The 57,240-nt window shown below is 60.8% G+C and carries 49 protein-coding genes, 1 tRNA gene and 3 pseudogenes (2 of these 53 running past the window's edge); 17 read left to right on the forward strand and 36 right to left on the reverse strand.

Annotated features, from left to right (window positions below):
• Both GC1_RS07470 and GC1_RS07475 read left to right on the forward strand, forming a co-directional pair.
• Window positions 1-216, forward strand: the end of a protein-coding gene (locus GC1_RS07470; protein ID WP_019296851.1) for an aldehyde dehydrogenase family protein. It extends 1,212 nt beyond the left edge of the window; the window shows 216 of its 1,428 coding nt (coding positions 1,213-1,428); its start codon lies off the left edge, out of view; its stop codon occupies window positions 214-216.
• A gap of 27 nt (window positions 217-243) precedes the next feature.
• Entirely contained in the window at window positions 244-1,596 is a 1,353-nt protein-coding gene (locus tag GC1_RS07475; protein WP_019296852.1) for an NAD(P)/FAD-dependent oxidoreductase, read from the forward strand.
• A 150-nt stretch (window positions 1,597-1,746) separates the two neighbouring features.
• On the opposite strand, the gene GC1_RS07480 is transcribed toward GC1_RS07475, so the two are convergent.
• Window positions 1,747-2,337, reverse strand: coding sequence for a TetR/AcrR family transcriptional regulator (locus GC1_RS07480; protein ID WP_237754572.1), 591 nt, complete (start codon window positions 2,335-2,337; stop codon window positions 1,747-1,749).
• Window positions 2,338-2,436: 99 nt separating this feature from the next.
• Here GC1_RS07480 and GC1_RS07485 point away from each other — a divergent pair, with 99 nt between their 5' ends.
• Window positions 2,437-3,300 (forward strand): NADP-dependent oxidoreductase, encoded by an 864-nt coding sequence (locus GC1_RS07485; RefSeq protein WP_019296854.1) that lies wholly within the window; start codon window positions 2,437-2,439, stop codon window positions 3,298-3,300.
• A 76-nt stretch (window positions 3,301-3,376) separates the two neighbouring features.
• Here the strand turns inward: GC1_RS07485 and GC1_RS07490 are convergent, their stop codons facing one another.
• The 4 genes from GC1_RS07490 to gstA are packed head-to-tail and all read right to left on the reverse strand — an operon-like array spanning window position 3,377 to window position 5,570.
• Window positions 3,377-4,360, reverse strand: coding sequence for an NAD(P)H-dependent flavin oxidoreductase (locus GC1_RS07490; RefSeq protein WP_019296855.1), 984 nt, complete (start codon window positions 4,358-4,360; stop codon window positions 3,377-3,379).
• Window positions 4,357-4,578, reverse strand: coding sequence for a tautomerase family protein (locus tag GC1_RS07495; RefSeq protein ID WP_019296856.1), 222 nt, complete (start codon window positions 4,576-4,578; stop codon window positions 4,357-4,359). The genes GC1_RS07490 and GC1_RS07495 overlap by 4 nt, the downstream gene beginning before the upstream one ends.
• 3 nt (window positions 4,579-4,581) lie before the next feature.
• A complete protein-coding gene (locus GC1_RS07500) occupies window positions 4,582-4,962 on the reverse strand; it encodes a nuclear transport factor 2 family protein (protein WP_019296857.1) in 381 nt (126 codons plus the stop codon).
• On the reverse strand, window positions 4,959-5,570 hold the full coding sequence (gstA, locus tag GC1_RS07505) for a glutathione transferase GstA (protein WP_019296858.1): 612 nt from the start codon (window positions 5,568-5,570) through the stop codon (window positions 4,959-4,961). Before gstA ends, GC1_RS07500 begins: the two co-directional genes overlap by 4 nt.
• Window positions 5,571-5,678: 108 nt before the next feature.
• Here gstA and GC1_RS07510 point away from each other — a divergent pair, with 108 nt between their 5' ends.
• Complete coding sequence (locus tag GC1_RS07510; protein ID WP_019296859.1) at window positions 5,679-6,563, forward strand: LysR family transcriptional regulator; 885 nt, start codon at window positions 5,679-5,681, stop codon at window positions 6,561-6,563.
• Window positions 6,564-6,888: 325 nt separating this feature from the next.
• Here GC1_RS07510 and GC1_RS07515 read toward each other — a convergent pair whose 3' ends face one another.
• Window positions 6,889-9,930 (reverse strand): efflux RND transporter permease subunit, encoded by a 3,042-nt coding sequence (locus GC1_RS07515; protein WP_019296860.1) that lies wholly within the window; start codon window positions 9,928-9,930, stop codon window positions 6,889-6,891.
• Window positions 9,931-9,940: 10 nt separating this feature from the next.
• Window positions 9,941-10,987: an efflux RND transporter periplasmic adaptor subunit gene (locus tag GC1_RS07520; RefSeq protein WP_019296861.1), complete on the reverse strand. Its 1,047-nt coding sequence runs from the start codon at window positions 10,985-10,987 to the stop codon at window positions 9,941-9,943.
• Between the two features lie 392 nt (window positions 10,988-11,379).
• Between GC1_RS07520 and GC1_RS22135 the strand changes: the two are divergent.
• Window positions 11,380-11,891, forward strand: a pseudogene (locus GC1_RS22135) (transposase); the annotation flags it as partial.
• A 156-nt stretch (window positions 11,892-12,047) separates the two neighbouring features.
• Here the strand turns inward: GC1_RS22135 and GC1_RS22825 are convergent.
• The 3 genes from GC1_RS22825 to GC1_RS07535 form a co-directional block, all read right to left on the reverse strand.
• Complete coding sequence (locus tag GC1_RS22825; RefSeq protein ID WP_082020187.1) at window positions 12,048-12,242, reverse strand: transposase; 195 nt, start codon at window positions 12,240-12,242, stop codon at window positions 12,048-12,050.
• A gap of 138 nt (window positions 12,243-12,380) precedes the next feature.
• The gene (locus tag GC1_RS07530; RefSeq protein WP_019297418.1) at window positions 12,381-14,012 is read right to left on the reverse strand and encodes an arylsulfatase; all 1,632 of its coding nucleotides are present in this window, start codon (window positions 14,010-14,012) and stop codon (window positions 12,381-12,383) included.
• A 20-nt stretch (window positions 14,013-14,032) separates the two neighbouring features.
• Window positions 14,033-14,869, reverse strand: coding sequence for a TauD/TfdA dioxygenase family protein (locus tag GC1_RS07535; protein ID WP_029204937.1), 837 nt, complete (start codon window positions 14,867-14,869; stop codon window positions 14,033-14,035).
• Window positions 14,870-14,959: 90 nt separating this feature from the next.
• Between GC1_RS07535 and GC1_RS07540 the strand changes: the two genes are divergently transcribed.
• Both GC1_RS07540 and GC1_RS07545 read left to right on the forward strand, forming a co-directional pair.
• Complete coding sequence (locus GC1_RS07540; RefSeq protein WP_019297416.1) at window positions 14,960-15,898, forward strand: LysR family transcriptional regulator; 939 nt, start codon at window positions 14,960-14,962, stop codon at window positions 15,896-15,898.
• Window positions 15,899-16,074: 176 nt separating this feature from the next.
• Entirely contained in the window at window positions 16,075-16,707 is a 633-nt protein-coding gene (locus tag GC1_RS07545; RefSeq protein WP_019297415.1) for a tyrosine-type recombinase/integrase, read from the forward strand.
• Between the two features lie 322 nt (window positions 16,708-17,029).
• Here GC1_RS07545 and GC1_RS07550 read toward each other — a convergent pair whose 3' ends face one another.
• From GC1_RS07550 to GC1_RS22955, 3 genes and pseudogenes are all read right to left on the reverse strand, one after another.
• Window positions 17,030-17,572 carry a hypothetical protein gene (locus tag GC1_RS07550; protein WP_019297414.1) on the reverse strand — a complete coding sequence of 181 codons (543 nt, stop codon included), beginning with the start codon at window positions 17,570-17,572 and terminating at the stop codon, window positions 17,030-17,032.
• Window positions 17,573-17,790: 218 nt separating this feature from the next.
• Entirely contained in the window at window positions 17,791-18,357 is a 567-nt protein-coding gene (locus GC1_RS07555; protein ID WP_272946436.1) for an EamA family transporter, read from the reverse strand.
• A pseudogene (locus GC1_RS22955) lies at window positions 18,334-18,660 on the reverse strand (EamA family transporter); the annotation flags it as partial. The pseudogene GC1_RS22955 and the gene GC1_RS07555, both read right to left, overlap by 24 nt.
• A gap of 65 nt (window positions 18,661-18,725) precedes the next feature.
• Here GC1_RS22955 and GC1_RS07565 point away from each other — a divergent pair.
• Window positions 18,726-19,834, forward strand: a protein-coding gene (locus GC1_RS07565) for an IS3 family transposase (protein ID WP_152612473.1) whose coding sequence is annotated in 2 segments (ribosomal slippage) — window positions 18,726-18,975 and window positions 18,975-19,834 — 1,110 coding nt in all. Because the reading frame shifts where the segments join, the coding sequence is not laid out codon by codon here.
• Between the two features lie 28 nt (window positions 19,835-19,862).
• Window positions 19,863-20,369 (forward strand): annotated as a pseudogene (locus GC1_RS07570) (IS3 family transposase); the annotation flags it as partial.
• Window positions 20,370-20,503: 134 nt separating this feature from the next.
• Here GC1_RS07570 and GC1_RS07575 read toward each other — a convergent pair.
• On the reverse strand, window positions 20,504-21,421 hold the full coding sequence (locus GC1_RS07575; protein ID WP_019297410.1) for a LysR family transcriptional regulator: 918 nt from the start codon (window positions 21,419-21,421) through the stop codon (window positions 20,504-20,506).
• A 110-nt stretch (window positions 21,422-21,531) separates the two neighbouring features.
• Here GC1_RS07575 and GC1_RS07580 point away from each other — a divergent pair, with 110 nt between their 5' ends.
• The 3 genes from GC1_RS07580 (at window position 21,532) to GC1_RS07590 (ending at window position 23,841) form a co-directional block, all read left to right on the forward strand.
• Window positions 21,532-22,497 carry a glutathione S-transferase family protein gene (locus GC1_RS07580; protein ID WP_019297409.1) on the forward strand — a complete coding sequence of 322 codons (966 nt, stop codon included), beginning with the start codon at window positions 21,532-21,534 and terminating at the stop codon, window positions 22,495-22,497.
• Window positions 22,498-22,559: 62 nt separating this feature from the next.
• Window positions 22,560-23,372: a hypothetical protein gene (locus GC1_RS07585; protein ID WP_019297408.1), complete on the forward strand. Its 813-nt coding sequence runs from the start codon at window positions 22,560-22,562 to the stop codon at window positions 23,370-23,372.
• 64 nt (window positions 23,373-23,436) lie between these two features.
• Window positions 23,437-23,841, forward strand: coding sequence for a DsbA family oxidoreductase (locus GC1_RS07590; protein WP_052265107.1), 405 nt, complete (start codon window positions 23,437-23,439; stop codon window positions 23,839-23,841).
• Here the strand turns inward: GC1_RS07590 and GC1_RS07595 are convergent.
• The 17 genes from GC1_RS07595 to GC1_RS07685 form a co-directional block, all read right to left on the reverse strand.
• A protein-coding gene (locus tag GC1_RS07595) for an IS3 family transposase (RefSeq protein WP_152612488.1) occupies window positions 23,798-25,188 on the reverse strand; the annotation gives its coding sequence in 2 pieces (ribosomal slippage) (window positions 23,798-24,852 and window positions 24,852-25,188; 1,392 coding nt in all). The genes GC1_RS07590 and GC1_RS07595 overlap by 44 nt on opposite strands.
• A gap of 326 nt (window positions 25,189-25,514) precedes the next feature.
• On the reverse strand, window positions 25,515-27,236 hold the full coding sequence (locus tag GC1_RS07605; RefSeq protein ID WP_019295354.1) for an OFA family MFS transporter: 1,722 nt from the start codon (window positions 27,234-27,236) through the stop codon (window positions 25,515-25,517).
• A gap of 248 nt (window positions 27,237-27,484) precedes the next feature.
• Window positions 27,485-29,428, reverse strand: a complete 1,944-nt coding sequence (locus GC1_RS07610; protein ID WP_019295355.1) for a sensor histidine kinase — start codon at window positions 29,426-29,428, stop codon at window positions 27,485-27,487.
• A gap of 24 nt (window positions 29,429-29,452) precedes the next feature.
• Entirely contained in the window at window positions 29,453-30,811 is a 1,359-nt protein-coding gene (locus GC1_RS07615) for a sigma-54-dependent transcriptional regulator (RefSeq protein WP_029204736.1), read from the reverse strand.
• Between the two features lie 479 nt (window positions 30,812-31,290).
• Window positions 31,291-32,094, reverse strand: a complete 804-nt coding sequence (locus GC1_RS07620) for an IclR family transcriptional regulator (protein WP_019295357.1) — start codon at window positions 32,092-32,094, stop codon at window positions 31,291-31,293.
• Between the two features lie 67 nt (window positions 32,095-32,161).
• A complete protein-coding gene (locus GC1_RS07625) occupies window positions 32,162-33,502 on the reverse strand; it encodes a TRAP transporter large permease (protein ID WP_019295358.1) in 1,341 nt (446 codons plus the stop codon).
• A gap of 41 nt (window positions 33,503-33,543) precedes the next feature.
• A complete protein-coding gene (locus GC1_RS07630) occupies window positions 33,544-34,041 on the reverse strand; it encodes a TRAP transporter small permease (RefSeq protein ID WP_019295359.1) in 498 nt (165 codons plus the stop codon).
• 64 nt (window positions 34,042-34,105) lie between these two features.
• The gene (locus tag GC1_RS07635) at window positions 34,106-35,176 is read right to left on the reverse strand and encodes a C4-dicarboxylate TRAP transporter substrate-binding protein (protein WP_019295360.1); all 1,071 of its coding nucleotides are present in this window, start codon (window positions 35,174-35,176) and stop codon (window positions 34,106-34,108) included.
• 175 nt (window positions 35,177-35,351) lie between these two features.
• A complete protein-coding gene (locus tag GC1_RS07640; RefSeq protein ID WP_019295361.1) occupies window positions 35,352-36,872 on the reverse strand; it encodes a class I adenylate-forming enzyme family protein in 1,521 nt (506 codons plus the stop codon).
• A 23-nt stretch (window positions 36,873-36,895) separates the two neighbouring features.
• Entirely contained in the window at window positions 36,896-37,900 is a 1,005-nt protein-coding gene (locus tag GC1_RS07645) for an NAD(P)H-dependent flavin oxidoreductase (RefSeq protein ID WP_019295362.1), read from the reverse strand.
• A gap of 10 nt (window positions 37,901-37,910) precedes the next feature.
• Window positions 37,911-38,690 (reverse strand): oxepin-CoA hydrolase, alternative type, encoded by a 780-nt coding sequence (locus GC1_RS07650; RefSeq protein WP_019295363.1) that lies wholly within the window; start codon window positions 38,688-38,690, stop codon window positions 37,911-37,913.
• Window positions 38,687-39,112 (reverse strand): PaaI family thioesterase, encoded by a 426-nt coding sequence (locus GC1_RS07655; protein ID WP_019295364.1) that lies wholly within the window; start codon window positions 39,110-39,112, stop codon window positions 38,687-38,689. Before GC1_RS07655 ends, GC1_RS07650 begins: the two co-directional genes overlap by 4 nt.
• Window positions 39,113-39,115: 3 nt before the next feature.
• Entirely contained in the window at window positions 39,116-40,246 is a 1,131-nt protein-coding gene (locus GC1_RS07660; RefSeq protein WP_019295365.1) for an acyl-CoA dehydrogenase family protein, read from the reverse strand.
• Window positions 40,247-40,260: 14 nt separating this feature from the next.
• The gene (locus GC1_RS07665; RefSeq protein WP_019295366.1) at window positions 40,261-41,457 is read right to left on the reverse strand and encodes an acyl-CoA dehydrogenase family protein; all 1,197 of its coding nucleotides are present in this window, start codon (window positions 41,455-41,457) and stop codon (window positions 40,261-40,263) included.
• Between the two features lie 13 nt (window positions 41,458-41,470).
• Window positions 41,471-42,649 (reverse strand): acetyl-CoA C-acyltransferase, encoded by a 1,179-nt coding sequence (locus GC1_RS07670; protein ID WP_019295367.1) that lies wholly within the window; start codon window positions 42,647-42,649, stop codon window positions 41,471-41,473.
• 11 nt (window positions 42,650-42,660) lie between these two features.
• Complete coding sequence (locus GC1_RS07675) at window positions 42,661-44,754, reverse strand: FAD-dependent oxidoreductase (RefSeq protein WP_019295368.1); 2,094 nt, start codon at window positions 44,752-44,754, stop codon at window positions 42,661-42,663.
• 933 nt (window positions 44,755-45,687) lie between these two features.
• Window positions 45,688-46,830 carry a hypothetical protein gene (locus GC1_RS07685; RefSeq protein ID WP_039174940.1) on the reverse strand — a complete coding sequence of 381 codons (1,143 nt, stop codon included), beginning with the start codon at window positions 46,828-46,830 and terminating at the stop codon, window positions 45,688-45,690.
• A gap of 239 nt (window positions 46,831-47,069) precedes the next feature.
• On the opposite strand from GC1_RS07685, the gene GC1_RS07690 reads away from it, so the two are divergent.
• Complete coding sequence (locus GC1_RS07690; protein WP_019295372.1) at window positions 47,070-47,762, forward strand: winged helix-turn-helix transcriptional regulator; 693 nt, start codon at window positions 47,070-47,072, stop codon at window positions 47,760-47,762.
• Between the two features lie 333 nt (window positions 47,763-48,095).
• On the opposite strand, the gene GC1_RS07695 is transcribed toward GC1_RS07690, so the two are convergent.
• Both GC1_RS07695 and GC1_RS07700 read right to left on the reverse strand, forming a co-directional pair.
• Window positions 48,096-48,677, reverse strand: coding sequence for a GNAT family N-acetyltransferase (locus GC1_RS07695; RefSeq protein WP_019295373.1), 582 nt, complete (start codon window positions 48,675-48,677; stop codon window positions 48,096-48,098).
• A 302-nt stretch (window positions 48,678-48,979) separates the two neighbouring features.
• Window positions 48,980-50,020 carry a GlxA family transcriptional regulator gene (locus GC1_RS07700; protein WP_019295374.1) on the reverse strand — a complete coding sequence of 347 codons (1,041 nt, stop codon included), beginning with the start codon at window positions 50,018-50,020 and terminating at the stop codon, window positions 48,980-48,982.
• Between the two features lie 101 nt (window positions 50,021-50,121).
• Between GC1_RS07700 and GC1_RS07705 the strand changes: the two genes are divergently transcribed.
• Both GC1_RS07705 and GC1_RS22145 read left to right on the forward strand, forming a co-directional pair.
• A complete protein-coding gene (locus GC1_RS07705) occupies window positions 50,122-51,219 on the forward strand; it encodes a class I SAM-dependent methyltransferase (RefSeq protein ID WP_019295375.1) in 1,098 nt (365 codons plus the stop codon).
• A complete protein-coding gene (locus tag GC1_RS22145) occupies window positions 51,216-52,337 on the forward strand; it encodes a flavin-containing monooxygenase (RefSeq protein WP_082020172.1) in 1,122 nt (373 codons plus the stop codon). The genes GC1_RS07705 and GC1_RS22145 overlap by 4 nt, the downstream gene beginning before the upstream one ends.
• 490 nt (window positions 52,338-52,827) lie before the next feature.
• On the opposite strand, the gene GC1_RS07715 is transcribed toward GC1_RS22145, so the two are convergent.
• A tRNA-Arg gene (locus tag GC1_RS07715) sits at window positions 52,828-52,904 on the reverse strand.
• 282 nt (window positions 52,905-53,186) lie between these two features.
• Here GC1_RS07715 and GC1_RS07720 point away from each other — a divergent pair.
• Window positions 53,187-53,837, forward strand: coding sequence for a GNAT family N-acetyltransferase (locus GC1_RS07720; RefSeq protein WP_019295377.1), 651 nt, complete (start codon window positions 53,187-53,189; stop codon window positions 53,835-53,837).
• A gap of 85 nt (window positions 53,838-53,922) precedes the next feature.
• Entirely contained in the window at window positions 53,923-55,692 is a 1,770-nt protein-coding gene (locus GC1_RS07725) for an adenylate/guanylate cyclase domain-containing protein (RefSeq protein WP_019295378.1), read from the forward strand.
• Between the two features lie 54 nt (window positions 55,693-55,746).
• On the opposite strand, the gene GC1_RS07730 is transcribed toward GC1_RS07725, so the two are convergent.
• Together GC1_RS07730 and GC1_RS07735 are read right to left on the reverse strand one after the other, a co-directional pair.
• A complete protein-coding gene (locus tag GC1_RS07730) occupies window positions 55,747-56,598 on the reverse strand; it encodes a hypothetical protein (RefSeq protein ID WP_019295379.1) in 852 nt (283 codons plus the stop codon).
• 144 nt (window positions 56,599-56,742) lie between these two features.
• Window positions 56,743-57,240 carry the end of a hypothetical protein gene (locus GC1_RS07735; protein WP_019295380.1) on the reverse strand. It continues 804 nt past the right edge of the window, so the window shows 498 of its 1,302 coding nt (coding positions 805-1,302); its start codon lies off the right edge, out of view — the gene reads right to left on this strand; the stop codon is at window positions 56,743-56,745.

Raw genomic sequence — 57,240 nt, forward strand, 5'->3', positions numbered from 1 at the left:
ACGCCTTACGGCCTTTCGGCCTATGTGCAGACCGGCGACAGCGCCCGCGCAGGCCGCGTTGCCCGGGCGCTGCAGTCCGGCATGGTCAATGTGAACGGCGCCTTCCTGGGTGCAGGCTCCCCCTTCGGCGGGGTCAAAATGTCGGGTGTCGGGCGCGAGGGCGGCCGCGAAGGCATTCTCGAATTCCTCGAAACCAAGGTGATTGCAGCACCCTGACGGGAGCTGCAAAAACGGACCAGTGCCATGAAAACCCTCCGCCGCATCTACAGCGCTCACGCCTATGACACCCAGGCCCCTGCCGGCAGCTACTGGGAGGCCACGCTGCCCGCCGCCCCTGCCTATCCGCCGCTGGACGGCGACCGGCGCACGGGCGTGGCCATTATCGGCGCGGGCTACACCGGCCTCAGCACCGCGCTGCATCTGGCCCGCGAGCACGGCGAGGCGCCGCTGGTAATCGACGCCGCCCGGCCCGGCTGGGGTGCCTCGGGGCGCAATGCCGGCTTCTGCGGCTTCGGCGGTGCCAAGCTGGGCGGCAGCGCCATTATCCGCCGCTTCGGCGAGGACGATCTGCGCGCCTTCTACAGCGCCCAGAAGGAGGCGGTTGCGCTGGTCCGCGATCTCACCTCGCCTGGCGGCATCGAGGCCGATGTGCAGGAGGACGGCGAATACTGCCTGGCCCACAGCCCCCGCGCGGCTCGCGCCCTGCCGGAAATGGCCGCAGGCCTGCGCCATTACGCCGGGGTGGACTGCCCGGTGCTGTCAGCCTCAGAAATGCGGCAGGAGGGCCTGCACGGCGACGGCTTCTACGGCGGATTTCTGCTGCCCCTGGGCTTTGGCCTGAACCCGGGCAAATACGCGGCCGGCCTGGCCCGCCTTGCGCAGCAGGCGGGCGCCGTGATCCACGGCGGCACCCCGGCGCTCTCGGTGCAGCAGGAGCGCTGCGGCACCTACGCCGTCGAAACGCCTTCGGGCCGCATCATCGCCGACCGGCTGATCATCGCCAGCAACGGCTACAGCAGCGACAACCTGCCGGACTGGCTGCGCGGGCGCTATTTGCCGGTGGTCTCGCATATAATGGTGACGCGGCCCCTGACTGAAGGCGAGAAACAGGCGCAGGGCTGGACCACCCGGCGCATCGCCTATGACACCCGCAACCTGCTGCATTACTTCCGCCTGCTGCCGGACAACCGGGTGCTGTTCGGGATGCGCGGCACCAGCAACATCACCCCCGGCTCCACACAGCAGATGCGACGCCGGATCCGCCGTGATTTCGAGATGATGTTCCCGGCCCTTGCCAAGGCTGAAACAGAATACCATTGGAGCGGCCTGGTCTGCCTGACCCGCGGTCTCACCCCCTATGCCGGGCAGATCGGAGACTGGCGGCGCGCCTGGACCGGATTTGGCTACCACGGCGGCGGCGTTGCAATGGCGACATATACCGGGCGGCTGATTGCTGGAATTGCCGCCGGAAAGCCATGCGTTTCCCCTTTACCCGAGCTCATGAAGGTGCAGCCTTCAACGTTCCCATTGCTGAGTTTCCGCCGCCACCTCCTACCTCTAGCGTACACATATTACGGCATGAAAGACCTGCATTAGGAACTTCCGCGCTGACTCGACTGAACAGACTCGCTGCGCGTGGAACACTTCCGGTACCACCGGGGGCGGTTGAGTTTTCGGTGCAGAGCAGAACTTCCGAACTGAATTTTCTCATCGTGTAAGAAAACCAGGATTTACCGGCCTGTGCCATCAAAGCGAAACCTCAACCTGTCTGAGCGCAAGGTTTGCCACCCCGTGCAATGCGTCTGCTGTTGCACCGTCACGGGCTTGCGCTGCAAACCCCTGGATCAGCACCGAGACAAATTTTGCCAGCAAGTCCGGCTTGACGGATACAGCCATGTCCCCGTCGGCGATACCGCGCCGGATCCGGTCTGCGATCATCGACTCGCTGGCTTGCCTGTAGCCGGCAAGCAGTTCCTGCGCGCATTCGCTGCCTTTGCCGCAATTGGTTGCGGCACTGATCAGGAGACAGCCCTTGGGCCTTTGTTCCGTGCAAAAGGCCTCAATCGCCTCGGACACAAGGCGGCGTAGAGCCTTGGCGGCAGTTGCTTCTTCATCAAGGGCGCGAGGGGCGTAAGCCGCAACATGCTTGACATAATGGGCGGTGCAGCGTTCAAACAGCGCCTGTTTGTTGCCAAAAGCCGCGTAAATACTGGGCGGGTTCAATCCCATGGCAGCACTGAGTTCTGCCATGGACGCAGCCTCATATCCTCGTTCCCAAAACAGCAGCATCGCCTGCTCAATCACGTGATCGGTGTCAAAGGACCGCTGCCGCCCCATGGCTGCCTCCATTATTATTTACCGATCACTACACAAATGTGCTTGACCCGGCAAGCCGCCCATTGTTTATCAATCACTACAGAATAGGTGGAGGCTAGGATGAAAGCAGCAGTTATCGAGAGTTTTGGCGGGGTGGAAGTGTTCCGGATAGCGGAACAGCCGCACCCCGAACCCAAGCCGGGGGAGGTGCTGATCCGGGTCCATGCGTCCAGTGTGAACCCTGTGGATGCGGGGGTCCGGTCTGGACGGATCCTACCCTATGACCCAGCCCAATTTCCGATGATCCTAGGCTGGGATGCGGCAGGCACTGTCGAGACGCTTGGCCCTGAAACGGAAGGGTTTGCCCCCGGAGACCGGGTGATGGGGCTCTCACCGCAACCAGGATCGCTGGTAGGCACCCATGCGGAATTTACCACCCTGCCTGCCAGCCAGATTGTGAAGATTGCCGATGCGGTTTCTTTCATCACAGCCGCTGCAATGCCTTTGATCGGCAGCACCGCACTGGCGGCATATCAAGCGCTGGATCTGCCGCCGGGCGCCCGTGTTCTGGTCAACAATCCCAAAGGGGCGGTTGGCGCAATGGCTGCAGCGATCGCGCCTTTGCTGGGGTTCGAACTCGCGGCCTCTGATGCACAAGACGTAGATGGCGCCATTGACGTGCGCGGCGGTGAACATGCGCATCAGGCTTTTGCTGCGGTGAAGGACAGCGGGGCCTATGCAACCATTGTTCCGGAGTGGTGGAAGCCGGGCGGGGTCTTTACCGCAGCGCGGGGCATCACCCCAGTGACAGTTCAAAATCCCGCCAATCAGCAGGTTCTGCTGCCATTGTCGGATTGGCTGGCCCAGGGCGTCCTGGATCCGGGGATCGAGGAGATCATGCCGCTTCACCGGATCGCAGAGGCGCACCGGAGGCTGGAGGCGCCCGGACGTACCGGCAAGTTTGTTCTGGACCATACCTGCTGACACCTGCAGCGAAAGGCACAGGCAGGGCCGCCCCCGCCTGTGCCGGTTTTTCGTGCTGCCGAAGGGTCCCGGATTGCTACGCGGGCGCGGGCACGCCCATTGCAGCAGCCGCCCGGGCCAGACACTGCTGCGCGTCATCCATGAGGTCTGCGAGAATGCGGCCTGCAGGCGCGGCCGAGCGGATCAGGCCGATGCCTTCGCCGGCAATGGCGGTTGCCACATCCGGATCGCCTGCATCCTGAGCTGCCAACCATTTAGCGGCTTCAGCGCCTGCTTCCATCCTCAAGGCATCTTCGGAGCCGTGCCATTTCTGAATGAAGGAATTGCGCAGCACACGGCCATTGTAGCGCGCAGGCCAATCATAGCCGCGGACCACGTCGACCACCTTGGTGCGGATCGTATCGTCACCGGTCGCAGCAAGCGCGCGATCCAGGATGCGGGGATGCACCAGCGCCTCGTGCGAGGCCCAGAACCGGGTGCCGACCACCGCACCATCTGCACCCAGCATCAGGGCCGCAGCCAGACCGCGCCCGTCGGTGATGCCGCCTGCGGCACAGAGCAGCGCCGTGCTGTTCCGGCACGCGATTTCGTCCGCTATCTCGGGAACCAAAGCAAAGGTGCCGCGCGCTTCGCCATGGCCGCCGGCGTCCGCCCCCTGAGCGACAAGAATGTCCGCGCCGCAGTCCAGCGCCTGTCGGGCATCGCGCAGGGTTTGGACCTGGCAGATCAGCGGCACGCCGGCATCCCGGATCGCAGGCGCAAATGGCGCCGGGTTGCCGAAGGACAGGAACACCGCCGCGGGATCCTGCGCAAGTACCAGATCAAGCAGATGCGGCTGTTCCGCCAGCTTCCAGGTGATCAGCCCGCAGCCCGTGCGGGCCCCCGCGGCGGCGGTGAACTGCTGTTCAATCCAGCCGACATCACCATAAGCCCCCCCGATCATGCCCAGCCCGCCGGCTTGGGTGACGGCGCGGGCCAGCGCGCCGCCCGCAGCAAAGGCCATCGGCGCCTGGATCACCGGACAGGTGATCCCCAGCGCCTCTGTCAGCCGCGTCTTCATTGAGCTTTCTTCCGGTATTCCTGCACCGGCAGGCCACCGACGCCCCAATCCTCCAGCGGGACCTCGTCAATCACGACAAAGGTCGTCGCTGGGTTCTTGCCCAGAATGTCCTGCAGAAGACCAGTGACCCCGGTAATCAGCTGCGCCTTTTGATCTGCGCTTGGGCCGTTGCCATCAGGGCCGCCTTCGCGGGTCACCTTGATATTCACATAAGGCATGAGTCAGTCCTTTCGTGGAGCATAGGAAAACACTTTCGCAACGATGCGCCATTCGGTGCCGTGGCGAACCAGGGTCAGCAGGTCGTGGAAGTCCCGGCCCATCATGGTCATCCGGGCGCTGACATGGGCCAGACGGTTGCTGGCAAAGGCAATCTCCAGGATCTCCTCCTCGCGCGGGTCGCCGCGTTTGGCGGGCGGCTCACGCCCGTCGACGCGGGTCATGTAGGTCTCAAGATCCAAGTAAAGCTCATCGCCTTCAGTGGCGCAGACATAGGCCAGCTGCGGGTGGAAGATCTCGCGCAGCATGGTGCTGTCGGCCTGGTGGAGGCCCTCAAAATAGGCCCCCATCAGTTCGCCGACCGCTTTGTGATCGGCGGGCGTCATTGGATCAACCCTTCGGCGCGCATCGCTGCCTGTGCCGATGGACGGGCTGCACTGCGGTTCACAAAGGCGGCAAGATTGGGCCAGCGGGCCAGGTCGATACCGGTGAAATTTGCCCAGTTCGAGACAACGAACAGGTAGGCATCCGCCACCGAGAACTGGTCTTCAATCAGCCACTCTCGGCCTTCCGCCAGCTGGGTTTCAATGAAATCGAACTTGCCCGCAACAGCGGTACGCGCAGCGTCCTTGCCGGCCTCGGATGTGCCCTCGCGGAACAGCGGGCCAAAGGCCTTGTGCAGCTCACTCCCGATCCAGTTGAGCTGTTCCTGCATCCGGGCCCGGGCCAGGGTGCCAGCCTCCGGCGCCAAGCCTGCCTCCGGGTGGCTGTCCGCGATATACTGCAGAACCGCTGCCCCTTCAGTCAAAATGCTGCCATCGTCCAGGCCCAGGGCCGGAACATAGCCCTTGGGGTTGATCGCGCGGTAGTCCGCACCCGTTTCAGTCCTGCCCGCGGCGGTATCGACGGCTTCAATTTCAAACGGGCGGCCGGTTTCATGCAGGGCGATATGGCTTGCCAGCGGGCAAGCACCGGGCTTGTAGTAGAGTTTCATAACAGTCTCCTGTGTTGGTGATGCCCTCTGACTACCTCCGAATATGATTGATTGATAATATTGTGTTTTCAGCACTATGATCGAAAAAATCGAACATGTTGGAAACTCATGAAACATGACCAGCTCATTGCCCTGGACGCCATTGTCATAACCGGCACATTCCGCGGCGCGGCGGAGCGCCTGCACAAATCGCAATCCGCCATCAGCCACACAATCCGTCAGTTGGAAGAGGAGCTGGAATTGGAGCTGCTCAGCCGCGAAGCCTACCGCCCCGCACTCACCCCAGCAGGCGAAATCTTCTACCGCGAGGCGTCGCGGGTTCTGCGCCAGATGCAGGGGCTGAGATCCACCGCGGCCCGGCTGCGCGCCCGCGAAGAGCCGGAGCTGACCGTCGCCGTCAGCGCAACAATGGATTTGGACCCTTTGCTGCCGGCCCTTGCAGAAACCGGGCGGCGCCACCCCGCAACACATCTGCGGCTGCGGATGGAGATGATGGGCGGCCCGATCGCCCGGCTGATGGAGGGCAAGGCAGATATCGCGCTCGCGTCCCTTGATGGGGTGCCATTGGACGAAGTTGAGGCTGAACCGGTTGCCGAGGTCACGATCCGGCCCGTGGCCAGCCCTGATCTTGGCCTGCCGTCCGGTTCCCGCGCATTGTCCGCATCCGAAATGCAAGGCCACGTGCAGGTGGTTGCCGCCGGCACCGGCGGCGCGGCGCATGAACAGAGCCGCGACCTGCTGTCTGGCGGGCTGAAGTGGACCGTTTCCGATCTCACGGCCAAGAAGAAAGTGATCCTCGCCGGGCTCGGCTGGGGTGGTTTGCCCGACCATATGACAGATGCTGAGCGACGCTCCGGAGCGTTGCTGTCCCTGAACCTGGAAGGGTTTCCTCTTCGCCGGACCATGCTCTACAAGATGAGACGCAGGGACCAAACAGTAGGAGTCGTTGCCAATGAACTTTGGAGCAAAATCGGTACTGCCAAGCCGGACTAAATCAGGAAACCCCTAGGACTGCTAACCTTCTGCAGCTGAAGCAGAACGCTATCATATTAAAGCGAAAGCTTTCCAAGGGCGACGTGGCCGGCTCCTGCCCGGCTTTCATCACGGTGTCATGTGCTGCAGCGCAGATTTGCCCGGCCCGCCATTCGTGTGCCGTACAGCCTTTTTCAGTTTGTCAAAGGCTGGGCTGCCGGACAAAACGGACCGCTGCTTTTGAAACCCAATTAAGTCGGAAATTGGCCCTCCGAACAGACCCCGGCAGGAAAGAAGCCCTGGCGCACTCCGCCAGGGCCCTGATTTTTGAGAGGCCAGGCGGTTATCAGACACCCGCCATCTCGCGTTTTTCCACGTCCCTGAAGAAGATCAGGTAGAAAACCGGCGCGGCCACCAGCGTCAGCACGGTCGCAAAGGCCAGCCCGCCCATGATGGTGATTGCCATCGACACGAAAAACGCATCGGTCAGCAATGGCGCCATGCCAAGAATGGTGGTCACTGCTGCCAGCATCACCGGGCGCAGGCGTGAGACCGAGGCTTCGACAATGGCTTCGCGCAGAGGCTTGCCGGTTTCGCGCACCAGGTCGATCTCCTCGACCAGCACGATGCCATTCTTGATCAGCATACCGGACAGGCTGAGCAGACCCAATAGTGCCGTGAAAGTGAAGGGGAAACCGGTGCCCAGCAGCCCGATTACCACGCCGTTCACCGACATCGGCACCAAGAGCCAGATGATCACCGGCTGGCGGATTGCGTTGAACAGCAGTACCGAAATCAGCACCATTATCAGCAACGTCACCGGCAGCTGCTTGCCAAGGCTTTCGTTAGCGTCGCCAGAGCTTTCATGCTCGCCGCCCCATTCCATCATGTAGCCGGGCGGGATGTCCATCGCCTCGATGGTTTCCTGCACTTGGGCAAAAACGGTGGCCGCAGTCATGTCCGGCGGGATGTCGGCGCCAACAGTGAGCGTCGGCAGTCGGTCCCGGCGATGCACCAACGTGTTTTCCACCTCGACATCGATGCCATCAATCATCTGCTCCAGCGGCAGGAACTTTTCGGCAGAAGAAGAGAAAACAACCTGATCATAGATGTTGTAGGAGTCCTCCTGCGCTCGGCGTACCACGATGGGGATCAGCCGGTCATGTTCCCGGAAGACGCCCATCTGCACACCATCGGTGGAGAACTGCAGCGCGTCGGCGATGTTTTCCCGGGTGACGCCGGCAGTCTGTGCCCGGTCGGTAGCATAGACAGGTTTCAGCACCGGCTCCTGCTCACGCCAGTTTTGACGCGGGAGCAGGATATTGGGGGAAGCCGCTTCCAGCCGCCGGATCGCTTCTTCGCCCAGGCGGCGCAGGACGCGCGGGTCGGGACCGGAGAAGCGCACCTGGATCGGATCACCGCCACCCGGGCCGAACACCAGCCGCTTGGTACGGAACTCACCCTCAGGGAAGCGGGATTGGCCAAAAGCCTCCAGCTCAGCCTGCAGCGGCGGGATGGCGTCCAGGTTTGCGGTACGGATGATCAGGTGGCCGTAGCTGGGGTTCGGCTTTTCGGCAGAATAGGTCAGCATGAAACGGGTTGCCCCCTGTCCCGTGAAGGAGGCCACCGAAACCACATCATCGCGGGCGCCCAGCCAGTCCTCGAACACCTGCAGATGCTCGGAAGTGGTGTGTATCGATGTGCCCTGAGGCAGCTTGTAATGAACAAAGAACAGCGGGGTGTTGGAGTCCGGGAAGAACTGCTGCCGCACTTGCCCGAAACCGAAAAAGCAGACCACGGTGACGGTAATCAGCCCAGCGACGACCATCCAGCGCAGCTTCAGAGATGCCCGCAGAATTGCGCCGTAGGTGCGGAACAGAACACCATCATAGGCATCACTGTCCCCCTCCTTGCCCTGCTTGAAGAAGTAGTGGCCCAGCAGCGGGGTGGCCGTCAGAGCCAGGAACCAGCTAAGGAGCAACGAAATGGCAATCACCGCAAACAGCGAGAACAGGAACTCACCAGTCGCATCCGGGCTGAGACCGATACCGGCAAAGGCCATGATGCCGATCACCGTAGCGCCAAGCAGCGGGATTTGGGTTTTTGACGCCGCATCGTGTGCCGCCTCGCGGGAAGTCTTGCCGCGCAGCATGGAAATTTGCATCCCCTCCGCCACAACAATGGCATTGTCGACCAGCATCCCCATGGCAATGATTAGCGCACCAAGCGAAATCCGCTCCATCTCGATCGAGAACATGTTCATGAAGAACAGTGTGCCCACCACTGTCAGCAGCAGGGTTGTGCCCACCACAACAGCGGCGCGCCAACCCATGAACAGCGCCAGCACGACCACCACGATGGAAACCGACATGGCAAGGTTTACCAGAAAGTCGTTGGAGGCCTGCTCGACCACCACATGCTGCTGATAGATTGGTTTCAGATCGACACCATAGGGGATCTGGCTGTCCAGTGCGGCGAGCTTGGCGTCAACGTTCTTGCCCACTTCGACGATGTTTTCGGTGGCAAGGCCGGCAATCCCGAGAGTGAAGGCTTCAACCCCATCAAAGCGGATGATCAGATCCGGATTGTCGATGCGGCCACGATGCACGTCGGCCATGTCGATCACGTTAACCACCTCACCCTGCCAGCCGATCGCTAGGCCCTGGATTTCGGAAACCGAGTCCGAGCCTTCAGGCGCGCGCATCAGAGTTTCGGCTGGCCCGGCGTCCAGACTGCCTGCAGAGCGGACCGAGTTGGACGTGGCCAGCGCGTTGCTGATCGCGTCAATCGGAACATTCTGATTGACCGAAACCGCGAGCGTGGGTTCAACAAAGATCGCCTCCTGCGGCAACCCCGCGATTTCAACATCGGCCACCCCGTCCACCGTCAGCAGCTCGCGCCGCAAGTAGGTTGCCAGATCATGCTTTTCGGCGTCCGTGTAGCCCTCCGCCGTTACCGCATAAAATAGGCCGAACACATCGCCGAAGCCGTCGTTCACAACCGGCTGGCTGACACCCTCCGGCAAAGCGCGGGCGGCATCGCGTACTTCCGCACGCAGTTTGGTCCAGATGGCAGGCAATTCGGTGCCATCGTACGTATCCTGCATCTCCACTTCGATCAGGGAGAAGCCGGGCTGGTTCACCGAAGTGATCAGCTTGACCTCGCCCATTTTCTGGATCGCTGATTCCAGAGGCTCGGAGACTTCGCGCGCAACCTGCTCACTGTTGGCGCCCGGATACTGCGTGGCGATCACCGCGGACTTGATGGTGAAGGCCGGATCTTCAAGGCGTCCCAGGTTCAGAAATCCCCAGATGCCGCCAAGCAGGGCCGCCAGCATGATGATCCAAGTATAGAGCGGCCGGTTGATCGACCCGCGTGCAATGTCCATCTGCCTGCCCTCAGTTTCCGAAACCGGTAAAGCGCCTGACCTTCTGGCCGTCTTTCAGCGCGCCGCCCCCGGTCAGCACCACTTCTTCGTCTCCGGCCAGGCCCTCCGCCACACGGAAATCACCGTTCTGAGTGGCTTCAACCTTCACTTTGGTCCATGCAATGGTGCCTTCCTTAGCGCCTACAGGGGAATAAACCATGACGCCGGTGCTGCCGTCGGTTGCGGTTACCAGGGCCGTTGCGGGCACTCTGATGCCTGCTTCGCCGGTGTTCACCCGCACTTTCACAGTTGCAGATGCGCCCGGAAGGATCTGGCGGTTTTCAGGCGGGGTCAGGCGGAGTGTCACCTGATAGGTCTGACCGACGCTGCTGGCCTCTGCATCATATTCCAGGATCTCCAGCGGATACTCTGCGTCCTGGCCGGGAAAATTCGCGGAAATCGTCAGCACGTCGCTTTCCTCAGCCCTTTGGAACAGGACTTCAGGCACATCGACTTTGATATGCAATTCAGACATGTCGTGCAGCCGCACGATGGGGGTCCCCGAACTGACGGTGGTGAACTGCTCCACTTCACGGCTGGACACCAGCGCATCAAAAGGAGCGTTCAGGGTAGCATGCTCAAATTCATACTCTGCATCGCGCAGCGCCACGCGTGCCAGCCCTGCCTCGGTCTCAGCGTCGTCGATCGAGACCTGACTGACAGTGCCGGTCAGATTTTTTAGGCGCGCAACAGTCCGGTCGGCCTGTTCCTTGCGCAGCTGCGCCTGCTCCAACTGTAGCTCGAACGGTTCCAGGTCAAGCTCGGCAATCAACCCGCCATTGGCCACCGTACGGCCTTCGGCAACCGGAAATTTCAGTATTTGCCCGGAAACCTGAAACGCAAGGTCCACTGTCTGCTTAGCTGCCACTTGGCCAAAAAACTGCCGTTCCAGAACCAATGCTTCCGAGGAGGTTTGCAGCAGCTTGACCGGCTTCAGCGCCCCTTGAGCCAGCACAACCGCAGGCAAGGTTGCAAACCCGGTAATCAAAGCAACGGCAAATGAGGTTGTCCAGCGCATGCGTATCACTCCTTCGGGGCAGTTTTCTGGCTGTTCGCATCGTATGGCAATTTCAGGTGGCGCATCCACTGGTGCAAGACAAGATGCCGGGATCGGTGCGGCATAGTCTCTTTGGCTTTTTTTGCCTGTGAACAAGTTCACAAAGTACAAGAAATCTCCATGAAGAGCCGCCAAGAAGGAAATGAAAACTCACGGCAAGACACCTTCGCACTCAATGAGAAGGGCCGCAGTCCTCCGCCCCTTGAGAAGGTGCTCTGCTCCCTGAAAACTGGGACGTTCGGATGATCAGCCCCACCTGAGTGGTCCGGTTTGATTGTTAGTGCATGACTGGCCTTTTGATCCTCCCCCAGTGAAGTGGTCCGCCGTTATGTTTAGGAAAACGGAGGATCAGAATGGGAACGAAGCGGCACAAACCCGAAGAAATTGTCACGAAGCTGCGGCAGGTTGAGGTGCTTGTCGGGCAAGGGATGGCGCGGGTGGATGCGATCCGCGAAGTGCGCATCACCGAGCAGACCTATTACCGCTGGCGCAAACAGTATGGCGGGATGGGAACCGACCAACTCAGGGAACTCAAACGATTGCATAAAGAAAACGAACGGCTGCGTCGCGCCGTATCGGACCTGACCCTGGACAAGCTCATCCTGACGGAAGCTGCGAAGGGAAACTTCTGAGCCCCGCCCGCCGCCGGGCCTGCATTGACCATGTGCGCAGCCTGTTCAGGGTGTCTGAGCGGCGCGCCTGCCGCGTCCTGAAGCAACACAGATCCACGCAGCGCAAGCCGCCCAAGAGCCGGGCGGACAAAACACGCCTGGTTGCGGACATTATCGTGCTTGCCCGCCAGTATGGCCGCTACGGCTATCGGCGGATCGCAGCATTGCTGAGAGGGGCAGGCTGGCAGGTCAACTGTGAACAGGCATGCAATTTTGACCCCGTAGCGGGGAAATCGGCGTCCAAAGATGACCCCCTTACACTGATGTGAATCATGCCCCCGAGGTTATCGGGGAGCACAGAGTGGGATGTTGGTCGTGGAGACGATAGCAAAGATCCGGCGGGCGGATTTTCAGGATTGAGGAATTGAGCCGCCATTGGTCCGAGGCCAATGCCGAACAAGCCGATCAAGCAAATCTGCCGGGAACTTCGAGCTCGTCACTCCAAGCTCCTTGGCAACACCGCCTTGTGTGGCACCAGGCTTATAAAGCCGACCAACAGCTGCGGCTTTGAACTCATCTGTGAACGTCCGTCTCGATTGTCCCATTCCATGCTCCTTTCGTGGACAGGGGTAATTTACCCCGCTGTCCGGGAACAGGGACGAAGTTCAAACCGTGAAACTGCACAATGCGGGACAAACCCGTCCTTTACCAGGGGACCCTCAGTAGCCGCTTAGCCATCAGTTTCAACCGCTGGCGCTCTCCATATTCCACGCCGCCAGAAGTTTCGGCAGCGCTTCGTTCCAGTCCAGCACACCGGCGGCTTGGGCCCAGACCTGATACTGTCGGATCAGGTCTTTCTCCAAGGCGGGGCTGCGGCCTGCAAGATCGGTCAGTTCAGTGCGGTCGGCCTCGATGTCGTAGAGCTCCCAGGGACAATCATGCAGCCGCACCAGCTTGAACCGGCCCAGCCGGATCGCGGCGTTGCCCTCGTGCTCCCAGAAGATCGGCTGCGCGCGCTGCCAGTCCTTGCCCTGAAAGAGGCCCAGCAGCGACTCTCCTTGCAGCGGCTGGATCTCATGGCCGCCGACCTCGGTCTGATAGGCGGTGCCGGCGGCTTCCAGAATGGTCGGCAGGATATCGACCACATGGCAGGCTGCATGGGCAGCACTGCGCGGTTTGAACCCCTTTGGCCAATGGGCGACCAGAGGGGTCGAGATGCCGCCTTCATGCACATAATGCTTGTACAGGCGGAACGGCGCATTGGAGACATTGGCCCAGGGCTTGTCATAGCTTTGAAATGTCTGGGCATCGCCCGGGCGCAGGCCGGTCACATTGCCCATGGTGATCTGCCTGCCGTCGTGCGTTTTGTCCGGGTAGAACTTCGCCCAGCCGTCCTCGGCCATGAACTCGGCGCAGCCGCCGTTGTCGCTGAGGAAAAGGATCAGCGTGTTGTCGAACTGCCCGAGCCGTTTCAGGGCCGAAATCAGTGTGCCGACCGACTGGTCCATGCGGTCCACCATTGCCGCATAGGTTGCCATCTTGCTGGCCTCCCAGTCCTGGTTCTTTTCCTGTTCCCAGCCATGCACGGTGCTGTCGCGCGGGGAGATGTCCCAGCTGCGCTGGAAAACGCCTTGGCCGTTCATCGTTTCATGGCGTGCGGTGCGGATATGGTCCCAGCCTTTCGAATAGACGCCATCGTATTTTGCGATGTCCTCAGGATGGGCATGCAGCGGCCAGTGCGGCGCAGTATGGGCGAGGTAGAGGAAGAATGGCTTTTCGTCCGCGACCGCGCCTTCGATCATGCCGATGGCCTTATGGGTGATGGCGTCGGTGAAGTAGAAATCATCCGGGAAGGTTTCGACCCGGCTGTCATCCTCCAGCATGTAATGCGGCGAGAAGAAATGCGTGGCGCCGTCCATGATCCCGTAAAAACGGTCAAAGCCGCGCTGGCGCGGTGTCGGATGCTCGACGTCGCCGATCCGCCAGCTGTCCACACTTCGCGGCTCGAAATCGCCGGCCACATGCCATTTGCCGGACATCAGCGTGGCATAGCCGCTGGCGCGCAGATGCTCGGCTATGGTGGCGCTGTCGTTGCGCAGGAACCCCTGATAGGCAGGCGTGCCCAAATTCGCGCCCATATGCCCGACGCCGGCGTTATGCGGGTAGAGCCCGGTCAGAAGCGACGCCCGCGTCGGGCAGCAGCGGGCACAGTTGTACATCGCAGACAGCATCACGCCGCCCCGCGCAAGTGCGTCGATGTTGGGTGTCTGGATTTCAGACCCGGTGCAGCCGAGGTCGGCAAACCCCATGTCGTCCGCCAGGATCAGGATGACATTGGGCTGGCCGGTGTCTGTCTTGGAGCTGTGGCTGGTCATGGCTGAGCTTTCATCAGCGGTCAGGATGCGCGGGCGGAGGCAAGCGGGCCGCCCTCGACGGTGACCCGGTGCATCAGGCGGCGGAAACCGTGGTAGTCGTTGATCGCCTTGTGCCAGGTGGCACGGTTGTCCCACATGGTAATGTCACCGGCCCGCCAGCGCACGCGGCATTGAAACTCCGGCTGCTGGCAATGGGCATAGAGCATGACCAGAAGCGCCGAGGATTCGTCCGGATTCAGCCCTTCAATGCGGGTGGTGAAAACCGGGTTCACAAAAAGGCCGCGCCGCCCGCTCAGCGGATGGGTGATGACCACCGGATGCCGGGCGTCCTGGGTGGCGGCCTCTGCATTGCCCAGACGGCCCGAATTCACCGCCTCGCTGCCCATCGCGGCGGCGCCGAACACATGGCGCGAGGAATGCACGGCCGTGAGACCATCAAGAAAACGGCGCATCGGCGCTGAGAGCGCCTCATAGGCGGCGCCCATGGACACAAACAGCGTGTCGCCGCCATAGGGCGGCATCTCGATGGCGTGAAGAATTGAGCCCATCGCCGGTTCCTGATCATAGGAATGATCGGTATGCCACCCCTCACCAACGGCCTCTGTCTGGTCCTTCTCTTTCAGGACAGTGGCGATTTCCGGGTGGCCCTCGACCGGCTTGAAGAACCGGTTGACATTCACTGGCCCGAAACGGCGGGCAAAGGCCAGGTGATCTTCTGGCCCTGCGGTCTGCCCCCGCAGAACGATCACCGAATATTCCGCAAATGCGTCCCGGATGGCACTGAAATCCTCGCTGCGGCGGATATCCGCCCCCAGGATTTCCGCGCCCAAACCGCCGGTCATTGGCAATATTTCCATGATATCCTCCGCTGTCGCCTGCAGGCAGCATAGGGTCTGTCCCAAAACGGGAAAAACTGATTTAATCTGCTTCAAAGAAAGATTTTCCCAGTGGTTCGCTTCACCCTTCGCCAGCTCACCTACCTGACGGAAACCGCGCGGCAGGGTGGTATTGCCCAGGCGGCGCGGCACCTGAATGTCTCTGCCGCGGCTATCGCCTCGGCACTGGACAAGCTGGAGGCCGCCACCGGCCTGACCCTGTTCGACCGGTTTCCGGCACAAGGCATGCGGCTGACCCGCGCTGGCGGGACGTTCGCCACCCAGGCCGAGGCGCTGCTGAAGCAGGCCGCTGCACTGGACCGGCAGGCCGCGGATCTGGCGTTTGGCCGCACCGGCAGGATCCACATCGGCACCCATCACGCACTGGCGCAGCAGATCGTCCTGCCTGCGGTGCTTGCTTTCCGCGAAAGCCATCCGGGTGTCCGTATCGAGGTGAAGGAAGCGGAATACCCGGCATTGGTGGCCGCGCTGGACACTGGCGAGGTGGATGCGCTGGTGGTCTTTGACCAGGGGTTCGACCCCGGTCGGCATGAGGTTGAAGTTCTTTTGGAGCTGCCGCCTCTGGTTCTGTTGTCAGGCGCACACCCTCTGGCTGCGAAATCCCGGATCAGCCTGTCCGACCTGACCGGTCTGCCCTATATCTCCGTCTCGCCCGCTGGCCCCGGCCCCAGTTACCTGCAACTGCTGCAGGCCGCGGGCGTCCACCCCGAAGTGCCGTTCCAATCCCAATCCCGCGAGCTTGTTCAGGCTTACGTCGGCAAGGGGTTCGGTTTCACGCTTGCAGGCTTCCCGCCCAAACAGGACTGCACGACTGAAGGCGACTCAATCGTTGCGCGACCGCTCAAGGAAAGCATCGGGCACTACAGGGTGGTGATTGCCCGCCCACGCCTAGCAGTTCAATCAGGCCTGACTGACCGGTTTTTGGAGCTCTGCAGGCCTCCGGTCTCAAGTTCCGGATTTGCAGGTATTCAAAGATCTGCAAACCCGTGATGCTGCCGTTCGTCTTTTCTGCAGCATCTGTCGCGATGGGTTCAGAGCACCCAATGCACCCGTAACGTTTCCCGAAGAACAAGCAATCGGACAACGGTCATTCAAACCAACAGTAAAATTCAGGTGTCAGCGCGGTGCTGATGTCTGGGCTTGGCGGGAGGATTGGAGGGCCCAATATGCCAAGGGTCCAACTTCCCGCAGTCACCCCGAAACGAAAAGCCTGGAACAAGGGCCGGGTCGTCGGCCAGAAAAGGCCGCTGTTGCCGAAACAAGTGTGGGCAATCCGCGCGCGGCTCGAATTGGCCAGGAATCTGCGTGATCTCACGCTGTTCAACGTGGCGATTGATAGCAAGCTTCGCGGATGCGATTTAGTGAAACTGTCCGTCAGCGATTTGGTCAGAGATGACCGCGTTCGCGAGAGGGTATCTGTGATCCAGAGCAAAACCCGGCGACCCGTTCAGTTCGAACTCTCTGAAAACACGCGGGATACCATTACTGCATGGATCAAGTCGCCGGAAATGATCGGCTGCCGTTTCATGTTTCCTAGCCGGTTTCATGACCGCCTACATATCTCAACCCGCCAATATGGCCGACTTGTGCGGGATTGGGTGGCTGCGATTGGGTTGGAACCCAGCGGCTACGGCACCCATTCGCTGCGCCGGACCAAGGCGGCGGAGATCTACCGCAAAACCGGAAATCTCAGAGCAGTTCAACTGTTGCTCGGGCACACAAAGGTTGACAGCACTGTCAGATATCTTGGTATCGAACTTGAAGATGCGTTGAGCATCGCCGAGCAAATCGACATTTGAACCACCTTGGCGGGCGGCACTTGCCGTTCGCCAATCCAGACCAGACCTACGGTCGCACCGCTGCAGTGTTACGGTTCGAGCCCTAAGCGGCCGCTTCTACCAAGCTTGATTGCTGCAAACGCAAAGGGCTGCACTATAACCCGAAGCTGACATACTGCTCATTTAGAAACAGGAAGGTACGGTCTTTCGGGAGAGGCGTGGCCACACCGCATGTCAAACGGCAGGTGGGCATTCCAGGTGACCGAGCCAAACACCTGACCGCAATCCTTTGGTTTGCAACTGGCGACTTCGCAACACCGCAAAAGGAGTTCAATTGAAGACGTCAGTACTCTGGCAATTCTGCTGAGTGGCGCTTCATCTTGTCAAAATTGTCCATTGAAAACTCTACCGGTTCCCCAGTTTCCCAATCAAACAGGTCGCGTTTGAGGGTCGTAAGTGGCCCCATGTAGACGTGCAAGGCCAGGGACGGTTTTTCGCCATCACCAACAACTGCATGAATTCCATCGTCTTCCAGAGTGAAAACCTCTCCGGCTTTCACTATATGAGTTCTTTCGTGCTGCAACTGCCCCCCGTCGCGCTTGAAGAGAATATTCTTCTCCCCCCCAGAGTAAGCCGCGATGTGAACCTTCAGCCTATGCTCATGAGGCGGCATGGTGACGTGGGGCTGAAACCGGCAGCGCCAGATTGAGACCTGTTCGTCCTGATAAAGCATGATTTCGTCTTCACCATCAACTTCTGTTGCCGCGATGACAGGCTCAGGATCAGCTACATAGCGCTCCAGTACCAAGCGAATTTCTTCATTCGGCATGCTGCTTGCCGCTGCTGTGCGTACGTCTTCGACAACAGTTTCAAAAGTAAAGCTCATCGGTTCCTCCGGGTGGCCATTGAGAGGGTGGACAGGATTTAAGAGGCAACTTCAAACTCTTGGACACTCCGGGAATCTGCAACGTTGAAAAAATTCACGCACAGGTGAGGAGATTTAATCTGCCTGTACAGGTCAAGGAGGCAGCTTGGATCTGAGTGCGAAGGCAAGGAAACGATGCGTGAATATGGGGCTTGTGTTTGTGCCTTGGCCCGTCCGCATTACTCAGCGGGCACCACACATGCTTGCTGAGCAGCCTTTGCAGATCGCAAATCGAAGTATCGATTGGCTATGAGCGCAGACAGGATCAAGGCAATACCTGCCTTCTGCAGAGCTGTAACCTGTGTTTGATACACAAGGTAGGAGAGGATCAATCCGAATACGGGGACAAGCAAGCTAAAGCGCACAATCTTTTCACCGCCATACCGGCTGATCAAGTAATTCCAGATCCCGTATCCGCCGAGGTATGCAATCAAAATCCAGCCGATAAGAACCGCAGCATAGACCAGCTCAGTGGCGGTAAGGCCAACGAGATTGTGATGAATCATCCCTTCAGTTGCGTTCGCCCAGATCGTCACAGGGATGCTGATGAAAACGCTGGCATAGATTAGAACCGGGAACATGGCGACGTCAGGGGTCTTTTGTTCAATCCGGGAAATGGTGACATTGCCTACCGACCATGAAAACGCCGCCATGACCAAAAACAGAACGGCAACTGTACCTGTCGCTGTTGCCCCACGACCCGCGGCAGCAACCAAATAGACGCCGAAAAGGCCCAGCAGCAGCACGCCAATTGTGGAGAGGGCGAAGGGTTTGCGATAGAGAACAGATAGGAGAACTGGAGTGAAGAACGCCTGCAGCTGAAGCAGCACCGACGCAATCCCCGGAGAGGCTCCCAAATCCAGTCCGATATTCTGGAACCCATATTGGCACCCGCCAGCAGCCACGCCCCAAAGGGCCACGAGGTGAAGGTTCTTTGGACGCTTTACAAAGGGCAAGAACAGCCAGCAGGCTAGAAACTGAACCGCCAGAATTGAAATTGGCCCCGTAAAGCCAATCAGCTCTTTGATTGCGATGAAGTTTGCACCCCATGACGTGCTCCCCTGAAAAGTCCGCGATTTGAAGTTAGCCTGTTCTCCAAGCGAGGAGACAGACGATGCGGAAAAGCCGTTTCAGCGAAGAGCAGATCATTGGCATCCTGAAGGAGCACCAAGCCGGAATGGGGGCGAAGGAACTGTGCCGGAAGCACGGCATCAGCGATGGCACTTTCTACAAATGGCGTTCGAAGTATGGCGGCATGGATGTGTCCGAGGCCAAGAGGCTGAAGGCTCTGGAGATCGAGAACGCCAAGCTCAAGAAGATGTTGGCCGAGCACATGCTTGATGTGGCAACGCTGAAAGAGATGCTGGGAAAAAACTTTTGAAGCCCGGTGCAAGGCGGAGAGCCGTGGACTGGGCCATGACAGAGAAGAACTACAACCAGCGGCGGGCCTGTGCCCTGGCCGGGATTGATCCGCGCGTCTATCGGCGTAGATCAACCAGGCCTGCGGACGCCGAGTTGCGAGAGAGGCTGAAGGAGCTGTCCAGCGAACGGCGGCGCTTTGGCTATCGTCGGCTGCACCTGCTGCTCGGCCGCGAGGGCTGGAAGGTGAACTGGAAGAAGCTCTACCGGATCTACCGCGAAGAGGGGCTGAGCGTGCGCAAGCGCGGCGGGCGGAAACGCGCCATTGGGACGCGTGCGCCCATGGCGTTCCCGCAAGGGCCGAACCAGAGATGGTCGCTGGACTTCGTCTCGGACAGCCTGTCCGATGGCCGCCGATTCCGGGTGCTCTGCGTCATAGACGACTTCAGCCGGGAATGCCTGGCCGCGGTCGTGGACACCTCACTCTCCGGCCAGCGGGTTGCCCGTGAGCTCGATAATATCGCCCGAACGCGTGGCTATCCCTGCATGGTGGTCAGCGATAATGGGACCGAACTGACGTCGAATGCCATTCTGAAATGGCAGGAAGACCGGAAGGTCGAGTGGCACTACATCGCGCCAGGCAAGCCCATGCAGAACGGCTTTGTCGAAAGCTTCAACGGCCGCCTCCGGGACGAGTGCCTGAACGAGCACTTGTTCGCCAACCTGCGCCACGCCCGAGAGCTGATCGCGGCCTGGCGTGACGATTACAATCACCATCGCCCGCATACGAGCCTCGACGGGCTCACCCCGTGGGAGTATCACCAACGGTCAGTAGAGGACCAAACCCAGAACAGGGCGAACTAATAACCGCGGACTCTGCGGGGAGCACGTCAGTACCGTTCCGAACCGGGTTTGGCTCGCTGACATTACTTACGTCGATACGAACGAAGGATGGCTCTACGTTGCCGCCATCAAGGACATGGCCACGCGTGAAATCGTGGGTTGGGCCATGGGCGATCATCTGCGATCCGAACTGTGCTGTGATGCCCTGAACATGGCCCTGGGACGCCGTGGCCCCGTTCCTGGGCTCATTCATCATTCGGATCGCGGCGTGCAATATGCAGGCAGCGAATACCGCGCGCTGCTCGGGTCCGCGAAGATCATCCAATCAATGAGCCGAACCGGCGAATGCCTGGATAACGCACCAATGGAAAGTTTCTTCGCATCACTGAAAAAGGAACTGGTTCATCGGGAGCGCTTCAAAACGCGCGCCCAGGCAAAGGCTGCGATCTTCGAATACATTGAGGTCTTCTACAACCGTCAGAGGCGGCATTCAGCCATCGGCTACCAAACACCCGCGCAAGCGTATGAAAACATGGATTGGAAAAACGCTGCATAGGGTCAATAATCAAACTGTCCGGAAATCGGGACGAACTCCACTTTGATTTACTTGCACGGAGGCGGACATTGACCGTCGCGTAATTTTGATTGGGCACAACATCCTCAGTACAGCGGACAGCGCGGTGGCTGAATTCACACACCGCCGTCCCGGTCCCAGGGTGGCTCCTCACCGCCGAGGTGTTCCAGGATGAAATCAATGAAAACCCGAACCTTGGCAGGCAGATAGCGGCGCTCCGGGTAGATGGCATAAAGGGTCTGCGACGGCAGCAGGCAGTGCGGCAGCACTCGCACCAGCCGACCCGCCGCCAGATCCGGACCGGCGGTGAAGGTCGGCAGCCGGCCGATGCCAGTGCCGCCCAGGATCGCCTCCCGCAGCGCTTCGCCGTTGTTGACGCTGTAGCTTCCGCCGGGCCGGAAGGTCTCCAATTCGCCGCCACAGTTAAAGACCCATTCCTGAAAATCCCTGCTGTAGGAATACTGGAGGCAATTATGGCTGCGCAGATCGCTGACCGTTTCCGGCACACCGCGGCGCTCCAGATACGCCGGGGCGGCAACCAGGACATTGTGCAATGGCGCAATCTTGCGTGCCACCAGCGCGGAATCTGCCAGCGTGCCGCCGCGCAGCGCCAGGTCGAACCCGTCCGCAAACAAGTCCGTCAGCCGGTCATCCATCACCATGTCCACAGTCACGCCGGGATAGCGCGCCAGAAAGGCAGAGATCAGCGGCGCCACGTGCAAGCGCCCGAAAGCCATCGGCACATTCACCCTGAGGCGCCCCTTGGGGGCCTCTTGCAGCGCCAGCACGCTGTCCTCGGCCTCCTGTGCCGCCTCCTGCGCCCGGACCGCATGGGCATAGAAATGCTCTCCTGCCTCGGTCAGGCTGACATTGCGGGTGGAGCGGTGAAACAGCTGCGCCCCCAGCCGCTTCTCGATCTGGGTGATCCGCTTGCTGACTGCGGACTTGGTCACCCCCAGCCGCCGCGCGGCCGCGGCAAACCCCTGCGTTTCGGCAACCGCCACGACCACCGGGATGTCTCCCATTCCTTCCATTGGCAATCTCCGATAAGGGTGAGTTTTTCTCAACATGGGGTTTCACTTTAGCCGGATTATCGTCCGTATTGAAACCGCATACCTTTGCCGGGTCATCAAGGAGACGACCTATGGCAAAGATGCTGATCGACGGTGTGCTCACCGAAAAGCCGAAACCGGGAGACGGCGTTTTCCGCCGCATGAGCAGCGGTATCCGCGGATGGATCGAGCCGCGGGCGGATGCGGAATTCCCGGCTGAATCCGGACGCTACCACCTCTATGTTTCCATGGCTTGCCCCTGGAGCCATCGCACCACGATCCTGCGCGCGCTGAAGGGGCTGGAGGAGATCATCACCGTTACCCAAATGCTGCCGCTGGCAGGCCCCGACGGCTGGCAGATCGACACCACGGCCCATGACCCCGCAGCCGGGGTGCCGCGGGATGAGTACCTCTATCAGGTCTATCAACAGGCAGATCCCGGCCACACGGGACCGGTCACGGTGCCGGTGCTGCTCGACAAACAAACCGGCCGCATTGTCAGTAACGACTCCGGCGAGATCATGCGGATGCTGAGTTCGGCCTTCGACGGGCTGACAGGCGCCGCCCAGGATTTCTACCCGCCGGAGCTGCAGCAGGACATCGACCGGATCAGCGCCGAAATCTACGCGCCGGTTAACAATGGCGTCTACCGCGCTGGCTTTGCCACCACCCAGGCAGCCTATGACGAGGCCATTGCTGCCCTGTTTGGCAAGCTGGACGAGCTGGACGCCCTGCTCGGCACCCGCCGCTACCTGACCGGGGAGCAGATCACCGAGGCGGACTGGCGCCTGTTCACCACCCTTGTCCGCTTTGATCCGGTCTATGCAACCCATTTCAAGACCGACCGCAAGCGGATCGCCGAATACCGCAACCTCGGCCCCTATCTGCGCGACCTTTATCAGGTGCCCGGCGTGGCCGGCACGATCAATATGGAAGCGATCCGACAGCACTATTTCCTGAGCCACCGGCACATCAACCCGCACGGGATCATCTCCGCTGGTCCGGAACAGGATCTGAGCCGCCCGCACGGGCGGGACAGCACAGCCCTGTGCGCCTGAACCTCTCACGCCGCAACCGGACCGGGGCCGCTTCCCCGGGCACTGAACTGGAGAATTCCACCATGAAACTGCTTTCAAAATTTGCCGTGGCCGCCACCGTGCTGTGGCTGCCCTCCCAGGGTCTTGCCGGCGCAGAGGACACTGCCGGCCTCCTGAAACTGGAATACACCGACGGCCGCCCGGCTTCGATCGGCGTGGAGGACGTGAACACGGTTCTGCACGGCGTCGGGGTCCGCGTCAGCACCATTGCGATCCCTGATCAGGCGCTGCCCGTGCTGGAAGCCTCCCGCAGCCGCGCCATTACTGCGGAGGAAGAGGCGCAGCTGATCTCCGGCTTCGCACTCAGCCGCGAAGACCTGCTGGCAGAGATCGCCGCCGCGGGACGGAAGCCCACAGTCGAAAACGGCGGCTCCCTCACCACCTCCGAGCCAGGCGTCGCGCCTTATCCCAAGGTTTATGATATGAACAAGATGGACGCCGAGACCCGGATCTGGGTCCACAAGAAATTCGGCCCGCTGCACATCAACCACGCCGAAGACGGCACCGGCATTGATGAGGTGATGACCATCGTCTCCGGCGGCCCCTGGGTCTGGTTCTTCGAACTGCCCGGGGATGTCATCGGCAAGCTGACCCTTGGCCATGTCGGCCCGGAGGGTGAAGCCTGGCGCATCAGCTACCCAGGCATCCGCCCGCACGGCGGCTTCCTGGACCCGGAGTATGGCCTGGTTGTTGCCTATGCGCACGGGCCGGAGCAGTTCGAGATCCACTTTGACGCGGACAATATCGCCGGTTCCCGCCTGAACGGCACCAACGCTTGGATCGACATGTCCGGGGACAAGCCTTTGCTTCTGGATCCGCCGCTGACCGGCAACTGACACTTACGCGGCTGCCGGCGGCCGAGCCGCCGGCAGTCCCTTCCTCTCTCATCCCGGTGACCTGATGAAATCCCCCGTTCTTACCATCGACTTCTTCCACGACGCGGTCTGCGGCTGGTGCTTTGTGATGTCTCCAAAGCTGCGCAAACTGGCCGCTGAATTTCCAATCCGGGTGCGCCACCGCACCTTTGTCCTGCAAGACTCGCCCGCCAAGCTGGCCGCTGCCTTCGGTTCTGCGGAAAAAGCCAAATCCGCCATTCTGGGCCATTGGGAGCGATGCGCCGAACATGACGAAGGGGGCCGCATCAATGTGGAGGGGATGCGCCGCCAGCGCTCTCCCTATCCCACCGGTGTCCGTCGTCAGAGATTTTGGGCCATTTGGCTGCCTGAGCGAAGAGAGGGTCTGGCTCATCTGGTTGGTTTGATTATGCGGCGGATCTTCGGTGAAGCAAGCGCCGGGTTTCGATAGTCTTTCGTTTGATCCTTTCTCGTTGTTTCAGGATGGTCTGGCCGCGCCCGAAGTAGACATCGGCCGGGGTGAGGTTCTGCAGGCTCTCGTGGTATCGTCGGTGGTTGTAATGCTCGACGAAGGCGTCGATCTTCTGCCTGAGATCGCCGGGCAGGAAGTAGTTCTCCAGCAGGATGCGGTTCTTCAGGGTCTGGTGCCAGCGCTCGATCTTGCCTTGGGTTTGCGGGTGATATGGGGCACCGCGGACATGATCCATGTGCCGATCTTCCAGCCAATCGGCCAACTCGCCCGAGATGTAACTCGACCCCCTCGCCATTGTCTCTCGGACCAATGGCGTTCCAATGGCTCGATCACTGAGCAGGCGGGGCTTGTGCAGGACCTTCGCCTGATCACAACCCGAAGCCTGCAGCGCCAGGTCGAGCGTGTCGGTCACATCGCCTGACTTCATCGTCGTGCAAAGTTTCCAGGCGATGATGTAGCGGCTGTAATCGTCGAGGATCGTGGACAGGTAGAACCAGCCCCAGCCGATGACCTTCAGGTAGGTAAAGTCGGTCTGCCAAAGCTGGTTCGGTCGGGTCGTCTTGTCACGGAACTCGTCAGAGGCGGACAGAACCACATAGGCCGGGCTGGTGATCAGGTCGTAGGACTTGAGGATGCGATAGACCGAAGCCTCTGACACAAAATACTTTTCCGTGTCAGTGAATTGCACGGCCAACTCGCGCGGCGACAGATCGCTTTCCTGCAGGGCCAGGTCCTTGATCTTCTCGCGCACCGGCTCAGGGATGCGGTTCCAGACCCGCGACGGCCTGGGACTGCGATCTTTCAGCGCCTCAGGGCCGCCGGACAAATACCGATCATACCAGCGGTAGAAGGTCGTTCTGGGGATGCCGAGCTTGTCCAGCGTGCGCCTGGTCGGCAGGTGCGATCCTTCCACCAGCCGGATGATCTCCAGCTTCTCAGATGCGGGATACCTCATTCGCCGTCGCCCCCATCTGCGATCATGCTTTTTTTGAGCAGCCGCAACTCCAGGGCCTGCTCAGCGACAACCTCCTTTAGATCTCGGGCTTCACGGCGAAGGTCTTTGACCTCGCTCGACGTCGCCGCACGCGCCGTATCGCCCGCCAAGCGTTTCTTCCCGGCTTCGAGGAATTCCTTGGACCAGCTGTAATACAAGCTCTGCGCAATGCCCTCGCGGCGACACAGCTCTGCAATGCTGTCTTCGCCCTTCAGGCCGTCCAAGACGATCCTGACCTTCTCCTCAGCTGAGTACTGCTTGCGGGTGGCGCGACGGATGTCCTTGACGACCTTCTCGCCGTGGCTCTGCTTGGTTCCGGGTTTCTGTCTCATCTCCACTCCTTGGTGGTTACGATGTGTCAGAAACTCTCTCTTATCAAATCACCCTAAACTGTCCCATTGGCGCTGACGTCAGACAGTGCCTTCTGCAATAGCCCTATTTCTGTCCTGAGAATCGGCAAGCGGCCATTCGGAGATAGTTACACGCTGCAGTTCGTAACGGATGCCGCGTTGTGGATAGCCAGGCGCAGGAATGGTACCCGCACAAAGTTTGCCGCATTTCCGGTTACGTCGGCAGTAATTTGAAGTTCTGCTTTGAAATTTGCTGTCTTGAATGCGGGTCACAAGCCGGAGCGCAGAAGACGCCCCGGCTGGCATTGTTATTCACCCGGGACAGCTTGCAGCTCGGGTTCGTCATGGTGGTGGTGCTCTTTCACCGGACGCATGAAGAGGTTGGCAAAGAAGGCCACCGCCAACAACGCCGCCATGCAATACATGGTTGTATTGTAGAGGCTCGGCGTCGGATCCACGGTGCCGGCCGGTGCGACTTCCATCAGCTTGGCGATGGTCACGGTCTTGGCTGCCACCAGCTGGTCAAGCTGCGCAACGGGCGCGCCGAATTTCGCGGCAAAGGCGGCTGGGTCCACCTTGGCGGCCAGGTCCTGCACCGCATTAGTTACCGACATTTGCCGCAGCGAGGTGATAGCCAGCGGCCCGAGCACGCCCGCGGTTGACCAGGCAGTCAGCAGGCGGCCGTGGATGCCGCCGACATGCATGGTGCCGAACATGTCGGCCAGATAGGCCGGGATCGTGGCAAAGCCGCCGCCGTACATCGAGAAGATCAGCATCGTGGCCAGGTAGAAGCCCATCAGGTAGACCAGAGACGGATTGGCCGCGGTGGCAGAGGCGAAATAGGGGATCGACAGGTAGAGCGCAGTGCCCAGCACGAAGAAGCACATGTAGGTTGCCTTGCGCCCGATGTAGTCCGAGGCAGACGCCCAGAAGAACCGCCCGACCATGTTGAAGACCGAAATCATCAGCACATAGGTCGAGGCGAAAGCGGCGGTTGCCACCAGCGGCATCACCGAGCCGAAAATCTCGGACATCATCGTCTTGGCGACACCGATCACGCCGATGCCTGCGGTGACGTTGAAGCACAGCATCACCCACAGCTGCCAGAACTGCGGCGTCTTCAGCGCCTGGTCGATATGCACGTCGTTCTGCGTCACCAGCCCCGAGGCGGCAGGCTTCGGCTCCCAGCCCTCAGGCTTCCAGTCCTTGGCCGGAACCCGGTACTGGAAGGCGGCCAGGATCATCACGACGAAGTATACGACGCCCAGGGTCATGAATGTCTGCGCTGCGCCGGTATTGCCGGTGCCCACCGCATAGGCGCCGGCCTCGCCGCCGAACTCGGCAGCCTGCGCCGCGCTGGCGATCACCACCTCGATTTTGCCCTGTGCGGTTTCGGCAAAGACCCGGCCGTTTTCGACCACGGTCTGCACCGCATCCCTGGCGCCCAGATAGGTGGGCGCGGTTTCATAGAAATCCAGCAGCCAGCCCTTAACCGGTGCGGCGATCATCGCTCCGCCGCCGAAACCCATGATGGCCATGCCCGTTGCCATGCCGCGCCGGTCGGGAAACCAGCGGATCAGCGTTGAAACCGGCGAGACATAGCCCAGTCCCAGCCCGCAGCCGCCAAGCACGCCGTAACCGAGATAGACCAGCCACAGCTGATGACTGGAAATGCCGAACGAGCCGACAATGAAGCCGCCGCCCCACAGCAGCGCTGCCACAACGCCCACCATGCGCGGGCCGACTTCCTCCAGCCATTTGCCGGCAAATGCGGCGGCCAGCCCGAGGAAGACGATGGCGACCGAAAAGATCCAGACAACAGAGCCGAGGCTCCAGTCATCGGCGCTGGAGGCCACCACCCCCAGCTCGCGTGTGAGCGGCGGGTTGAACACCGACCAGGCATAAACCGAGCCGATGCAGAGGTGGATGGCGATGGATGCTGGCGGAACCCGCCAGCGGTTGAAGCCGGGTTTGGCGGTGATGTGGTCCTTGTGCAGAAAGCTCAGCCCGCCGGATGATGGCGTACTCATGTGGTGTCCTCCCTAGTGCTGTTCCGGCGGCTGCAACCTCCTATTGCGGCCGCCCCGAATGGCCCGCGGCAATGTGCCGTAGCTTGACAAAGGCGGAGAGATGACCCAGCTGTCAAATAAATAATTTAGCAATAACAATGGCTTATCGTGACATTTTGTCTACCCTGCCAGGCCTCTGCAGACGGTTGCGGGACATTCTGTCCGCACCGGGGAGCCGGGGCCTGCGATTTCGCGCCAATTTGTCCGGATCAGGCGGCAGCGGGCGAGGGCAGAAAAATTTCGAACCGGCTGCCCTGCCCGGGTTCTGACTGCACGGTGATGCGGCCGCCGGCGCGACTCACCAGCTGATGGCTGATCGACAATCCCAGCCCGGTTCCCTGCGCCTGCTTGGTGGTGAAGAACGGGTCGAAGATGCGGTTCAGCAGGTCCGCCGGGATGCCGGTCCCGGTATCCTCTGCGGTCAGCAGCACCCCACCGGCGGCATCCTCGGCGGTCAGGGTGAGCCGGCCGCCGCCGGGCATCGCCTGCACCGCATTCAGGACGAGATTGACGATCACCTGCTGCAATTCCGTGCGCGACATCCGGACCTGGCCGGTACTGGCCAGATGCGCCTCTGCTTCGATCCCGGTGGCCTCGATCTGATGGCGGGTCAGAACCAGGCAGTCGGCCACCACCTCGGCCGGGGAAATCAGCCCGGAAGCGCCGGAGTATTCCTCGGGCCGGGCGAATTGAAGCAGCTTGGAGACGATCACGCCGATGCGGTAGACCTGATCGTCGATCAGCCGGAATTCCTCCTCGACCGGCTCCGCATGGCTGCCCAGCACCGTCCGGGCCAGGTCCAGGTTGCCCTGGATCACCGCCACCGGGTTGTTGATCTCATGCGCGACGGAGGCGGTGATTTCGCCGACCGCCGCGAGTTTCTCCGAGACGATCAGCCGTTCGGTGGTCCGCTCCAGCCGCCGGTTTGCCTCGCGCAGATCCGCGGTGCGCTCCTCGACCTTGGCCTCCAGGCTTTCCCCCCAGCCGCGTAATTGCCGGTCGCGCTCCTGCACCTGGTCCAGCAGGCTGTCCAGATGCGCCGCCACGCGGGCAATCTCGCCGCCGTCCTGCTGCGGCTGGTTGCGGGCGGCCAGATCCCCCTGTTCGACCCGGGCGATGGTCTGGGTCATGCCCTCAAGCGGGCGGAAGATGCGGCCGGCCCAACGCAGGAAAATCGGCACCGACATCGCCGCGATCAGCAGGAAGGCCCCGCCGAGCGTCAGCACCGTGCTGCGCTTGGCCTGGCGGAACGGGGTTTCCAGAAAGCCGACATAAAGCATTCCGGCCCGGTTGCCGCGGCTGTCCAGGATCGGCTCATAGGCGGAGATGTACCAGTCGTTCACAACGAAAGCCCGATCCAGCCAGACATCACCGCGCCCCAGCACCTGGCCGCGCACCTCGGCCGAGACCCGGGTGCCGAGCGCACGCACGTTTTCGAACAGCCGCACATTGGTGGAGATCCGCACGTCCTCCAGAAACAGCGTGGCGGTGCCCTGGCTGCCCTCCGGCAGGCTTTGCTCGCGGTAGACCAGCGCGTTGATGGTGTCGATGAAGTCCAGGTTGCGGTTCAGCAGGCGCCCGCCCACCAGAACCGCCTTCTGGCCGTCCGGCAGGACCACCGGGGCCGCGGAGTGGATGATCATGCCGCGGGTCTCGGCGGTACGGTCCGTGGGCACAGCCGCTTCGGTCTCCACCAGCGGGATGGCCGCGCGGGCGGCAAGACCGGGGGCCAGCGTGTCAAGCTGGGCAGCGTGCAGAATGTCGACTGCGCTCTGCCACTGCCCCTGCAGCGCGCCGCGGATGACAGGCCAGTCAGCGGGCGTAAAACCGGCCCGGCCATCGGGTCCTGCGAGATAGAGGAAATCGAGACCGAGCCGGGCCTGTTCCTGGGCCAGGAAACCGGCGGAACGGCCCGCCGCAAGCGCGCTGCGGAACCGGACCGATTGCGCCACCGCATCCAGCAGCTCGCCCGAGGTGGCGGTCAGCCTGGCCAGATACTGGTCGGCGATGGTCAGGTCACCGTTCACCTTGCTGATCAAAAGGCCGTCGGTCTTTTCCGACCAGCGCCAGGTGGCAATGCCCAGCAGCAGCGGCATCAGCACCAGCATCGGCAGCAGTGCGATCAGCAGCAGCCGGACCCGGACCGACCGCATGAGCGAACGCAGCCTGCGCACGGCTCAGAGCCCCCAGGCCGCGCATTTGCGGTCAATGGTCTTGCGCGAGACACCCAGCCGCCGCGCCGCTTCGCTGCGGTTGCCGCCGGCCGCTTCCAGCGCGTGCAGGATTTCGCGGCGCTCGACCTCCTCCAGCGGCAGGATGTCGGCAGCGGGACGGGCCGGGGCCAGCGTGTCCAGGGAAAAGCAGCCGAAGATCAAGGAGCGTTCAACGAAGTTCCGCAGCTCGCGAATGTTGCCCGGCCAGTCATGGCGCAGCAGGGCGGATTTGACGCTGGCGGACAGCTCCAGCGGCGGCAGCTGCAGCTGGGCAGCGATTTCGGACAGGAATAGCCCGGCAAGCTCAACGATATCGGTGCCGCGTTCCCGCAAAGGCGGCATTACCACTTCGATCACATTGATGCGGAACAGCAGGTCCTCGCGGAAAGTGCCCGCCGCCACCGCTTCGTCCAGCGCGCGGCTGGAACTCATCACGAAGCGGACATCGAGCTGCACCGTCCGCTCGGTGCCGATTGGCCGGATGCGTCCATCCTCCAGCACCCTCAGCAGCGCGGTTTGTGCCGAAGGGCTGAGTTCGCCGATTTCATCGAGGAATACGGAGCCTCCCTGCGCCGAGGCCAATAGGCCTTCGCGCCCGGCCGGCGCACCGGGGAAGGCGCCGGGCGCATGGCCGAACAGCTCGTATTCAATCACGTCCGCCGGAATGGCGCCGCATTGCACCGGCACGAAAGGCGCTCCGGCGCGGCTGGAGCGCGCGTGCAGGTGGCGTGCGGCAACCTCCTTGCCGGTGCCGGAGGCGCCGGTGATCAGCACCGGAGTCGAGACCTGGGCCACCCGGTCCAGCAAGGCGCGCACCTGGCCAACTGCAGGCGACGCCCCGACCAGCTCGCGGCGGCGGCGGCGGCCAGGGCCAGCGGTTTCCAGCTCCCGCCGCAGCAGCATGTTCTCGCGCTTCAGCCGCGCCGTCTCGATGCAGCGGCGCAGGGCATTTAGGATCTGGTTGGAGCGGAAAGGCTTCAGAACGAAATCCGACGCCCCGGCCCGCAGCGCGTCGATTGCCGTCTGCAGATCGGCATAGGCGGTAATCAGGATGGTATCGGTGAAGCCGCCTTCACGCCGCTGCTCCTCCAGCCAGTCCAGGCCTTTCTGGCCAGGCATGATGTTGTCGAGGATCATCACATCATATTGCCGGGTATTGAGCAGGGCGGTTGCGGCTCCGGTGTCTTCGGCTTCATCCACCAACTGGCATAGAGGGCGCAGTGTTTTCGCTAGGAAATTACGCATTCCTGGCTCATCGTCCACGATGAGAATACTTGCTTGCCCGAGCGGGTCGGCCAGCCTTGCCATATCTGTATTTGTCATACCTGCCGCTTTTCTGTGTGGGCGGTATTGGACTATTGTCGCTTTCCGGCGCATTGTCGAGAGAACAGGGCCTTGCTCACTGCAGGGCGCTGTGTTCTGAAAGCTGTAGCTTGAGTGAACTGGCAATATCCCGGTTATCGTTCAGCAGCGGGCGGCATACTGTGACCCGCCGCGGGATTGAGCCGGTTAGGAGATCAGTAAACGATCTATCCGTCTTCAGGTGCGCTGGGGCGGTTACAGCATCAACGCCGAACCGCGGTCAGGATACCGGCGGGCGAAAGAAATACCGTGCTTTGAAGGCGACTAGCCAGGCTTGTCCATCCAAGGAAATCTGCGAGCCCAACCAGGCGAATGCTGCAAAACGCACAATTGTCTTAAACGACCTGAGAAGCTGCCATCAAACGATGGCTCCTGACGCGCCGCGAGGGATGACAGAACACCGAAAATTCGCCGGCAGGGGCGGTAGCGACCGGGATTCCCTATTCATTCATTACCAGCGCCGATTGCTGACCTGTCATCCTGCGGACCTCAGACACAGCCTCGGCAAGTGCCGGGCCAACCTCGTCAGAGATGCGCTTATCAGTAAGCTGCTTTGAGGTCGAGCTTGCCAGAAAAGCCACCGGCTCCCCCAAGTCAGACGGACGGTATGGCACAGCGGCGGCGTTGATGGTCTCGGAAAACCGGTTTCCCCCCCGCACTTGAGTGTAGCCGTCAGCCAGGATCTCGTCGTGCGCGGCAAGTCTGATTGCCGCGAATTCCGCCAGCAACTCTTCTGGCTCATCGCCTTGGCTTTCAAGAAAACGGGCAAATTCCTCATCGTTGAGCGCCCCGAGATACGCTTTGCCGCTGGAAGACGTATGCAGCGGCATCCGGTAGCCGACATCCAGCCAGATCGCAGATGAATTCACTGGCCGCCAGGCCCTGGTCAGCAGCATCCGCTGGTCATCTTTGATGCTGATCGCTGTCAAAGTGCCGGTTGCATCTGCCAGCCGCTGCATCACCGGTGAAGCAATCTCGACAAAGGCAAAGGAAGCGGCCGCGATGTTCCCCAATGCAAGCGCCGCCGGGCCGAGGCGGTATTTGTCGTGCCGCCGCCCATGGGTCAGGTATCCAAGCGCGCACAAGGTGAAGGTAAGCCTGGACACCGTCGGCCGCGGAATGCCGGTGCGCTCTGAGATTTCGAGATTGCCCAGGCCGTCATCCGTCGGGCGGAATGCCCGCAGAATTGTAAGACCCCGCGCCAGTGTGTTTGCAAATCTCTTGTCCGAGGAATCGGCTGGCATGGTGTTTCCTGTATCTATGCGGGCGTCAGGCCTGCACGGGGTATTCACTGTTCGCTCATCCTCAATACTACTGAACCGCATTTGACAGCACCAGAGAGATTGACGGGAAAGCCACCAGCAAAAGCAGCACAATCACGTCGATGCTGAGGAACCGCCAGATGCCGGAAAAAACCATGCCGACAGGAGCCTCTCTCCCGACGACATTTGAAAGGACAAAAACGTTCAGCCCCACCGGCGGCGTAATCAGGCCGATCTCCAGCAATTTCACTACGACGACACCGAACCAGATCAAGTTCAGCCCGTAGGATTCCACCAGCGGCACCACCAGCGGCAAGGTCAGAACCATGATCCCGATCGGATCCAGAAACATGCCCAGCACCAGATAGACCACGCAGATGGCAAACAGCAGCGTCGCGGTCGAGAATTCAGCCTGCGAAACCCAATCCACCAGCGCCGGGGCCATGCCCGTCAGCGCGATGGCCGCAACGAATATCTTGGCACCCGCCGCTACAAAGAAGATCGCGGCAGTTTGAACACAGGTTTCCCGGACCGCCTGCCAGATGCCAGCAAGATCAAGCTGCCGCTGCACCAGGCCGATCAGCACAGTCAGCACAACGCTCACTGCCGCCGCCGCGGTGGCGGTAAAGTACCCGCCGTAAATCCCGATCACGATCACCGCAAAGATCACGGCTGCGGGCCATGCTCTTCGGAACGCTGTCAGCTTGTCGGCAAAGCTGGCAGCTTCGCCGCGGGCTGGTACCGCCGCCGGGTCCGCCCTGATCCACATCGCAATGACCAGGACAAAACCCGCCAGCGTCAGCAGCCCCGGCAGAATGCCGGCAATGAACAGTTTGTTCACCGAGGTCTCGGTGAAGATCGCATAGATGATGAACAGAATGCTCGGGGGGATCAGAGAGCCGAGTGTACCTCCGGCAGCGACGCTGGCGGTTGCCAGCCTTGGGTCATAGCCAAGGCGCAGCATTTCAGGCGTGCAGATTTTGCCCATGGTCGACGCACAGGCCAGGCTGGAGCCGGTAATGGCGGAAAACCCGCCGCAGCCCATCACCGATGCCACCGCAATGCCGCCGCGCAGGCGCAGCAGCCAGACCTTGGCTGCGTCATAAACCGCTGTGGTGATCCCGGCGCGATAGGCAATGTTTCCCAGCGCGATGAACAGCGGGATCATCGACAGATCGAAGGAGTGCAGCAGATCGAACGAGTTGTTGAAGACTAGCGACGAGGTCGCCCGGAATGCACGTTCCGGCATGAAGGTGCCAGTGCGGAACGCAAAGATTGTAAAGGCCGCCAGCGTCGCCACGCCGATCAGGGCAAAGGCAATCGGCACACGAATGGCCAGAAGCACAAGCATAACGGCAAAGGCCACAAGGCCGATCAGGGCAGGATCCACGGACAGTCTCCTCGGCAGGTCTGTTGAATGTCAGATGGGTGTCAGGTTTTGCGCAGCGCGATCTCGCCGCCGCGCAGCAAGGTCAGCGCATCGCCAGCAGCCATCGCCGCAAGCCGCAGCCATCCCAGCGCAATCCCGATGGTAAAGGCCAGCCGTCCCGGCCATTGCGGCAGGTTCAGATCGCCGTAAAACACGCTACCGGTCTGCCACTGATGCAGGAATTCGCGGCCACCCGAATACAGGATCGGCGTCAGCGCCAGCAGGCCGAACAGGGTGCCGAACACTGCCAGCCATCCCGACACGCGCGGCGGCAGCAGATTGGTCAGAAACTCCACCGCGATATGCGCCCGCTGCGCGGTTGCGGCGGCCAAGGGCATCACAATCGCCAGAACCATCAGCTCGCGCACGATGACAATGGTGTCCGGCACTGAGCTGTTGAACAGATTCAGCGCCACGACATCGGCAAATATCAGCAGCGCCAGCAGGATGATGGCCGCAGCCGATACATCAACAAATACCCGCTCAAGCCTGTGCAGCATCACGTCCTCCCTCGGAATTGCCAGGCGGCCCTACAGCCGCCGCCCGGTCTCTGCTTCGCCCTGATCAGTTGCTTCGCGTCCAGGGGTACCCTTCGGCTTCGAACTCGGCCGTGAATTCAGCCACCGCGGCGGTGTAGGTTGCCATCAGCTGGTCGGCATCCAAACCGACGCTGCGGGCATTTTCCATCCAGTCGGCAATAAAGGGTTCCGCGGCAGCATTCAGCGCAGCCTTGTCAGCCTCGCTCAGCTCGATGACCTCAATCTTGCGGGTGGTCTCGCCTGCGGTCATCGCCTTCATCGCCTTGCTGTTGGCACTGTTCACGATCTTGGCGAACTGATCCGCCAGTTCCTCGCCCGCTTGCATCAGAACTTCTTGCTGGCCAGCCTCCAGGCTGTCAAAGACCTGCTTGTTCATGAACATGCCATAGCCGCCGATCTGCCCCCAATTCAGGACAGTATAGCTATCGATCACCTCGTCCCATTTCAGCGAGGGAACGATGTAGTCATAGCCCTGGCTGCAGTCGATCAGCCCGGTATCCAGACCCTGGTAGGCCTCATAGACCGACAGGTTCACACGGGTTGCGCCCATTTCGCCGAAAACCTTGCCGTAGACGCCCGCGCCGCGGACCTTCTTGCCCTTGATGTCCTCAACCGAACGGATCGGCTCTCCGGCGCAGGCAACATTGACAGCCGAGGCCGTGAACGTGCCGATATAGATCAGGTTCTGGCGGGCCAGATGCTCGGTGATCTGGGGTTCTGAGCGCATCAGATGGTCGGCTGCACGCATGGCGACCCAGGCATTCGGACCGCCGATGGGGAAGTCAGCCAGCGAGTAGGCCGCCATTTCCTTCTGGAAATAGGCCGCAATGATCGAACCGGCATCCGCCACCCCGTCACTGATCCCCTGTACCGCAGCGCTTGCCTTGAACAGCGCGCCGCCCCATTGGACGTCCAGCCGCAGATCGCCTTCCGACAGCTCGCCGATACGGCTGTTGTACCATTTCAGCGCGGCAGGAACCGTGCCCCGGTCGGGGCCGCTGTGGCCGTAGTAAATCACGGTCTCCGCAGATACTGCCGTTGCACCAAGACCGGCCGCAATGGTCAGCCCTCCCAGAATATTCTTGATCATTCCCATGACTGGCATCTCCTCCTCGAAAGCCATTCGTTAGTTTTACTATGTGGAATTTTAAGGCGCTGTCCAGAATTATATTTCACATACTGGAATTTCTTGATGCGGTCTGCATTTGGCTCGCAGCAGAACAAGAAAACCTCTTCTGCCCTTGTGCAGGCCAAGCAGTTGACGCAACAGATCACACGCTTTCAGCCAGCTCGCTTGCAAAGGTTTCGATCAGTTTCGCTTTCAGGATTTTGCCTGTCGGCGCGGCAGGCAGGGCCGCGGCCACGATAATGCGTGCCGGCCGTTTGTAGGGCGCAAGCCGGTCATGCAGAAAGGATTTCAGCTCCGCTTCTTTCACGCTGCTGCCGGTGGCGGCGCTGACAAAGGCCAGAACCTCCTCGTTGCCTTCAACGGCACGGCCCACCACGCTTGCCACCATCACATCGGGATGCTCGGTCAGCGCCGCCTCGATCTCCACCGGATAGACATTGAAGCCGGACCTGATGATCAGTTCCTTGGTGCGTCCGGCAATATGCAGCCGCCCTTCATCGTCAAAACGGCCAAGGTCGCCGGTGCGGAAAAACCCGTCCTCTGTCAGCGCTGCAGCTGTTTGCACCGGATCACGGAAATAGCCCTTCATGATCTGCGGACCACCCACAAGGATCTCGCCGATACCTGCTTCCCGGGTGGCGCCCGGCGCGTCCAGATCCAGCTCAAGGATGCAATCGCCCATCGGCAGTCCGACGCTGATGTCAGGGTCGCCGAATGCGTTGCGGGTTGCACAAACACCGGCTGTGCCTTCAGTTAGCCCGTAGCCGTTTTGCAGCGGCAGGCCATAGAAGGCCTCCGCCTCGCGTTTCCAGGCCGGATCCAGGGGCGCACCGCCCGAGGAGACAAACCGCAGTTTGCCCGCATCATAGCGCGGCTTTCCGTGCGCGCGGGCATAGTTGAACAGATGCGCATGCATCTGCGGCACCGCGGGCAGCAGGGTCACATTCTCCTGCAATGCCTGGTACAGACGCTCTGCCGAGAATTGCGCCTCCATCCGCATCGCCGATTGCGCCAAGGTGACGGACAGCATGGTGACCAGCCCGAAAATATGGCTGAGCGGCAGCGCCAGATAGGTCACATCCGACGTTTGAATGCCCCTCACCTCGGCTGAGGCCGCCGCCCCTGCAAGAAGATTGGCATGAGTCAGCATCGCGGCCTTTGGGGTGCCGGTTGTGCCCGAGGTATAAAGCAGAAGGGCGGTTTGTTCGCGCCCGTCCTCTGACACCGGTTCCGGCACGGCGCCAGCGCGCGGCATCAGGGCCGCCGCGCCAAAGACACCCTGCACGTCCCGGGCGCCGTAGTGATCCGCATGGGCCCGGGCCGCCGCGGATGCGGCAGCCGTGAACAGGACGGCACTGGGATCGGAATGTTCAAAGATTCGGTCCAGCTCAGCCGTGGTGAGCCGGGCATTGATGGCAACCGCGGATGCGTCCAACAGGCTGGCGCCATAGAAGAATGCGATCACCTCGACGCAGTTCTCAAACACCAGAACCACCCGGTCGCCGGGCCGCACGCCTGCGGACTTCAGCTGCTCCGCCGCGGCATGTGCCGCTTGGGACATCTCCTGCCAGGTGAGGCGGCGGCCATCCTGATCCATCAGCGCCAAAGCATCGGGGCGGGTTTCAGCAGCGGCCTGCAGCAGCCCGTGTACGCGGTTATGCATGTCTTTCCTCCTCCCTTGCGCAGTCACGCCGCCAGGCCCAGCCGCCCAAAAGTCGCCAGCGCCTCAGCCTCGAGCCGGGCGGTGATTTCGACAAAAGGCTCCACCTTGTCCACAAACCCCAGCGCATGGCCCGCCGACAGCAGCCCCTGGGAGACGTCGCCAGTGGCATAGGCTTGGCGCCCTATCTTGCCGGACACATGCTTCAGCAGTTCCTGAATGCCTATCTCCGGATTGTCGCGCTCCAGCTTGGCAACTGTCTCGGTGGTTTGGTTGCGCAGGCTGCGCACAGTGTTGCGCACCGAGTGCATGGTCAGCTGCGTGTCCAGCTCGCTCGCATTCACCATCGCCTGCTTGTAATCCGGATGCGCGGTCAGCTCGCTGGCAACCAGGAACCTTGTGCCCATCACCACGCCCGCCGCACCCATCACCAGCGCGGCCATGATCTGCTTGCCGTGCCCGATGCCGCCGCCGATCAGCCAGGGGATGGTCAGCCGGTCCTCAGCCAGGCCTGCATTGACCATGCTGCCAACCATATCCATTCCGGGATGGCCGCCACATTCGGCGCCGACAATCGACACCATATCGACTCCCACCTGTTCGGCCTTCACCGCATAGCGCAGGCTGGGCGCCTTATGCAGCACGGTGATCCCGGCATCCTTTAGGATGGGTATAAACGCCTCGGGACTGCGCCCGGAGGTTTCAACAAACTGCACGCCTTCGTCCGCGATCAACCTGAACACCTCCTCGGTCTTCTCCCCCGGCACCAACTTGGGGATCATCGAGACATTGACGCCGAATGGCTTGCCTTCGCACATCTCGCGGCAGCGGCGGATCTCGGTACGCAGATCGTCCATCTCAGGGAAACTGGCCGCAGTGATGAAAGAGATTATCCCCGCCCGTGCCGCAGCCGATACATATTCGGCATTGGCCAGCCATTGCAGGCCGCCCGCCACAACCGGCAGCCGGGTGCCATAGGTCCGGGTCACAGGCGTGTCGAAAATCGCAGGAAGAGCAGAAGTATGCATCATGTCGGTCTCCTTACCGGAATACTGGGGAAGTTTTGCTGAGAAAGGCGCCGATGCCCGCCTGGGCCTCGTCACCGCCAAGGGCCTTGGCCATGGCATCGCGTTCATGGTCGAGCTGGTCCTCGAAACTGGCGGTTTCGGCCTGATTGAGAAGCTTCTTGATGTCCGCAATCGCAATCTCAGGGCCACGGGCCACCGCATCAGTCAAGGCTTCGGCCTGCGCCAAGGTGCGCCCCTTGGGAGCCAGCTCCGTCACCGCACCCAGCTGATGCATCCGCTCAGCGCTGAGCGGTTCCGCCAGCATAGCCATTCGCGCCACAGTTGCCCGCGGCAGTGCCTGTGTCAGGGCATAGGTGGCGCCGCCATCTGGCACCAGGCCCGCTTTGACATAAGCCAGAGTGAACTTGGCCCCGTCTTCCGCGACGATCATGTCAGCCGCCATCGCCAGGGACAGCCCGGCCCCAGCCGCGCCGCCTTCGACTGCTGCAATCACTGGCTTGGGGCAGTTCCGGACCGCACGGATCAAGGCGTTCAGCTTCCCGATTTGCACCTGCCGTTCTTCAAAGGACATCGCGCGGCGCTCTTTCAGCATGTTCAAGTTGCCGCCGGAGCAAAAGAACCCGCCCTCGCCCGCCAAGATCACTGCCGCAATCGCAGGGTCCCCTGCCGCACGCGCCAATCCGTCCAGCAAGCCTTGGTAATATTCATAAGACAGGGCATTGCGCATTGCTGAGTTGCAGTTCCAGATAACCAGGGTCCTGTCGCGGACCTCATGCCGATAGAGCGTACTCATGCCGCATCCTCTAATGCTGTTCCGCGCACGCGTTTAAAAACACCGGTGGAGGCTGCGATCAGCCGCCCCGTTTCGTCCCGCAGGTCGCAAGAGACAAATTTGGTTGTGCCCCCGCCCCCAGTGATCCGTCCGGTCGCCCGCACGCGACCATGCCGAGCCACTGCCATGTAATTGACGTTCAGCGACAGGGTGAGGAAAGGGGTGGTGCCCCGCGGATCGCACGACAGGCTGGCAGTTATACCACTGGCAGTGTCCAGCAGCGTCGCTGCAACTCCGCCATGCAAGCCGCCCTGGCGATTTAGGTGCAGGCTAGAAATCTCCAGCGCGCAATGCGCCTCAATCGCGTCCGGGTCAAATTCGACGCCATAACCCATCGCTTCAAACAGCGGGAGCAGGGGTCTGTCAGGGCGGACCAACGGCATAGCTTATCCTGCCTTAAGCGCGATGAAGCGCTCCAAATGGTAATCGGAGTCGCCAAACAGATGGTCGATCATCGTCAGCCGACGGGCGAAATGGGACAGCGCATATTCATCAGTCATGCCGATGCCGCCATGCATCTGGATGCATTCCTCGGCCACCAGCGCCCCGGCCCGGCCAATCAGGTTCTTGGCGGCGCTGGCGTGGATTTTGCGCACATCACGCGGCTGATCCAGGTTGCCTGCCAGGTTGATCACGGCTGAGCGCGCCTGCTCCACCTCGATCAACATGTCCGCCATACGGTGCTGCAGCGCCTGAAACTTGCCGATCGGCATACCGAACTGCTTGCGCTCCTTCAGGTAGCTGATGGTCAGGTCCTTGGCGGCCTCCATCGCCCCCAACGCCTCTGCGCAGATGGCTGTCAGGCCACGGGCAACAGCGGCTTCCAGCGCGTCCAGCCCTTCTCCGGCAGCACCCAGCCGGGCCGCATCCGTCAGCCGCACCCCGTCCAAGGTAACCGTCGCAGAAGGGATCCCGTCCATGTTGCGATGGCCATTGACGGTCACGCCCGGCGTGTTTACCGGCACCAGAAACAGGGAAATGCCTGCCATATCCGCCGCAGCGCCGGTCTCCCGCGCCGAAGCCACCAGGGTCTGCGCCCCGGCGCCATACAGCACATGGGTCTTGATACCGTTCAGCACGATGGCATCGCCGTCGGCAACCGCCGTGGTTTCCACATGGTTCAGGTCATAACGCGCGCCTGCCTCGCCCTGCGCCAGCGCCGCCACATGGGTTCCGGCGATAATCTCATCCACCAGCTCGCGCTGGCGGTCGTTGCCCAGTGCGGCAATCAGCCCGCCAGCCAGCACTGCCGGCAGCACCGGTTCAATCACTCCGGCGCGGCCAACCTCTTCAAACACCACCATCAGGTCAAAGCCTTCGCCCCCGAAACCGTCCTGATCCTCGCGGAACATGGCACCCAGTACGCCCAATTCGGCCAGCTCGGCATAAATCTCAGCATCATAAGGTTCGCTTGAGGCAATCAGCGCCCGCCGGTTTTCGTGTGAATACTTGTCCGCCAGAAACCGCCGCAGCGTATCGCGCAGCATCGCCCGTTCTTCGGTTAGATTGAAATCCATGTCGCCTGCCCCCGTTACAGCCCCAGAATGGCCTTGGTGATGATGGTGCGCTGCACCTCGTTCGATCCGCCGAAGATCGACAGCTTGCGCATGTTGAAATAGGTTGGCGCCGCCGCCGCCGCGTGGTCCGGCCCTAACGCGGCTGCATTGCTGCCGCCGTCCAGAAAATCAGGCTGGAACGGCAGCGCGTCCGGCCCCATCGCCCGACGCAGCAGCGATGTTAGCTCCTGCCGGATCACCGTGCCCTTGACCTTCAGCATCGAGCTTTCGGCGCCGGGCGCCTGCCCCTTGGCCGCTGCCGAGACAACCCGCAGGTTGGTAGTCGCCATCGCCATCAGGTCGATCTCTGCCTGCGCCATCCGGGCCGCGAAATGCGGGTTCTCCGCCAGCAGCTGCCCGCCGGATTTCACCCGCCCGGCAACATGTTTCAGCGTGGTCAGCAGCGCATTCGAAAAACCAACCCCGGCAATATTGGTGCGCTCATGGGTCAGCAGGTACTTGGCATAGGTCCAGCCCTTGTTCTCCTCACCCACCAGGTTTTCCGCAGGCACCCGGACGTTTTCAAAGAACACCTCGTTCACCTCCGGCTCGCCGTCAATAAGCACGATGGGGCGCACGGTGACACCGGGCGTCTGCATGTCGATCAGCAGGAAGGAGATACCTTCCTGTTTCTTGGCATCCGGATCCGTCCGCACCAGGCAGAAGATCCAGTTGGCGTGCTGGCCCAGCGTGGTCCAGGTCTTCTGGCCGTTGACCACATAGTGATCGCCCTCGCGCACCGCGCGTGTCTTGACCGCGGCGAGGTCGGAGCCCGCGCCCGGCTCGGAATAGCCCTGGCACCACCAGTGCTGGCCGTTCAGAATGCGCGGCAGAAAGCGCTGGCGCTGGTCTTCGGACCCAAAGGCCAGCAGGACCGGCGCCAGCATCGACAGGCCAAACGGCAGGCTGCGCGGGGCATGGACGAGACAGGCTTCCTCCTCGAAGATATGGCGCTGCACCGCATTCCACTCGCAGCCGCCATAGGCCTGCGGCCAGTTCGGCGCCAGCCAGCCGCGCGCATTCAGCAGGCTGTGCCACAGTTCCATGTCCGCCTTGGCCAGCCGCTTGCCCAGCCGCACCTTTTCGCGCAGCTCACGCGGCAGGGTTTCTTTAAGCCACTGGCGGACCTCTGTCCGGAACGCCTGTTCTTCCTTGGTGTAGTTCAGATCCATCGCGTGGTGCCCCTCAGAAGATTTCAAACAAGCCGGCCGCGCCCATGCCGCCACCGATGCACATGGTGACAACGCCCAGCCTGGCGCCGCGCCGCCGTCCTTCCAGCATCAGGTGCCCGGTCATCCGCGCGCCGGTCATGCCGAACGGATGGCCGATCGAAATCGAACCGCCGTTGACGTTGCAAATCTCCGGGTCGATCCCCAGCCGGTCGCGGCAGTAGAGCGCCTGGGAGGCGAAGGCCTCGTTCAGCTCCCACAGATCAATGTCGCTGACCGTCAGCCCGTGCCGCTGCAGCAGGCGCGGCACCGCATAGACCGGGCCGATGCCCATTTCGTCCGGCTCGCAGCCCGCCACGGCAAAGCCCTTGAAAGCGCCCAGCGGTTCAGCGCCTTCGCGCACGGCCACCGCGCTGTCCATCAGCACCAGAGCCGCAGCGCCGTCGCTGAGCTGCGAGGCATTGCCCGCGGTCACGAAATGGCCATCGCCCTGCACCGGCGCGAGCCCCGCGAGTCCTTCGAGCGTGGTATTGGGCCGGTTGCAGTCGTCCATGGCAAATGTCACTTCCTTGCGGGTGATCTCGCCGCTTTCCTTGTCCTTGAAGGCCTGAGTCACGGTGATAGGCACAATTTCATCATCCAGACGGCCCGCTGCCTGCGCCGCAGCCGTGCGCTGCTGGCTGGACAGCGCCAATTCGTCCTGCGCTTCGCGGCTGATGCCATAGCGTTCGGCGACGATGTCAGCGGTCTGGATCATCGGGAGATACAGTTCCGGCTTGTTTTCCAGGATCCAGCTTTCCCGCGCCTGCGGCGGGCGTGCGGGCGGCATCTGGCTTATGCTTTCCACCCCTCCCCCGATCGCGGCCGGCGCGCCCTCCATCACAATCGAATGCGCCGCCATGGCGACCGCCTGCAGCCCGGAAGAGCAGAAGCGGTTCACGGTGGCCGCGGAAACGGACACCGGCAGCCCTGCGCGGATCACCGACTGGCGGGCAATGTTGGACCCGGTCCAGCCTTCGGGGTAGCCGCAGCCGACCAGCGCGTCCTCGATCAGGTCCGGCGCAATGCCGGCACGCTGCACCGCATGGCTGATGGCATGGCCCGCCATAGTGGCTCCATGGGTTTCATTGAATGCCCCGCGGTAGGATTTGGCCAGACCGGTGCGCGCGGTGGAGACGATGACCGCCTGTTTCATTGAAAACTCCTTCAGGTGTTGAGGCTGGCAAAGGTCCGGCCTTCGGCGGCCAGACGTTCCAGCAGCGGCGCAGGCTGCCAGAGCAGGGGATCTTCCTCGTGGAAGCTGCAGATATCCTGCAGGATCCTGTCCAGCCCGATGGTATCGGCATAGTGCATCGGCCCGCCGCGCCAGCGCGGAAACCCGTAACCGTTCAGCAGGGTCACATCCACATCCAGCGGTCTCAGAGCGATGCCATCCCCGACCACGCGCGCAGCCTCGTTCACCATTGCAGCCATGTAGCGGCGGATGATTTCCGCTTCGCCGATGCTGCGGGGCGTGATGCCCTTGGCAGCCCGTTCCGCCGCGATGATCTCTTCCACCTCAGGGTCAGGACGAGGGCTGCTGGCGCCCTCCTCGTAGATATAGAAACCGCGCCCGGTCTTGCGCCCGAACCGGCCCAATTCGCAAAGCCGGTCGGCAAATTCGGGATAGGTCTCCCCTGGGTCACGCGCCGGAGCCAAACGTTTGCGGTTCGCCCAGCCGATATCCAGCCCGGCCAGATCGCCCACTGCAAACGGCCCCATCGCCAGGCCAAAGCCCGTCAGCGCCCTGTCGACCGAATAGGGGCTCGCCCCTGCCAGCACCATGCCGTAGACCGCCTTGCTGTAGTGCGACAGGATCCGGTTGCCGATAAAGCCGTCGCAGACCCCCGCGCGCACCGCCACTTTTTTCAGCCGCTTGGCCAGTGCAAAGCCCGTCGCCACTGCGTCCGGGGCAGTATCAGCCCCCACCACAACTTCCAGCAGCCGCATAAGATGCGCCGGCGAAAAGAAATGCAGACCAATCACATCCTGCGGGCGGCTGGTCATTGCCGCAATCCGGTTCAGGTCCAGGTACGAGGTGTTCGACGCCAGAATGGCTCCTGGCTTGCAGACCTTGTCAAGCCGGGTGAACACGTCCTTCTTGACGTCCATGCTTTCAAACACGGCTTCGATCACCAGATCCGCCTGTGCGAAGTCCTCGTACGCAGTGGTGCAGCGGAAGGCTCCGGCAAGCATGGCATCGCGCTGCGGCCCGGACAGCTTGCCGCGTTTCACTGCACTGTCCAGCATCTTTCCGACACTGGCCGCTGCCATTGACGCTGCCGCCTCATCGCGCTCAACCAGGGTCACGTCAAGGCCGCTAAGCAAAGCGCTGACGGCTATCCCGGTCCCCATTGTGCCGCCGCCGACTACACCCATCCGGTAGATTTCACGCGGTTCAACTCTTTCGGCATCCGGCAGCTTTCCAGCCTGCCGCTCGGCAAAGAAGGCATGGATCAGAGCCTTACTCTGATCGGAAGCCATCAGGTCCTGAAACAGTGCGCGCTCTTTCTTCAGCCCCTCGGCGAACGGCAACGACATTGCCGCCTCCACCGCATCCAGGCAGGCCATTGGCGCAACAGCCCCGCGTGCGGCCTGGGCTGTTTTGGCCCGGAAGGCCGCCATATCCGCCGGCTCCAGTGTATTGCACGGCAGGCTGCCGGACGGGCGCGGCCCCTTGCCAGTCGCGATCAGGCCCCGTGCGAAGGCAACGCCTTCGGCGCAGGCATCGCTGCTGTCCGCAATCCGGTCAATCAATCCCATCGAGAGCGCCGCATCGGCATCAACCGGTTTGCCGCCGGTGATCATCCGGGCTGCATCTGCCGCCGGGATCAACCGGGGCAGGCGCTGAGTGCCGCCTGCGCCGGGCAGCAGCCCCAACGACACCTCCGGCAGGCCGAACCGGGTATCCTTCACTGCAACGCGGTAGTGCGCCCCCAGGGCAATCTCCAGCCCGCCGCCAAGCGCGTTTCCGTGCATCGCGGCAATGACCGGCACAGGCGCCGCTTCGATTTCATTAATGAGATCCGGCAGAACCGGCGCCTGGGGCGGCTTGCCGAATTCCCGTATATCCGCTCCGGAAAAGAAGCTGCGGCCCGCGCAACAGATAACCACCGCCTTGGTCTGCGCGCTGTTCTGCGCCCTCCGCAAACAGTCCTGCAAGCCAGCGCGCACCGCGTGCGAAAGAGCATTCACCGGCGGGTTCTCCACCGTCACAACAGCAATGCCGTCATCCATTGCCAGATTGACCAGGTTCACCATTTCACCCCGCACGTTGCTCTCAGAATCTCTTGCTTTAGTTTTGCTACCTAATCCGATCTCTAATTTCAATATGTAAAATTAGATTCCTTTATGCAGAATTTAACGTCCAGCGAAACAGCTGCTCATCTACAAGGTCGCACAGGACGCGGCATATAACGCGAACACGCACGCACTCACTGTCAACCGTGTGGAGTGTCGGCCAGTCAGGTTCCGGACTGAGGCTCATGATGAAGGGCCGCTTCTGCAGTCGCTCAAGCATGCACACGCATGTGCGGCGAACTTCCGGAGACCGCCCACCCTCCAGGAGTGAGAAGGGCCAAACAGCGGTTCCGGTCACGTCTGTTTTGGGCTGCCTGCCGTCATTGCTTCCGGCGACGGGAGCGGCGGCTTTGTCCGGCAACCTGTAGATCCAAGTTCTCTTCCTCGCGGCGACATGCATGAACGGCTGGTTTTCACGCCGCGCAGCCGCTCCGAAAACGATGCGGTCGCAGTAATTCTCTCGCTGCGAGCGCGCGCAGCGAAATTTTGACACTTCCGCTCAGGGCTCAAACCGGCCGATCTCCGCGCCGCGGCGGCCCTAGGCGCGTCCTGAAGGCCTTGGTGGGCGAGGTCGGCCCTGAGCCGACATCCAGCAGCTGATCTCGATGCTGCAGCCGCAGCCCGCATTGCCGCCATTCACTGCAAGAGAAAAATCTGATGACCGGCGAACTCACAGTGTGCCGGACTTTTGCAGCCGTCAGGCCTTGCAAAACCAAAGTTTGCTTCCTGTTTAAGTAGGCCCGCTATCTTTGATGCGTGCTGCTCTTTATTAATCAAGCTTGCAGGCGCTGATCCCGGACAAACAGCAAAAAGCGGTAGCCGGCTCCCTTTTGCGGGAGCCGGTTTTTTTAGGGGCTTGCATCTGACGCTCATTACCCAACGCAGATCGTGGGTTCATGCCACCAGTCGCGCCTCAGATTGCAGGTTGCGCTCCACCGGTACCGCAGGCGCAGGCATCGCTTGCTGCGCTCGCTCTGCGATAAGCTGTGTGACCCGGCGCGAGCCGGAGAACGATGCCCAGGCAAGGATCCGGATAAAGCGGGCCTCGTCGGGGTCGAAATCCAAAATTGCTTCGGCCATCTTTTCATCCACCTGATAAGGAGCCTTGGCGAGAACGATGGCAAGCTCTGCGATCGCCCGTTCCTGTCCTGAAAGGCCCTGCACTTCGTGCGCAGCCCAAGACCGGCTGAGCGGCATCTGTTCGCCCTGCCAGACCGACAGCGACTGAGAAACGACTTGCTTCACGCGCGGTGACACTGCCTGATTGGCTTCGCGTTCCACGGCGGAGGTCCAGCGTGCCAAGGCATCTGCGACGCGGGGATTGGGCTTCGCCCAATTCATGTCTTCCGGCAGTTCTGCCTCTGGCAATAGTGGTAGCGCACGGCCGGGCTTCAGCGGGAGTCTTCGTGTCACTTCCAGCTCGGATCCAAACAGCCGCAGCAGAATGGCTTTGGCCGCCTGTAGTCCGAACGGGGAACTTACGGGTGAATCTTCCATCACCACATGGCTGAAGCGGTTGATATCGCCCATGCCCATGATCGTTCCCAAAACTTCTGGCATCTGCTCCGGGGTAAAGGGCGGCTTGGAGACCCCGGTATTTCCCGGTGTCGCGACCTGCCGGACCCAGTCCAGGCGGGCGCGCAGCTTTGCATCCGTTGCTCTCAGTTCGTTGCGGGCGAAGATGTCTCCGGCAGCTTCGTGGTCGCCGGCGGCATGCACGAGGCTGACAAGCATGTCCTCGCAATAGGGGCAATCGTTCAGCTGTGACAGCACGGCGCTGATGGCGTCCTTTGTGGTTCGGTCAACCCGGTCTGCAACAAGCATGGATTCACGCCCGCCGGTCCAGATAGCGGCCATCAATTCGGGCACTTTCGACCGGCTTGTCAGAGAGCCGTTTTTGAAAAAGTCCTCGCGGATCATGTCGTAGACCGTTTTCGTCAAGCCCGTGGCCTTGCGGGCAGGTACAGCGCGGACATAGCGCATAGTTTTCACCGACATCGTATCGAACAGCCAATATCTGAGTATTGCAGGCAGCATTTCGTTCCCTCCTTTGGAAGTCTTCACGGTTAGAGGATCGAAACTGGCTCCTAAAATTTCCAGTATGAAGATTGTATTAGTTCATCTTCGATGGCGCTGGAATTATGTCGATGCAAGTTTTACTTATTGTTATTGTTGAGTAATACCGGTTCGACGATTGGCGAGTTAGTTTTACCGGGGGAAAGTTTGATACGAAATTTGTACTGAATGGATTTGATTTTTCCTTTAGGCTTTCGGGCATGAGTACCTATGGACAGTTCTGCCCGATCGCCAAAACCTCCGAAATCCTCGGAGAGCGCTGGACCAATCTCGTGATCCGCGAGCTGGGTGCCGGCAGTGAGACCTTCAATGACTTACGGCGCGGGATGCCGCTGATCCCGCCCTCGACACTGTCAGCGAGATTGAAATCTCTGGAACACGCTGGCGTGGTCTCGCGCATCGAAGTCGGCAGAGGCGTCAGGTATAGGCTGACGGAGGCAGGGCGCGAGCTGAAGCCAATCATCGTGCAGATGGGGATCTGGGGGCATCGTTGGGCCCGGAGCAACCTTACGCCGGACGAGCTGGATCCTTCCATGCTCATGTGGGACATCCACAGAACCATGAATGTCGACTATTTTGGTGACGGCAGGACAACGATCTATGTCGAGTTCAGCGACTTCACCGCCAAGTCCCGCCGCTGGTGGCTGGTTGTCGAGAGTGGCGAGGTCGACGTCTGCATGAAGGACCCCGGGCATGATATTGATATGTCGATTACGACCGACATCCGCACGCTGACCGGCGTCTGGATGGGGGACACAGCCTTGGGACAGGCCCTGCGCGATTATCGTATCAGGCTGTCCGGTTCCGGCAGATTGAAACGGGACATCGCAACCTGGCTGGGCCGCAATTACTTTGCCGATATTCCACCTGCGAAAGGGGCCGGGAATAAATAGGTTGGGCGCGATGCCGCAAGCAAGGCCGGTGCTGCTGCAATTCCTACGCGTACTCAGATTGGCGGCCTCTAAAAAAGGATGCCGCGAAACCAGTTTCTCAGGAAAGCGGTCTTTCGTGAAATATTAAGCATTTGCAAAATTGGCTCGCAGTCGACCTCGGATGCGGCGCAGCATCCGCCTTGACCCAAGCCAGCTTGTCACGACCGTCCCGCACCGGAAGCTCGACCTAGCACCTTAATGCCTCAGTGCGGCCCCTCATAGCTGCCTTTTCGCTGCGCTTGCTTAAACACGGAGCCCGGGAATTCCGGCAGCGCGGCCCCATAAGGATCGTGATCACGATAGTGATTTCATCAGAAGCACCCAGCACTCGGTGTCTGTTTCCCAATCCTCTTTCTGACACGGGGCTTGAGCGGCCTCTTTGTATCCCTTTCGTTCGTACAGACGACGCGCGCCAATGTTGTCTCCGGCCACGATGACGCTCATCCTGGTTAAACCCTCGGCCAAAGCAATTTCGTCTGCCAGATCCAGCAAGCGTGATCCATAACCCTTACCGCGGTGCTCGGGATAGCAAGCCAGAACGTTCACATACCAGCTTTCGAGTGCCTGGTTCTCCAATTCCTGCAATGGCCGAAACAGGGCCGGGAAATCCTCGCCTATCTCCACCGGTTCCGCCCCGATCTTGTAGCCGGTCAGGCTCGCCACCGCACCGCTTCCGAAATCCACCACGACAATCTGTCCGTCACGCGCCTTTTCGGCCTGTCTTGCACGGCCGATCTTCCAAGGGTCTTGGCCATCTTCCGCAAGGCCGGTCCAGATGTAGTAAGGCAGCCCTTCTCCGGCATAGTTCACGAGATCGGCGAGCTGAGATGCATCCGATTCCCTGGCCAGTCGCAGCGGTGGTTCTAACTCTATCATTCACCCCTCCAGTGTTTGGGTTGTGGAGTTGGCGTCGGTCCGTGTGCCCGAACAAGCGTAACGGTTTTAACGCCTTCGATATAGGCGACACAGCTCAAAGCTGCCTTGTGGTACCGCAGCTCCATTTCCTTCCCGTCTCGAGGTCGTCAGACCATCTGGATGACAGCAGCTCAGCCCGAAGCCGCCATCGGGTCGAATTGCCCTGATGGAAGAAGCGAATGTTCATATGGCCGCCGTCAAGCAATAGAAATTCCGGACGAAAGCAAAATATGACGAAACCAGTAAATTGCCGATCTTCGGCTTCAGGACGTTTCGTTATGCTTCGGTAAATTTCCTGCCAAGGCAATCGGGGAAAACCTTTGCCGGTAGCGGGCCGGCGGCACACCTGTCCGCCGCCGGAACAGCTTGCGAAAATAGGAGGGATTTGCATAACCCACTTCTTCACTGATCTCATCGATCTGCAGGCCGGTCGTTTCCAGCAATTGCTTTGCTTCTTCGATGCGCAAAGTTTGAACGTAGTCGATAGGTGTATAACCGGTCGCCGCGCGGAAACGCCGGTTAAATGTTCGCTCATTGAGGTTAGAGCGGCGCGCAAGCCTGCCAACGATGTTACTCTCGTGGTAGTTTTCAGCGATCCAGCTCTGGGCATCCGCGATCACGGAGTCCGCGTGCCGGTGGGCGGTCCGCGCGCCGGCATACATCAACTGCCCCTCTGCCCGCTCGCCAAACAGGAATATCTTTGCGATCCGGACCGCTTCTTGTCCGCCGGCAAACCGCGCGACAAGATACAACGCGAGATCTTCCCAGGACGACGCCCCGCCACTGGTCACGATGCGGTCCGCCTCGCCGGCTGTGCTCAGGATGCGCTCCGGCGCCAGATTTACAGACGGATAGAATTTTTTGAACTGTTCAACACTTGCCCAATGGCAGGTAGCTTGCTGCCCGTTGATAAGCCCAGCCTCAGCGAGAACCAGCGAGCCTGTGCAGACCGAACAGATGATGGCTCCTTGGTCGAAGCATTCGCGCAACCAGGCGCATTCTTCCGGCCAGCTGCCGCGCGGATCAAATGAAGCGCCGACAGCGATGTCGGGCACAATCACAACATCGGCCGGGCCAAGTTTTGCCTGAGGCGTGATCTCAATGCCGACCGCGGTCGGAATTGAGGCAAGGGACCGCGCTACGATTGCCGGTGAGAAGCGGACAGGTGTGTTTGCTTCTCCGGTCATATCCGACCATGCCCGGCCGACCGATTGGAACACTTCGTAAAGCCCGTACAAGGCCAGCGGCGTCGCTTGGGGCAGCGCCAAAAGCGCAAACTTTGTGTCCCGGGTCTTACCTTCCATGTGGGATTTTGTCCGAAAAGGGCCGTTTCTGTCCATAGCCGATCTGACGGCATGCGCGGGCCGGGGGTAGGCAGGGGTAGAAATTTCGAAAGGAACCACCAATGACCCACCACGCTGCCCTCCCTCCTGTGTTCGACCAAACCAGGGCCGAAGCATTTCTTGACACAGTTGCAGCAACCCTGAACAACGGTGCCGTGGCCGCTATGATTTCAGTCGGCCACCGCCTGGGTCTGTTTGACACGCTTACCTCACTGCCGCCCAGCCAAAGCGCCACAATTGCCAAAACCGCAGGGCTGGCCGAGCGTTACGTGCGGGAATGGCTTGCGGTAATGGTGACGGGGCAGATCGTTGACTATGTGCCGCAAGAAGGAACCTACAGCCTGCCGTCCGAACACGCCGCGTGCCTGACTGCCGGCGCACCGTTCGGGAACCTGGCTGTCTATGCTCAGTCGGTTGCGCTTTTCGGCAAGGTCGAGGACCGCTTGATGCAAGCCTTCCGAGACGGCGAAGGAATTCCGTACAGCGATTACCCCTGCTTTCACCAAATCATGTCCGAGGACAGTGAACAGACCGTTGTCGCTGGCATTGGCGAGATCATTCAAACACTGGCCTCCGATTTCGCCGAACGGCTGGATCAGGGCATCGACGTTCTGGACGCCGGTTGCGGTGCCGGGCTTGCGGTGATCCGGCTGGCTGAACTGCACCCAAACAGCCGGTTCAAAGGGATTGATCTTTGTCCGGATGCTATCGAGATGGCCCAGGGCACCGCAGCGTCACGCGGCGTGAGCAATGTTGGGTTTGAGGTGCGGGACCTGTCCGGTTTCGATGAAGCCTCAGCCTACGATCTGATCACCTCTTTCGATGCGGTGCATGACACCAAGGACCCCGAGGAGCTTTTGAAATCCTATCACCGGGCATTGCGTCCTGGCGGCGTTCACCTCATGCAGGACATCGGCGGGTCGGTGCGGCTCGAAAACAACCTCGATTTTCCCTTCGCCGCCTTTCTCTATGCCATTTCCTGCAGCCACTGCACTCCAGTGTCTCTGGCGCAGGGGGGCAAGGGCCTCGGCACCATGTGGGGCTGGGAGACGGCTGAAACGATGCTGCGCCAGGCAGGTTTCCAGAGACCGGTGCGCAGTGTTCTGCCGCATGACCCGATGAACGTCTGGTTTGTCAGCCGGAAAGAGGCGCCGGTATGAGGCATGAACGTATTGTTGTCGTCGGCGCCGGCCCGTTCGGGCTGGCGCTGGGGCGTGAACTCCGCAGGCTGGGGTTTGACCCGCTCATTCTGGAACGCGGCAGCGCAGTGGCCTCCGCCTGGCGGTCCCGCCATCCGCAACTGCAGTTGAATACGCACCGTGTGAACTCAGGCCTGAGGGGCCAGCCGATACCACGCACCGCAGGCACCTGGCCAGCGCTACCAGAATATGTCGCCTACCTCGACCGCATTGCCAGGCAATCCCGGTGCCGGATCGAAGTGAATTGCACGGTGCAAAAACTGGAACACGACGCAGGCACATGGTTACTGAAAACCGGCAAGGGCAAGATACGTGCGGATCAAGCCGTTCTTGCAACCGGCTTCGATCACACTCCAGTTCTTCCCGACTGGCCTGGGTCCAGCGGCTTTTCCGGTTCGATTTTGCATTCCCGGGACATGGGTGATGCAAGAAGATACCGAAACAAGTCAATGCTGGTCGCGGGCGCCGGAAACTCAGCCGTAGACTGCCTGAACGTACTGGCGCGGGCTGAAACCGCTGATCTAAGTGTTTCGGTGCGTACTGGCGGCACGACGGTGCCCGCGGAACTATTTGGCTTTCCTTTACAGTTGACTGCGCCTCTCCTGGAACATCTCCCCGCCCGTTTGGCTGATGGAGTACTGTCAGGGGTGGAACGGGTTGCTTTTGGCGATCTATCCAAGCTCGGGCTGAACCGATACCGCGCGGGAGCGGCGTCCCGCCTGAAAAACGAGCATGTGGCACCAGCAGTGGACCGCGGCTTCGTTGCAGAGCTGAAACGCGGCAAGATCCCGGTGTTTCCGCAGATCGCCAGGTTCGCATCCGATCAAGTGCATTTTGATGACGGCCGAACACTGCGGCCTGATTTTGTTATTGCAGCGACAGGCTACCGCAGCGGGCTGGAAAGCATTGCCGGGCATCTTGGAGTGCTGGACGAAGCCGGACGGCCGCGATGCTACGAGACGGCCGTTCGGCCAGGGCTTCGGTTCGCGCTGATGCCGCCGCCCCTTGGCGGATCGCTGCGGGCGATCTCAAAGAAAGCACCGGTGATTGCCCGTTCAATCGCGCGAGATTTGAATTGAGGCATCAAGGCTGTTTGCACGACCCGGCAGGCAAACGAAGTACGGTGAGCGAGCCGAGTTCCGCGCACCCTGTCGGCACTGCAAATCCGGAAACAGGGCTTTGCCGACCTTGGAAATCAAACGGCTTGGACCCTAAAACTTCCCAGTTGGGATTGTCCTCTTTTTTGGTCTCACGAACTGTCCTCGCTGTCGCAGCAAATGGCCGCTTACCGCCCGACTTGCATGAGTACCAGTCCCAGCTGCGAGGCAGGCCGGAGGTTCGCTTAGGGCTGCTAGTGACCGACTGCGCCCGCAGCAATTTGGCCTGGTGCTCATAGCAGCTGGTGGCACAGCAGGAACAGGCAGCTTCGCCGATTGAACCTGCAAATCAGCCCTAGTTTTCCTGAAGGAAGTCAGATCAAACCTAACAGATCCCGCGAGCAGATAACGGGAATTGGGTCAACAATCTGACAGAAAGGTCAGTTTTGCTTGGCATTTGACATTTGGGAAGTGGCGGACCGAGGAGGATTCGAACCCCCGACCCCTTGATTCGTAGTCAAGTACTCTATCCAGCTGAGCTATCGGTCCACTGCGGCGGGGTTTAACCACACCAACCCAAGGCCGCAACCCCAAAAAATACTGCGTTCAAAGATTCTGGCCATCAAGATATGCTCTGGCGCTTCCAGCAGCAGTTCCTCCGGTGCTTGCATTCGCCCCGTCCGGCTGCAGCCCCCGCATGCGTGCTCCTTAACAGAGGCCTGACCAAGGGTGCATAAATCTGCTAAAGATTGTGCTAGTGTCAGGCACCCACTCATTTTCCGGCTGCTCTGTCACCGGGATACAGATACGGCAAGGCAAAGGAGGCCGCCGATGCCAGAGAGCGAGTCTGCAGTTTTCCGGCTCCGGCCGCTGGAACCGGATGATTTCGCCACAATGGCTGTCTGGTTCGAAAATGTGTCTGATCTGGCCCGCTTTGACCGCTCTGCCAGGGCACCCTGCAATACTGCTGCAATGGAGACTTCCTGGGGTCCGGCTGAAGAAACAGAAAGAAACCCCGCAAAATGCTGGTTTGCTATTACTGCAGAATCCGGGGAACTTTGCGGGATTTCAGGCTTAGAAAGCATTTCAGCCGTGAACCGTGATGCCGTCATAGCGCTGTTCGTAGAAGAGCAATGGCGCCGGCAAGGAATTGGCATCCGGTCAATGGCACTGGTTTTGGACTTTGCCTTCCGCCAGATCGGGCTAAATCGCGTTACATCCTACTACCGGGCCGACAATAAGCACAGCCAGCAAATGACATCACGCGCCGGCTTTGCAACAGAAGGCAGGATGCGCGAAGCTTGGTTCGCCGAAGGCCGGCATTTCGACATGGTCAGTGTCGGACTTTTGCTCGGCGATTGGAACGACCGCCGCCAGGTACTGGCACGGGAACTAGACGCCTCCTGCAGCGTCGGCTTCCGCGGCGGAGCTGATTCTGGCTGGGCTTGGCCGCCAGGCCCGCAAGATCCGCCAGACGGATGAACAGCATTAGCCCGCCCTGGTACCGCACGGCAGCGGATCCGGCTTGCGGCCGGTCTCAGCCATTCTCGCAGGAGGAGGTCAGCTTGTGAGCGGCAAAGACAAGACTTCTACAGTCCGGCGTCAACTTGGGGCGGTACTGTTTGCCGATGTGGTTGGTTATGCCCGGCTTATGGGCAACGACGAAATCGATACTTACAGTGCCCTCAAATCCCTCTTGGAGCAACTTGAAGCCGCCTGTCAGGCACATGACGGGCAGGTTGTTGCTGTTCGGGGCGACGGTGTACTTGCCTTGTTTGAAACGGCCACGGATGCGGTGAAGTTCGGGGTCGAGCTGCACCGTATTGCCGAGCAGAACAACAACTCGCGTCCGGAAGATCAGCAGCTGCGATTCCGGGCGGGGGTGCATATGGGTGAAATCCTTGTCGACGACCGCGGTATTCACGGCGACAACGTCAATATTGCTGCCCGCCTGCAAGAAATCGCCGAACCGGGCCGGGTGTATGTCAGTGCAGCTGTGTACGAGCAGATCCGAAACCGGTTGCGCTTTGGCTTTGAATTCCTGGGCCCCCAACAGCTCAAGAACATTGCAGACCCAGTTCCTTCCTATTGTGTTCGCAGCGAAATCGAGGGCGCCGCGATGGCCGCGACTTTACGCCCGGACCGCCCGCCTGCGCATCCGCAACTGCCGGGCATTCCATCGGTTGCGGTGCTGCCCTTTACTAGCTTGGGCGACGAGGAAACCGACAGCTGGTTTGCCGATGGGCTGACAGAGGACATCATCCTGAACCTGTCCAAGTTCAAAAACCTCTTTGTCATTGCCCGCAATTCCGCATTCTTCTTCAAGGCGCGCTCAATGCCGCCTCAGGACGCGGCGCGCGAACTGGGGGTGCGCTATGTGGCACGGGGCAGTGTCCGGCGGGCAGCGTCCCGGATCCGCATAGCAATAGAACTGATTGATGCAGATTCCGGCAGGACCATCTGGGGTGAACGCTATGACCGGGATATTGATGATATCTTTGCAATTCAGGATGAGGTCACAGACGCCATCGTTGCAGCCACCGCGGTTTTGATCGAAGCGCACGAGCGCAAGCGTATGTCGCAAGCCGCCCCTGCTGACCTTGCCGCCTACGGCTATGTGCTGCGTGGCCAGCAGTATATCTTCCGTTACACACGGCAAGACAATCACGAAGCGCAAACGCTGTATGAAAGGGCTCTGGCCCGGGACCAGGACTATGCCAGGGCATCGGCAGCCATTTCCCGCACGATGAATATCGATTGGCGGTATTCCTGGGCCAAGGATGCGGACCACGCGCTGGACACAGCCCTGGCCTTTGCGCAAAGAGCTGTGGAACTGGACCCGACCGACGCCCGCGGCTTTGGCGAATTGGGCTTTGTTCACCTTTACCGTAAGGAGCATGATGCCGCTCTTGGCGCTTACAGGCGCGCCCTCTCACTCAACCCGAATGATGCCGATCTGCTGTCGGATTACGCTGACGCGCTGGCACATTCCGGTGACAATGAAACCGCGATCAGCAACCTGAAACAGGCCATGCGGCTCAATCCTTACTTCCCGGATCAGTACCTGTGGCACTTGGGCGGGGCTTACTACAATCTCAAGGAATACGATGCAGTGATTGACACGCTGACTAAGATGAATAACCCGACAGAGGGCCAGCGGATGCTGGCTGCCAGCTATGCCCAACTCGGCAAGATGGAAATGGCGCGTGACATGGCTGCCCGTCACCGCGAGGCCCATCCGAATTTTTCGCTGGACCGCTGGACGAAGGTTCAACCTGACCGCCTGGAGGAAGACACCCTGCATTTCGTGGAGGGCCTGAAGAAGGCAGGTTTTTAACTCGGGTCCTCGAACCAGCAGGTTCCGCAGTTCGCGTGGCCCGCGCGTGCCGGTTCAATCACCTGAGCCACGCGCTTTTGCACCACTGACCTTGGCACCGCTGACTTTGGCACCACTTACTTTAGCACCGCTTACTTTTGCGCCACTGACCTTGGCACCGCTCACCTTCGCTCCACTAATGTCTGGGCCGCCTCCAAAGTAGACATCCAGAAGCACCTGCTCCAGCATACCGGTCATCACATCCATGCGGATCGAGTAATCTGCCTTGTCATACTCCCAGACCATGATGTCGTTTGCGAACTGGTACTCGGCTGACGCAACACCTGTCACTGACGGATCCAAAGGCGCACGGGCGCCTTGATTGGCTGGCAAGTTATCTGTCGCGCTTCTGCCCTCTCCATGCACCAGAAACAGCGTCGGCTCAGGCAGTTCAAAATAGGTGCCTTCGTAAGCAAACCCATATATCCGTGCAAACTTTGCGTGCAGGCTGAGCTGGGCATCCAGCAGATTGTTCCGGCCACGGCCGCGAAGCCCGGCCTGCTTGTAAATTTGCTTTGGAATGTCTTTGGTTTGGATCCAGACGGTATCGCCGAACTCAGTTCCCTCCAGAACTGCAACCCGCTCCTCGGCAGAGACCTTCATCTCCGAGACCAGCTTCAGAGTGTTGCCAGCACCTGAGGTAACTTTGTAGACACCATTCTCGTTTGCGTTGTTTCGCCGTACCAGAACCAAATCGTTCTCGGCAATTTCCACGCCGTCCAGTTCTGTGTCGATGTTGTTCAGGTTCACCTTCTCGACAGTCGCCACGCGCACCGTCTTTTTGACGTCCGATCTGACGATCTGCAGATCTTTCAGGAGGCGTCCAAATAACAGCACTTCAGAGAAACTCAGCAAAGACTCGGCCACCGTACATACTCCCGTGGCTATGACAACAACACCAGAAGATCCTTCCGCAAGGTGCCGGCTGCAAACCTCGCCTGCCCCGCTTCCGCAAAACTCTCCCTCAGGATGAAAGTATCACAAACAGGAAAAAAATTACAGAAGTAACGGCTACAATCCATCCGGAACCCGTGTCCGCACGGAATGTGCGTGGCTGTCGTCGCCCGCTTCGCCCAGGCGCGGACCGGCCTCGACCAGGCCGATTCCGCGCATGCGGAAGTTGCCCTCGATGATCGAATGAAAAGCACCGCCCGTCGAATTTCCGTCGACCAGCAGCAATGCCTGCTCTACCGCGGCATAGGTCAGAGTCTCCGCATCCAGCATGCTCCACGCCGCCGCCAGATAGGAGCCTAGAATATCCCGAGCTTCCAGCAGCGCCAGACGGAACCCTTCCGGATCAGCAGCATAACGGTCATCAAATAGGGCCTGCATAACCTCGCCGTAATAGGGACTGTCTTCCAGTTGGTCGGACAAATCCTCCATTTCCGGTGTAATGAGTTCATGAACCAGCAACCGCTCATGGAAGATATCCACTAGGATATCGAACATTGCCCCGGTCAAGGGTTCGGACAGCGCGTGCTCGCTGTTCCAGCCGCAAACAAAATCATC

The organism is Leisingera sp. ANG1, assembly GCF_000203975.2.
GTDB lineage: Bacteria > Pseudomonadota > Alphaproteobacteria > Rhodobacterales > Rhodobacteraceae > Leisingera.

What these genes read in the sequence shown, in the direction of transcription:
- GC1_RS07475 (WP_019296852.1), top strand. Translation starts at nt 244, where the DNA reads ATGAAAACCCTCCGCCGCATCTACAGCGCTCACGCCTATGACACCCAG.
- GC1_RS07480 (WP_237754572.1), bottom strand. Translation starts at nt 2,337, where the DNA reads ATGGGGCGGCAGCGGTCCTTTGACACCGATCACGTGATTGAGCAGGCG.
- GC1_RS07485 (WP_019296854.1), top strand. Translation starts at nt 2,437, where the DNA reads ATGAAAGCAGCAGTTATCGAGAGTTTTGGCGGGGTGGAAGTGTTCCGG.
- GC1_RS07490 (WP_019296855.1), bottom strand. Translation starts at nt 4,360, where the DNA reads ATGAAGACGCGGCTGACAGAGGCGCTGGGGATCACCTGTCCGGTGATC.
- GC1_RS07495 (WP_019296856.1), bottom strand. Translation starts at nt 4,578, where the DNA reads ATGCCTTATGTGAATATCAAGGTGACCCGCGAAGGCGGCCCTGATGGC.
- GC1_RS07500 (WP_019296857.1), bottom strand. Translation starts at nt 4,962, where the DNA reads ATGACGCCCGCCGATCACAAAGCGGTCGGCGAACTGATGGGGGCCTAT.
- gstA (WP_019296858.1), bottom strand. Translation starts at nt 5,570, where the DNA reads ATGAAACTCTACTACAAGCCCGGTGCTTGCCCGCTGGCAAGCCATATC.
- GC1_RS07510 (WP_019296859.1), top strand. Translation starts at nt 5,679, where the DNA reads ATGAAACATGACCAGCTCATTGCCCTGGACGCCATTGTCATAACCGGC.
- GC1_RS07515 (WP_019296860.1), bottom strand. Translation starts at nt 9,930, where the DNA reads ATGGACATTGCACGCGGGTCGATCAACCGGCCGCTCTATACTTGGATC.
- GC1_RS07520 (WP_019296861.1), bottom strand. Translation starts at nt 10,987, where the DNA reads ATGCGCTGGACAACCTCATTTGCCGTTGCTTTGATTACCGGGTTTGCA.
- GC1_RS22825 (WP_082020187.1), bottom strand. Translation starts at nt 12,242, where the DNA reads ATGGGACAATCGAGACGGACGTTCACAGATGAGTTCAAAGCCGCAGCT.
- GC1_RS07530 (WP_019297418.1), bottom strand. Translation starts at nt 14,012, where the DNA reads ATGACCAGCCACAGCTCCAAGACAGACACCGGCCAGCCCAATGTCATC.
- GC1_RS07535 (WP_029204937.1), bottom strand. Translation starts at nt 14,869, where the DNA reads ATGGAAATATTGCCAATGACCGGCGGTTTGGGCGCGGAAATCCTGGGG.
- GC1_RS07545 (WP_019297415.1), top strand. Translation starts at nt 16,075, where the DNA reads ATGCCAAGGGTCCAACTTCCCGCAGTCACCCCGAAACGAAAAGCCTGG.
- GC1_RS07550 (WP_019297414.1), bottom strand. Translation starts at nt 17,572, where the DNA reads ATGAGCTTTACTTTTGAAACTGTTGTCGAAGACGTACGCACAGCAGCG.
- GC1_RS07575 (WP_019297410.1), bottom strand. Translation starts at nt 21,421, where the DNA reads ATGGAAGGAATGGGAGACATCCCGGTGGTCGTGGCGGTTGCCGAAACG.
- GC1_RS07580 (WP_019297409.1), top strand. Translation starts at nt 21,532, where the DNA reads ATGGCAAAGATGCTGATCGACGGTGTGCTCACCGAAAAGCCGAAACCG.
- GC1_RS07585 (WP_019297408.1), top strand. Translation starts at nt 22,560, where the DNA reads ATGAAACTGCTTTCAAAATTTGCCGTGGCCGCCACCGTGCTGTGGCTG.
- GC1_RS07590 (WP_052265107.1), top strand. Translation starts at nt 23,437, where the DNA reads ATGAAATCCCCCGTTCTTACCATCGACTTCTTCCACGACGCGGTCTGC.
- GC1_RS07605 (WP_019295354.1), bottom strand. Translation starts at nt 27,236, where the DNA reads ATGAGTACGCCATCATCCGGCGGGCTGAGCTTTCTGCACAAGGACCAC.
- GC1_RS07610 (WP_019295355.1), bottom strand. Translation starts at nt 29,428, where the DNA reads ATGCGGTCGGTCCGGGTCCGGCTGCTGCTGATCGCACTGCTGCCGATG.
- GC1_RS07615 (WP_029204736.1), bottom strand. Translation starts at nt 30,811, where the DNA reads ATGACAAATACAGATATGGCAAGGCTGGCCGACCCGCTCGGGCAAGCA.
- GC1_RS07620 (WP_019295357.1), bottom strand. Translation starts at nt 32,094, where the DNA reads ATGCCAGCCGATTCCTCGGACAAGAGATTTGCAAACACACTGGCGCGG.
- GC1_RS07630 (WP_019295359.1), bottom strand. Translation starts at nt 34,041, where the DNA reads ATGCTGCACAGGCTTGAGCGGGTATTTGTTGATGTATCGGCTGCGGCC.
- GC1_RS07635 (WP_019295360.1), bottom strand. Translation starts at nt 35,176, where the DNA reads ATGGGAATGATCAAGAATATTCTGGGAGGGCTGACCATTGCGGCCGGT.
- GC1_RS07640 (WP_019295361.1), bottom strand. Translation starts at nt 36,872, where the DNA reads ATGCATAACCGCGTACACGGGCTGCTGCAGGCCGCTGCTGAAACCCGC.
- GC1_RS07645 (WP_019295362.1), bottom strand. Translation starts at nt 37,900, where the DNA reads ATGATGCATACTTCTGCTCTTCCTGCGATTTTCGACACGCCTGTGACC.
- GC1_RS07650 (WP_019295363.1), bottom strand. Translation starts at nt 38,690, where the DNA reads ATGAGTACGCTCTATCGGCATGAGGTCCGCGACAGGACCCTGGTTATC.
- GC1_RS07655 (WP_019295364.1), bottom strand. Translation starts at nt 39,112, where the DNA reads ATGCCGTTGGTCCGCCCTGACAGACCCCTGCTCCCGCTGTTTGAAGCG.
- GC1_RS07660 (WP_019295365.1), bottom strand. Translation starts at nt 40,246, where the DNA reads ATGGATTTCAATCTAACCGAAGAACGGGCGATGCTGCGCGATACGCTG.
- GC1_RS07665 (WP_019295366.1), bottom strand. Translation starts at nt 41,457, where the DNA reads ATGGATCTGAACTACACCAAGGAAGAACAGGCGTTCCGGACAGAGGTC.
- GC1_RS07670 (WP_019295367.1), bottom strand. Translation starts at nt 42,649, where the DNA reads ATGAAACAGGCGGTCATCGTCTCCACCGCGCGCACCGGTCTGGCCAAA.
- GC1_RS07675 (WP_019295368.1), bottom strand. Translation starts at nt 44,754, where the DNA reads ATGGTGAACCTGGTCAATCTGGCAATGGATGACGGCATTGCTGTTGTG.
- GC1_RS07685 (WP_039174940.1), bottom strand. Translation starts at nt 46,830, where the DNA reads ATGCTGCCTGCAATACTCAGATATTGGCTGTTCGATACGATGTCGGTG.
- GC1_RS07690 (WP_019295372.1), top strand. Translation starts at nt 47,070, where the DNA reads ATGAGTACCTATGGACAGTTCTGCCCGATCGCCAAAACCTCCGAAATC.
- GC1_RS07695 (WP_019295373.1), bottom strand. Translation starts at nt 48,677, where the DNA reads ATGATAGAGTTAGAACCACCGCTGCGACTGGCCAGGGAATCGGATGCA.
- GC1_RS07700 (WP_019295374.1), bottom strand. Translation starts at nt 50,020, where the DNA reads ATGGAAGGTAAGACCCGGGACACAAAGTTTGCGCTTTTGGCGCTGCCC.
- GC1_RS07705 (WP_019295375.1), top strand. Translation starts at nt 50,122, where the DNA reads ATGACCCACCACGCTGCCCTCCCTCCTGTGTTCGACCAAACCAGGGCC.
- GC1_RS22145 (WP_082020172.1), top strand. Translation starts at nt 51,216, where the DNA reads ATGAGGCATGAACGTATTGTTGTCGTCGGCGCCGGCCCGTTCGGGCTG.
- GC1_RS07720 (WP_019295377.1), top strand. Translation starts at nt 53,187, where the DNA reads ATGCCAGAGAGCGAGTCTGCAGTTTTCCGGCTCCGGCCGCTGGAACCG.